Annotated in this window: 51 protein-coding genes; 7 read left to right on the top strand and 44 right to left on the bottom strand. The window is 44.0% G+C overall.

Annotation, left to right across the window (positions count from 1 at the left end; all coding sequences use genetic code 11):
• The first annotated feature begins 130 nt into the window (after positions 1-130).
• The 5 genes from B5F71_RS05615 to B5F71_RS05590 all read left to right on the top strand — a co-directional run bounded on the left by B5F71_RS05615 (position 131) and on the right by B5F71_RS05590 (position 3,890).
• Positions 131-796, top strand: a complete 666-nt coding sequence (locus B5F71_RS05615; RefSeq protein WP_143269853.1) for a hypothetical protein — start codon at positions 131-133, stop codon at positions 794-796.
• A gap of 71 nt (positions 797-867) precedes the next feature.
• On the top strand, positions 868-1,530 hold the full coding sequence (locus B5F71_RS05610) for a hypothetical protein (protein ID WP_087208357.1): 663 nt from the start codon (positions 868-870) through the stop codon (positions 1,528-1,530).
• 41 nt (positions 1,531-1,571) lie between these two features.
• Complete coding sequence (locus B5F71_RS05605; RefSeq protein ID WP_087208355.1) at positions 1,572-1,838, top strand: hypothetical protein; 267 nt, start codon at positions 1,572-1,574, stop codon at positions 1,836-1,838.
• 13 nt (positions 1,839-1,851) lie between these two features.
• Complete coding sequence (locus B5F71_RS05600) at positions 1,852-2,307, top strand: hypothetical protein (RefSeq protein ID WP_241148562.1); 456 nt, start codon at positions 1,852-1,854, stop codon at positions 2,305-2,307.
• A gap of 584 nt (positions 2,308-2,891) precedes the next feature.
• Positions 2,892-3,890 carry a hypothetical protein gene (locus B5F71_RS05590; protein WP_143269852.1) on the top strand — a complete coding sequence of 333 codons (999 nt, stop codon included), beginning with the start codon at positions 2,892-2,894 and terminating at the stop codon, positions 3,888-3,890.
• A gap of 43 nt (positions 3,891-3,933) precedes the next feature.
• On the opposite strand, the gene B5F71_RS05585 is transcribed toward B5F71_RS05590, so the two are convergent.
• From B5F71_RS05585 to B5F71_RS05510, 16 genes are all read right to left on the bottom strand, one after another.
• Positions 3,934-4,635 (bottom strand): hypothetical protein, encoded by a 702-nt coding sequence (locus B5F71_RS05585; RefSeq protein WP_087208349.1) that lies wholly within the window; start codon positions 4,633-4,635, stop codon positions 3,934-3,936.
• Between the two features lie 4 nt (positions 4,636-4,639).
• Positions 4,640-4,972, bottom strand: a complete 333-nt coding sequence (locus B5F71_RS05580; protein WP_087208347.1) for a hypothetical protein — start codon at positions 4,970-4,972, stop codon at positions 4,640-4,642.
• A complete protein-coding gene (locus tag B5F71_RS05575; protein WP_087208346.1) occupies positions 4,969-6,039 on the bottom strand; it encodes an LPD29 domain-containing protein in 1,071 nt (356 codons plus the stop codon). The genes B5F71_RS05580 and B5F71_RS05575 overlap by 4 nt, the downstream gene beginning before the upstream one ends.
• An 11-nt stretch (positions 6,040-6,050) precedes the next feature.
• Entirely contained in the window at positions 6,051-6,260 is a 210-nt protein-coding gene (locus B5F71_RS05570) for a hypothetical protein (protein WP_022460391.1), read from the bottom strand.
• A gap of 11 nt (positions 6,261-6,271) precedes the next feature.
• Positions 6,272-6,868, bottom strand: coding sequence for a hypothetical protein (locus B5F71_RS05565; protein ID WP_022460392.1), 597 nt, complete (start codon positions 6,866-6,868; stop codon positions 6,272-6,274).
• A 10-nt stretch (positions 6,869-6,878) separates the two neighbouring features.
• Positions 6,879-7,109 (bottom strand): hypothetical protein, encoded by a 231-nt coding sequence (locus B5F71_RS05560; protein ID WP_087208364.1) that lies wholly within the window; start codon positions 7,107-7,109, stop codon positions 6,879-6,881.
• 13 nt (positions 7,110-7,122) lie between these two features.
• On the bottom strand, positions 7,123-7,704 hold the full coding sequence (locus B5F71_RS05555; RefSeq protein WP_087208344.1) for a hypothetical protein: 582 nt from the start codon (positions 7,702-7,704) through the stop codon (positions 7,123-7,125).
• Positions 7,705-7,743: 39 nt separating this feature from the next.
• Positions 7,744-8,232 carry a DUF4313 domain-containing protein gene (locus B5F71_RS05550; protein ID WP_005801756.1) on the bottom strand — a complete coding sequence of 163 codons (489 nt, stop codon included), beginning with the start codon at positions 8,230-8,232 and terminating at the stop codon, positions 7,744-7,746.
• A gap of 31 nt (positions 8,233-8,263) precedes the next feature.
• Entirely contained in the window at positions 8,264-9,196 is a 933-nt protein-coding gene (locus tag B5F71_RS05545; protein WP_087208342.1) for a hypothetical protein, read from the bottom strand.
• Positions 9,197-9,280: 84 nt separating this feature from the next.
• Entirely contained in the window at positions 9,281-9,568 is a 288-nt protein-coding gene (locus tag B5F71_RS05540) for a hypothetical protein (protein WP_087208340.1), read from the bottom strand.
• Positions 9,569-9,580: 12 nt separating this feature from the next.
• Entirely contained in the window at positions 9,581-9,895 is a 315-nt protein-coding gene (locus tag B5F71_RS05535) for a hypothetical protein (RefSeq protein WP_005801751.1), read from the bottom strand.
• A gap of 12 nt (positions 9,896-9,907) precedes the next feature.
• A complete protein-coding gene (locus tag B5F71_RS05530; protein ID WP_087208338.1) occupies positions 9,908-10,399 on the bottom strand; it encodes a hypothetical protein in 492 nt (163 codons plus the stop codon).
• A complete protein-coding gene (locus tag B5F71_RS05525; protein ID WP_241148561.1) occupies positions 10,390-10,620 on the bottom strand; it encodes a hypothetical protein in 231 nt (76 codons plus the stop codon). Before B5F71_RS05525 ends, B5F71_RS05530 begins: the two co-directional genes overlap by 10 nt.
• Before the next feature lie 2 nt (positions 10,621-10,622).
• Entirely contained in the window at positions 10,623-13,625 is a 3,003-nt protein-coding gene (locus B5F71_RS05520; protein WP_087208336.1) for an N-6 DNA methylase, read from the bottom strand.
• An 80-nt stretch (positions 13,626-13,705) separates the two neighbouring features.
• Positions 13,706-14,647, bottom strand: a complete 942-nt coding sequence (locus tag B5F71_RS05515) for a hypothetical protein (RefSeq protein WP_087208334.1) — start codon at positions 14,645-14,647, stop codon at positions 13,706-13,708.
• Positions 14,648-14,659: 12 nt separating this feature from the next.
• Positions 14,660-15,490, bottom strand: coding sequence for a DUF4121 family protein (locus B5F71_RS05510; protein ID WP_087208333.1), 831 nt, complete (start codon positions 15,488-15,490; stop codon positions 14,660-14,662).
• A 639-nt stretch (positions 15,491-16,129) separates the two neighbouring features.
• Here B5F71_RS05510 and B5F71_RS05500 point away from each other — a divergent pair.
• On the top strand, positions 16,130-17,011 hold the full coding sequence (locus tag B5F71_RS05500; RefSeq protein ID WP_241148563.1) for an arginase family protein: 882 nt from the start codon (positions 16,130-16,132) through the stop codon (positions 17,009-17,011).
• 193 nt (positions 17,012-17,204) lie between these two features.
• Here the strand turns inward: B5F71_RS05500 and B5F71_RS05495 are convergent, their stop codons facing one another.
• The 3 genes from B5F71_RS05495 to B5F71_RS05490 are packed head-to-tail and all read right to left on the bottom strand — an operon-like array spanning position 17,205 to position 18,984.
• Complete coding sequence (locus B5F71_RS05495) at positions 17,205-18,278, bottom strand: hypothetical protein (RefSeq protein ID WP_087208331.1); 1,074 nt, start codon at positions 18,276-18,278, stop codon at positions 17,205-17,207.
• The gene (locus tag B5F71_RS19795; protein WP_143269851.1) at positions 18,248-18,580 is read right to left on the bottom strand and encodes a hypothetical protein; all 333 of its coding nucleotides are present in this window, start codon (positions 18,578-18,580) and stop codon (positions 18,248-18,250) included. Before B5F71_RS19795 ends, B5F71_RS05495 begins: the two co-directional genes overlap by 31 nt.
• Positions 18,535-18,984, bottom strand: coding sequence for a hypothetical protein (locus B5F71_RS05490; protein ID WP_087208329.1), 450 nt, complete (start codon positions 18,982-18,984; stop codon positions 18,535-18,537). The genes B5F71_RS19795 and B5F71_RS05490 overlap by 46 nt, the downstream gene beginning before the upstream one ends.
• Positions 18,985-19,082: 98 nt before the next feature.
• On the opposite strand from B5F71_RS05490, the gene B5F71_RS05485 reads away from it, so the two are divergent.
• Complete coding sequence (locus B5F71_RS05485) at positions 19,083-20,372, top strand: ATP-binding protein (protein ID WP_022040854.1); 1,290 nt, start codon at positions 19,083-19,085, stop codon at positions 20,370-20,372.
• A gap of 136 nt (positions 20,373-20,508) precedes the next feature.
• On the opposite strand, the gene B5F71_RS05480 is transcribed toward B5F71_RS05485, so the two are convergent.
• The 25 genes from B5F71_RS05480 to B5F71_RS05360 all read right to left on the bottom strand — a co-directional run bounded on the left by B5F71_RS05480 (position 20,509) and on the right by B5F71_RS05360 (position 47,556).
• Complete coding sequence (locus B5F71_RS05480) at positions 20,509-21,648, bottom strand: dTDP-glucose 4,6-dehydratase (protein ID WP_087208327.1); 1,140 nt, start codon at positions 21,646-21,648, stop codon at positions 20,509-20,511.
• A gap of 25 nt (positions 21,649-21,673) precedes the next feature.
• Positions 21,674-22,585, bottom strand: a complete 912-nt coding sequence (gene rfbD / locus B5F71_RS05475; protein WP_087208325.1) for a dTDP-4-dehydrorhamnose reductase — start codon at positions 22,583-22,585, stop codon at positions 21,674-21,676.
• Positions 22,586-22,597: 12 nt separating this feature from the next.
• Entirely contained in the window at positions 22,598-23,158 is a 561-nt protein-coding gene (gene rfbC, locus B5F71_RS05470; protein ID WP_087208323.1) for a dTDP-4-dehydrorhamnose 3,5-epimerase, read from the bottom strand.
• A 13-nt stretch (positions 23,159-23,171) separates the two neighbouring features.
• On the bottom strand, positions 23,172-24,080 hold the full coding sequence (gene rfbA, locus B5F71_RS05465) for a glucose-1-phosphate thymidylyltransferase RfbA (protein WP_087208321.1): 909 nt from the start codon (positions 24,078-24,080) through the stop codon (positions 23,172-23,174).
• 30 nt (positions 24,081-24,110) lie between these two features.
• Complete coding sequence (locus B5F71_RS05460) at positions 24,111-25,211, bottom strand: GDP-L-fucose synthase (RefSeq protein WP_087208319.1); 1,101 nt, start codon at positions 25,209-25,211, stop codon at positions 24,111-24,113.
• 10 nt (positions 25,212-25,221) lie between these two features.
• Positions 25,222-26,313 carry a GDP-mannose 4,6-dehydratase gene (gene gmd / locus B5F71_RS05455; protein WP_087208317.1) on the bottom strand — a complete coding sequence of 364 codons (1,092 nt, stop codon included), beginning with the start codon at positions 26,311-26,313 and terminating at the stop codon, positions 25,222-25,224.
• A gap of 20 nt (positions 26,314-26,333) precedes the next feature.
• Entirely contained in the window at positions 26,334-27,086 is a 753-nt protein-coding gene (locus tag B5F71_RS05450; protein WP_087208315.1) for a glycosyltransferase family 2 protein, read from the bottom strand.
• A 72-nt stretch (positions 27,087-27,158) separates the two neighbouring features.
• Positions 27,159-28,124 (bottom strand): NAD(P)-dependent oxidoreductase, encoded by a 966-nt coding sequence (locus B5F71_RS05445; protein WP_087208313.1) that lies wholly within the window; start codon positions 28,122-28,124, stop codon positions 27,159-27,161.
• Between the two features lie 425 nt (positions 28,125-28,549).
• Positions 28,550-29,665: a glycosyltransferase gene (locus B5F71_RS05440; RefSeq protein ID WP_087208362.1), complete on the bottom strand. Its 1,116-nt coding sequence runs from the start codon at positions 29,663-29,665 to the stop codon at positions 28,550-28,552.
• A 57-nt stretch (positions 29,666-29,722) separates the two neighbouring features.
• A complete protein-coding gene (locus B5F71_RS05435) occupies positions 29,723-30,907 on the bottom strand; it encodes a Coenzyme F420 hydrogenase/dehydrogenase, beta subunit C-terminal domain (protein WP_087208311.1) in 1,185 nt (394 codons plus the stop codon).
• Entirely contained in the window at positions 30,894-32,054 is a 1,161-nt protein-coding gene (locus tag B5F71_RS05430; RefSeq protein WP_087208308.1) for a polysaccharide pyruvyl transferase family protein, read from the bottom strand. Before B5F71_RS05430 ends, B5F71_RS05435 begins: the two co-directional genes overlap by 14 nt.
• Positions 32,051-33,004 carry a glycosyltransferase gene (locus tag B5F71_RS05425; protein ID WP_087208306.1) on the bottom strand — a complete coding sequence of 318 codons (954 nt, stop codon included), beginning with the start codon at positions 33,002-33,004 and terminating at the stop codon, positions 32,051-32,053. Before B5F71_RS05425 ends, B5F71_RS05430 begins: the two co-directional genes overlap by 4 nt.
• The gene (locus B5F71_RS05420; RefSeq protein ID WP_087208305.1) at positions 33,001-34,080 is read right to left on the bottom strand and encodes a glycoside hydrolase family 99-like domain-containing protein; all 1,080 of its coding nucleotides are present in this window, start codon (positions 34,078-34,080) and stop codon (positions 33,001-33,003) included. The genes B5F71_RS05425 and B5F71_RS05420 overlap by 4 nt, the downstream gene beginning before the upstream one ends.
• A gap of 34 nt (positions 34,081-34,114) precedes the next feature.
• On the bottom strand, positions 34,115-35,434 hold the full coding sequence (locus B5F71_RS05415) for an O-antigen polymerase (protein WP_087208303.1): 1,320 nt from the start codon (positions 35,432-35,434) through the stop codon (positions 34,115-34,117).
• Positions 35,435-35,451: 17 nt separating this feature from the next.
• Positions 35,452-36,387, bottom strand: a complete 936-nt coding sequence (locus B5F71_RS05410) for a glycosyltransferase (protein WP_087208360.1) — start codon at positions 36,385-36,387, stop codon at positions 35,452-35,454.
• 329 nt (positions 36,388-36,716) lie between these two features.
• On the bottom strand, positions 36,717-37,352 hold the full coding sequence (locus B5F71_RS05405; protein WP_087208301.1) for a CatB-related O-acetyltransferase: 636 nt from the start codon (positions 37,350-37,352) through the stop codon (positions 36,717-36,719).
• Positions 37,336-38,424, bottom strand: coding sequence for a hypothetical protein (locus B5F71_RS05400; RefSeq protein ID WP_087208299.1), 1,089 nt, complete (start codon positions 38,422-38,424; stop codon positions 37,336-37,338). The genes B5F71_RS05405 and B5F71_RS05400 overlap by 17 nt, the downstream gene beginning before the upstream one ends.
• Complete coding sequence (locus B5F71_RS05395; RefSeq protein WP_087208297.1) at positions 38,421-39,527, bottom strand: DegT/DnrJ/EryC1/StrS family aminotransferase; 1,107 nt, start codon at positions 39,525-39,527, stop codon at positions 38,421-38,423. Before B5F71_RS05395 ends, B5F71_RS05400 begins: the two co-directional genes overlap by 4 nt.
• Before the next feature lie 22 nt (positions 39,528-39,549).
• Entirely contained in the window at positions 39,550-40,986 is a 1,437-nt protein-coding gene (locus B5F71_RS05390) for a lipopolysaccharide biosynthesis protein (protein ID WP_087208295.1), read from the bottom strand.
• Between the two features lie 46 nt (positions 40,987-41,032).
• Positions 41,033-41,899, bottom strand: a complete 867-nt coding sequence (locus tag B5F71_RS05385; RefSeq protein WP_087208293.1) for an SIR2 family protein — start codon at positions 41,897-41,899, stop codon at positions 41,033-41,035.
• Positions 41,886-42,908 carry an AAA family ATPase gene (locus B5F71_RS05380; RefSeq protein WP_087208291.1) on the bottom strand — a complete coding sequence of 341 codons (1,023 nt, stop codon included), beginning with the start codon at positions 42,906-42,908 and terminating at the stop codon, positions 41,886-41,888. Before B5F71_RS05380 ends, B5F71_RS05385 begins: the two co-directional genes overlap by 14 nt.
• 15 nt (positions 42,909-42,923) lie before the next feature.
• Positions 42,924-43,367 (bottom strand): hypothetical protein, encoded by a 444-nt coding sequence (locus B5F71_RS05375; protein WP_241148560.1) that lies wholly within the window; start codon positions 43,365-43,367, stop codon positions 42,924-42,926.
• Positions 43,368-43,931: 564 nt separating this feature from the next.
• Positions 43,932-44,822 (bottom strand): site-specific integrase, encoded by an 891-nt coding sequence (locus B5F71_RS05370; protein WP_087208288.1) that lies wholly within the window; start codon positions 44,820-44,822, stop codon positions 43,932-43,934.
• Between the two features lie 16 nt (positions 44,823-44,838).
• Positions 44,839-45,942: a hypothetical protein gene (locus B5F71_RS05365; RefSeq protein ID WP_087208286.1), complete on the bottom strand. Its 1,104-nt coding sequence runs from the start codon at positions 45,940-45,942 to the stop codon at positions 44,839-44,841.
• 108 nt (positions 45,943-46,050) lie between these two features.
• Complete coding sequence (locus B5F71_RS05360; protein ID WP_087208284.1) at positions 46,051-47,556, bottom strand: transcription termination/antitermination NusG family protein; 1,506 nt, start codon at positions 47,554-47,556, stop codon at positions 46,051-46,053.
• Positions 47,557-48,737: the final 1,181 nt, after the last annotated feature.

Below are 48,737 nucleotides of genomic sequence, written 5' to 3'. Positions count from 1 at the left end.
AGTACATACTGACAATAAAGGAAAAATATTAGATATTACTTGTGAAAGTTAAATATGCGACTAACAAGCACCTATGCCACCTAACGGCGGCAAGCTGCATCCCATTATCGAATGTAAAAATGAAGAGGAAATGAAAGAATTATATAATGACATTTTTATAAGCAGACAAAAGTCTTTGCAATTTGTTGTATCTGAGCGTGATAAACAAACAGGGTCAAGAATTGGTGGTTATGCGCCAAGTTATTTTGACGATGATTTGATAATGGAGAAATATAGCCTACAAGAATATGTTTACTACTTCAGTATAGGAGTAGATTTGTTTCCCAATCTTATTGATAATGAAGTCTCCATTTTCATTCCTAAAGATTTTGAATTGTACAATAGAAACAATATATATCCTCACTTCCCAATAAAGTGTATTATGCATACTCCAAGCATAAGAGGGAACAACGAAAAAATATGTAACAAGAATATTATGTCCAAGCAATTAATTCCAAAGGGCATTGTTAATGATTTGGAAGAAGTGGAAGATGTTGACGAACTTGGAAAAATATTGTTGGAACCTGTAATGGGTAATAAAATAGGTGGAACACCAGCCATGCTCCAACGTGAGCCGTCTTATTATACATGGTTAGATAAAGACAAATATGTATTTGTCATGCAGTTTGATGAAAGCTCCTATTTGCGTAATCAAATCATAGGGAATGAGCCGTTTTGCCATGGAATAATCTATTTTTATGGTAAGTTTGAAAATGGTATGTTGGTTGAACTTGTAGGAGGGTTTTGGCAAAATTAAAATTCGATAACATACAGATAAATCACCTATGAAATAGCGATTATCTGACAAACATTAGTTTGATTTTTAATATGAAAGCAGAAGAATTACGAATAGCAATAAGAAATGTATTAGAACAAGGGGTTATTTCAACTTTGTCTAAACATGGATACAGCTGGAACAAATCTAAGATGTGTTTTCATCGTAAAGTAGGAGATTTCAAGCAAACGATTCTTATCAATTCCTCTGTTAATCCTCGATTCACTAATGGCATAGGCTATATAAGTTTTCATTTATTCTATAATTCGCCAAAAATTGAAAAGATGGCTTCTGTTCTGATAGATGCCAAAACAGATTTTGAGAAAGTTGGAAATGTTCTTAATATTAATTCAGGTTTTATTTCTGGAAAAGGGGCTGTATCGTTTGACTTGTTATCATTAGATGATCTTCTAAATGTATTTAATCTTGATAATATGCCATTCAAGGAAATATTAAGTTTCCTTAATGAAAGAACAACAATCCAGGATATACTTATGGATTTTGAGAATAATAAAGACTATATTTGGTGGAATTATAAATATCATTCTATCCTTATAATAATTGCGATGTATTATATCACTGGTAATGAGAAAAAAGCTAAAGAACTCGCTATATCTTATTATCAAAATGATAAATGTGGAAGATGGTATAAGAATGTATTACGATATTTCGAAGAATCAAATAATTTTCAAACTAACAAACAGCAAACCGACTGAACAAGCGGAACGCTGCCAAACATTATAAATCAAAAGAAACGATGAAAGTAACAATAAACAAAACACATATATTACTCCCTGTTGCAGGTTTTGTGACGGGTGGCTTATATGTGCTTCTATATGCTTTTATCGATTATTGCGATACTGCACCTTTGGATGAGTCTTTTTATGATATAATATCCCAAATACTATCTCACAATGATGTACGGTTAGCTATTTATTTGTGGGGATTCATTGGATTTACTTTAGGATGTATTGCAAATCTTTTGATCGGTTTTCTTCAAAAACATATTAAACGAGCTAAATAACGGCAGATAACAAGTGGCTGAATTTCCCCTGAAAGGTTTTTACCAACAAAACAAGAAATATAAAATGACTGCAAGATTGAGACGACATAAAGAAATGATAATCATAGCCATTATAGTGGTTCTTGTATTGTTTGGATGGCTATATCGGGAACTTCATCCGACAATTGTTTTTCATAGCCCACAAGAGAGCAAATATCTGGGAAAGGTATCAGGAACAGACGGTAGCATAGAAAAGCTATACATTAAAGACCATACAGTAAAGTACAGGTTGCCGTATATATGGGAGTGGCAAGAAGATGATGAAGTGGCAATTTTCATAAACAATTATGGAGATGTCATTCATAAAGAGGATTTGTGCTTTTGGAAGCTGGATGTCTATCTGGATGAAAACAATTGCTGTCTAAACCAACGCACGACAGAATACTGTTATGGTTTACGTCGTATTTTGCAGTTCCAAACGGATAAGTAGGTGATGGCATTCTCTTAAATATTTTGAACGATGTCTATTGATTGAGAACCTTTATAAATGAATAGTGGTATGAAAAAATATATACCTGCCATACTAAGTATAATATTCTGCATGGTGTATTGCTTTTGCATCAGTCTGGTCAATATATACAGACCGATTGAACACATGGATATTTCAATAGGAATACTTTTGCGATTAAGTGTAATAGTCATGTTCCTGACTTTATTGACGGGAATGCTAATAGTACAATTCACTAAAAGAAAATATTCAGCGGTAATTCCCGTAATCATACCAATTCTATTATGGGGTTCTTATATGAAGTTATTTCCTTACCGCTCGTTTATCTATATGGGAATATCCGTCCTGATCTATTTTACATACATATCTATCTTATGGCATTTTGGGAAAGTGGATAAGCAGATTAAGTATAAATAAGTGTTTTCTGAAAATTGACTATGTCTCAGATAATAACAATAAAGATGAATAATATAAAGAACATTGCAAAGCATATGAGATACTTCTTGCTGTTTGTTTTTATGGCTTGGTCTTCTTTCTTATATGCCAGTGAAAACAAAACAGATACTGTGAGTATCCATATCAACAATCAGGTTTATGAACTTACCGTATCAGTGGACTCTGCTAAGGTAGAATGCGGAAAGAAGCCAGCTGCATATGTGAAACTTACCAAGGATGGAAGTGCGGCAGGAGAAAGTGCCTTTCCAATGTCTGGCAACTGTCCGATTGAAGAGGATATAGGTATTGAAGTCTCTGGCAAGGAATTTATAATCAGAATTCCGTATTGCGACGGTTTTCTGTTCCGTATCGGCTATGCCCGATTTGGCTATTCAGAAAAATACGATGATTTTGTTTTAACAGAATACAGGGAAGAAAACATAGACAGACTGAATACGGAACAGGAAAGCAAGAGTGTAGGATACAGTATCTTATCCAAAAAACCGATTGTATTCTCCATGTTTTCTCCCGAAACAATAAAAAGAATAATCCGGCAGAATCTGATTCGGGAGCATGAGATTATCCAAGCTTGTACGACCCAATATCCTATTTTCGGTTACTCTTCCAAAGAGAACAAACTGATGTGGATAGAAATTCCGGCCGAATTTGTCATACAGAATAACAGCCCCCAAAGGATATATGTATTTAATCCTTCTTATTATGGCTATGCTTATGAAGCCGGATACAGATTAAAAGAAAATCCTACCAAAGGATGGAGTTTGGTTCTTTTTTATAGGATTGAAAAAGACTCTATAGGCAGTTATTTGCGTAATTCTGAATCCATTTTTCCAAAAGAATCCAACCGTTATATAATTAATTCACGAATATTTGTCTATAAGAATCCTGAATTTCAGAAACTGTTTGGGGATACGGTTGCCTCAATGTTCCAGAGACATAAGGAATCCCACTGGCAGGTTACCCCGTCTGCACTTTCCACAAACCAGCGAAAGTTTCTCAGACAGCTCATTTCGGGTGACTCCCTAAGAGTCCGGCTTTATTCGGATTCACTGGATCGACATCATTCGGTAAATATTCCGCTTGATGTCGGGAAAAGGCTTCCCACATTCTGATACATTTTAGAATGTGGGAAATGATTCTGTTCACAGGTATTTTTCACTTTCTGTCAAGAAATGCAAGATAGTCTGCAACAGCCTTATGGCATCCGGTAAAGTCGGGAGTACGGCGACCTTTGTATTTCCTGAAACTGACGGTTCCGTTCCGGTCGATTGCTGCCACATGTCGGCTGAATGTCCCTTTGGTTCTGATATGGATGTCAAATCCGTCCCTACCGGTAATTTCAAGAAGCTTTTCTGCCGTTATTTTCTCACCATTCAGGAATTTCCGCTTGTTCTCGTCAAGCAATTGTTGCCATCGGGCTTCTTTCTCCTTTCTTTCCAGTTCTTCTTTTCTTTTCCGTTCCAGACGCTTTTCTTCCTGCCTTTTTGCATACGTCTCACGAGCCTGTACCAAAGGAGTGGAGTCAAGACCGAGGGCATTGAATACATGAACAGACAAGAGGGGGATGATTTTTCCATTCTCCGCATCCTTCAGGGTGTTTTCAATCCAGTTCTTGCAATAGGCTGACGCTTCTTCACGGTGCCCCTCCTTGTCAAGTATTCTGCGTGAATACTGTCCGCAGGAAAAATGGACATCACCTATCTTGCAGATCACATGGAAACTGTCTTCACTTTCGTTTCCGTATTCGTTTTTTCTTGCCAGCGAGATAAATACATTCTCCGCATACGGCTCAAGTTCCATGTATGGGGCAACGATGGTGTTGCCGTCAAACTTGTATTTCAATACTTTTGCTTTCATATTTCTATTCTGTTTTTCTGTCGGTACATATTTCATCTATTATCTCATTCTCTTTTCTCTCACCTTTGAGGAAAGCTAACAGCCGCTCGAAAAAGAACGGGGCTTGGTCTGTCCCCAGCTGTGAGCTTTCCCCGTTCCGGGTGGCGCATATTGCAAACCGTCCCAGTCCGAGACTGTCCTGTGGCGGTACGATATGGAATGACAGGTTTTCCGTACAGTCGATGTGAAGCCCGCCACGGTAGGTGTAGAAAGTCTTTGCGGCTCTACTGTCCGTATCAATGTCCACCCGGCTGTATCCGCGGCGTTTCAGTTCTCTGATGATTTCCCTGTTTGTCATAATTGTGTCTGTCTGATTGGATTTGAAATGTTCTGGTGTACTGTTCCCGTATTTGGGGATATGCCGTGTTCTGACACCCACTTCCGGTATGCCGTGGCATATTCCTGCCTTTCCCGTTCCAGACTGTTTTCCGTTTCCGGGGTATATCCGAGCAGACGTATGTATCCGCCGTTGCAGCCTGTCAGTTCGCAGCACATTCCTGCTGCCTCCAGTTTCCCGATGCGTTTCTGTGCCGTCTTCGCGCTTGAATACTCCTTGGGCCAGAAATAATGTTCTCCCTGTGAGCCGTAAAAGTCTTCTCCGAGTATCATTTCCCCGATATGCTTCCGGCTCTCGATGAAGCCGAAACGCGCCTTGCCCAGTGCCTGTCGCATAGCCTTGTGTGCAGGTCCTTCAGGATACCTGAACACTTCAGGAGTGTCTTTTCCCGTAATCTTCGGCAGTTCCATCCGGTACGGCTGTCTGTAGCTGCCGATTCCGAGCGTGAGGTAGAAGTTGGTGTGGAAATAGTCGGTCATGGGGTCGCTTTCATCAAAGTTGTACGACATGACAAAATCCCTGACGTTTGTCATCACCTCCTTGGCCCGGTCGGTCAGACTGTCCGATGCCTGGATGTTGTAGTGGTTGATGTCTCCCTGTACCTTTCCGGACTCTCTGGTGAAAGCCTCGAAGTCTGCTTTCATCAGTCGGATAAGGATTGAGCTGTATCCGTCCTTGCGGACCGAGAAGGTGTATCTCGGATAGGTCTCCTTGAGCCATGCCCTGACCAGTTCCGTGATTTCCGGCGCGGACTGCCCGTTGTAGTTGCGCCCTTTCCAGCGGTATTCATTGTACACGTATTCGGTGTATTCCTTTGCGGTGGCACCCTGAAAGTCGTGTTCGTAGCCTGTCGGGGCTGTGGAAACGCAGGGCTTGTCTTTCCAGACCTCGAACAGCTTTCCGAATTCGGTGTTCACCTGCTGCATGAGGGCAGTATCACCACCCTTGTCCGGGTGGTGAAGCATTGCCAGACGGCGGTATTCCTTTTTCAGGTCCGCCAGTGATTGTATGTTCTGAAAATAAGTCATAGTTGTAGATATTAAAGTCCTGCAAGACGGTTGATGAAATATATCTGCCAGTCCTGGTCGAGTCCGAGGTTGCTGCACGCGATTTCGAAGTCTTCGCCTCTCAGGTCGTTGTCTGCCTGAAGTTCCTGCAGGTTCCTTATCTCGTCGTCCAAATATTCCTGTGCCTCTTCCTTGCCGCAACTGCATGAGTTGCAGATCAGGTCAATGATGTTCCGTGCCATAGCCGTTGTCTTTAATTGTTTGTCAGGTATATGTTCCTCTTCTCGTCATAGTTCTTGTCGTTCCACCATTCGTCGGCGGCCTCGGCGAATGTCTGTCCGGAATTGGCTGAAGGGAAATCGGATGTCTTGAATCCGGTCAGGTATTCAAGGTTATCGGTGCTGTTGGATTTCCACCATTCCTGCATCTTTTCCAGAAAGGATTGTTTGGAGCAGGTCTCCACATTGTCCTCGCACCGGGAACACCAGATGTCATCGTCCACGTCACTATGGTATTCATTCGTGTTTACATCCACCCATGCCTGGATTTCAATCTCTGTTGAACCGCAATCACTGCACACCTTGATTTCGGAATCGTCCGGATGTTTGCGCCTGGCTTTGCCGTCATACAGGCTGACGGCCCGTTCCACCAGCTTTTCCCTGTAACGGTCCGTCAGTTCCGCATAGAACCGTTCGGCGGCTCCGAATATTCCCTTGTCCGTCATCAGAGACCATTTTTCCCAGAAATGTGAGTGCATTTCCTTGAATACTGTCCTGCACTCTTCCTCGCACCAGGCATTCCACATATAGTAGAAGAAGCTGGAGACTGCATTTTCCGCTTGATATTTCATAATGTTGTTCTTATTTGAGATTATACATCCTTGCAAAATAGCTGTTCACTTCAGGGATCCTTTTCTTGTAATAGGGCTGGTTGTCCCTGCACCAGTCCGCCAGTTCCTGTCTGTTTCTGAACGGTTCCCTCCAGCTTTGCCCGCTCATGATCATTTCCACCTGTGGGGCCAGTTCCCTGATGAACGCTCCGACAGTCCATCCTTCCCGAATATGTCTGTCCATGTTGATTTTTGTTGCCATATCGTCTTTCATTTCAAGAGTTTCCGTCTGTATTTTCAAGTTGAAGCCTTACCGTTTCGTACATTTGATTGAGCCAATCAATGTTGCTGGCTCCGAGTTCGAAAGGACCCTGACAGAAAACCTCTTCCATACTGTCCTTTATTGTTGCCAATACGACAATATTCTTGTCAGTAACCTCAATTCCTGTAACATAACACTCGTATGGTTCTGCATTATCGTCAAACCAGATAATCCATACAGGGTCTTCTTCGTTGTCGGTAAACGTGATTTTTTTCAGGCCGTGCGCATCGAGCAGCTGCCTGATGGCTTCGATTATGTCCTTCCGCAGTTCTTCAATCCTGTCGCTGAAACACATGGACGTGTATCTGACCTTGCCTTTGCCAACCCGTTCCCTGAAAGAAAGGATCTGCATGTCAGGGTGACTGCTGAATCTCCAGTCTGTCACCTCGTCATCATCGCGGGTAGTGTGGATGTTGCCGCCCAATACCAGACCGCAGTCTTCCGTTACAATTCTTTCCGCCTCGTCGCGGTCTTCCGCAACGACCTTGTAGGTACCCTCGAAGGTGTACCTTACTCTTACATCGTACTTTGCCATAATTCCTATGATTTGGTTAATGATTTCTATTGTTGATTCTTATTCTTGGTTCTCGAACGATTCCGGTGACAACCGGTACAGTTCAGCCAGGTTCAGCCTTGCCATCGGGTATTCCACCCATCCGCTTTTGCGTCTGTATCCCGTGTCTTCGGCAAGGCTGTTCCTTATGAGGAATTCCATCGCTTCCGGATTGTTGTTGGTGTCAATGAATGCCTTGTCGGGAATCCCGAATGCCGGGGAGTCTTCCAGATTGACGGTAAGTACCGTGTATAGTTCCCCGTTGTCCGGTGATTCCAGACTCAGAACCGGCCATCCGTTCGGGTAGAAGCCGGTGACAAGTCTGAATTCCTTTTCATGGTACCGGAATGTCCTTTCAGACCGGTTTTTCCCGGATTCCTGAATTTTGAAGTCGTCTTCTCCTTCAGTGAATGTCCTCACCGGGCAGGACACATCGTAATGGCAGCCGTCTTCGTGTCCGCACAGGTATTCTTTTCCCTTGAATAGGATGATTGCATATTTCTTTTCCATGATTTGATATCTTTAAGTGATCATACTTGATTTATGAAGCGACAAGACCTATCTTTTCTCCGAAGAAGGAATCGCATACCCCGTACACATGCTTGATGGAGCATTCATATTTTGAGTTCTCGCTGTCAAGACGGAAGCGGAATCCGTGATAGTCCCTGACTTCCAGTTTCAGTCTGACATCTTTCAGGAGTTCCATTTCCAGGAGACTTCCACCGCCGTACATGGAGCTGAAGATGCCGCAGCAGTTGCCTTTGGGAATAATGACTTCCCCAAGCGAGAATCCGGCATCATAAAGTTCCTGCAGGCTTACCTTGCCGATATAGGTCAGCAGGTTGGCACCGCAGCAGGAGTTGATGAGTTCATGGTAGAACTGTTCATAGGATACCTGTTCCTTGCCGTCCCTGTATTTTTTGTCGGGGAACCGGCCATATACCGTGTAGCCTTTCTCCACCAGCATTTTCTTCACTTTGGCTGGATTGAGGTTCAGCGCGTCTATCATATCCCCGAAATAGGATTCCTTGTACCGGTATCCTTCCTGCGATTCCAGCCAGTTGGAATTGATGCAGTCGTAGTTTGACAGCATCTCGACACGCACGGGGATGTCATCCGTGTTTTTGAGAAGTTCTTTCAGCGTGTCAGAGTCGTTTCTGTCATAGATTTCTTCCCTGATTTCGTCTTCGTGTTCTTCAAAGAACTTGTCCACTTCCTCTTCCCCGAAATCATGGAAACGGATACATTCATCCTTCAGCTTTGAGACGATTTCACGGATAGCTTCCCATTCGGTGTCACCGTACCATTCGTCCACTTTCTCCCACAGACTTTCACAGCTCCTTTCTTCCAGACACTTCTGGATGGTGTCACGGCAGTTGTCGAGATTGTCGTTGTAGTCCACCCATACCAGCGTGTAGGACTTGTCCATGAGCGATTTCACGAATTCCATTGTCAGTCTTTCCTGTTCTTCCATTTCTGTTACCTGTGTACGGCAGGATTCTGTTTCCCGTACATGTCGTTTATAAATGAGAAGAGCGACCTTTCGGCCGCTCCCTTGTCATTCGTTCTCTTCCTTGAGCCTTTCATATTTCTCTGTTTCCATTTTCGTCTCGCCGTCGAAGTGGAAATGTGCCATATGACCGTATCCGGTTTTAGGCTCACCGCCGCATTTGTGCAGTGCGGTGTCTATTTCCCAGTCGGTATCACCGATGCCGAGGGATATGTATGTCCCTCTGAGCATACACCCGGCCAGCCTCAGTGCTGCATCCTTCCTTTTTTCCCGGCGAAGCCTGTCAAATGCCGCGAGCGCGATTTCCCGGTTGGGTATATTTACCGTAGTTTCCATATCGTTTCATTTTCAGTTTGCCGTTTCCTTGTCTTTCCCGCTGTCTTTTGCTGCCAGGACACCGAAAGGCAGATCGAGTATCCTGTGGTTAAAACATAGCGTTGAATTGTAGTCCGTGCGTTGCCAGAGGGTGAAATGGTCTCCGGCGAACGACCATCTGAAATAGCCTGACAGCGAGCCGAACTGCGGATTGACATTCCTGCTTATGAGGAAGCGGTTCACGTCCACGATGTGTCCCGCCGTCAGTAGTATGTTCAGTATCTCCACGAATGCCAGCTGCGAGTATGGGTCGATGGGCATTACAGGTCCTTTGAAGTTGATTTCCATATCTTTTGTCTTTTAGTCATAATTGTCATCAAATATTTCGTAACGGAATGGAAGCATGTCGCAGTAGTAGCTTGATACGCCCGTGTATATCAGGGCATCTTCTCCCGTGTCCGCGTCTTCTTCCGTTTCCGTGACGGTATCCCCGTACAGGTCATGGTAGTGTGATACCATCATGTGCGGGTCATCCGTGGTGATGTCATATCCGTAACTTCTGCTCCAGTTTATGAAAAACTCCGTTTCTTCCTCTTCGAGCCTTTCAAGGGCATCCCTGATCTCGAAGAAGTTGGGACAGAGCCATTCACGGCTGATCAGCATGTCGGGTATGTTTTCCCATTTCGGATACCGGTATTCCGGTTCCTTTTCCCCGGGAAACAGGTCGGAACAGGCACTCAGGAACTCGCCCATGTCGCTGTAGTCGGACATGTGCAGCCAGTAATCCCTGTAATCCTTTATGTCCATGAGATGCTGTGTGGTCACGGCAATCTCTGCATTGTTCAGATCCATATTACTTGTCTTTTATGTATGTGGATGCCGGGGATTCCATTCCACCGACCTTGACAAGGTGCCGTGTCCCGGCTGTGCAGGGTTTTTCGGGAAAATACCGCAGCTGCGGCGAGGATGATTTTCCCGAAAACCGCCTGCGGCATGACCTTGCTCAGCCGACGGGGACACGGACTACCTTTGTCGGTGGGAATGGAACTCCCGGTCTTCTCCATACGGTTCATGTTCAGCTTGTTATTCGCTGGCTTCCCCAGCTGATATGTATTTTGCCTTCACTGTCCTGGGTGCGGACGAGCAGGCTGTCGATGACGGACATCGTGATGTCGAACTCCTCGAAGATTTCTGACTGTTCCTTGACCTCACCGGTCTTGATGAATTCGTTCAGACGCTCCTTGGTCAGTACCAGTGCCATCAGGTTCTGTTCGACCGAATCTTCGTAGGTGACGTAGTGGACATCCTTCATTTCTTTGGAGTCCAGACGGATGAAACGGAAGTAGAACTGTTCCATACGGGGGATGTTCCACTGCAGGGATTCCAGTATCACGTCGTTGCAGGTAGGTATGTTCACCGAGCTGCTCAGGCTCTGCTGTGTGCATATCAGGATGCCGTTGATAGTGGAGTCGAATTCGGTCACGATGCTCTGCCGTTTCTTGAAGGCTACATCTCCCTTGACCACAAATACAGGTCTGTCGGGAAAATGTTCCCGGATATAGCTCTCGTAGAGGTCGAAGGCCGCCAATGTGGTACATCCGATGGCAACCTTACCCGGTATTGTCCTTATGAGCCTTTCAATATAGCGGGTCTTGGAAGGATAACTGTCACCGTAGTATCCCTCTATCAGGTGAGGTACCGAACAGGCCTTGATAAGCAGCTTGATCTGCCTCATGAGTCTCAGCCCTGCATCCTTTTTCGTGTCTCCCGTGCTGTTGTAGTACAGCTCACAGATGCGGCAGAATTCCTCGATGATGACACGGTACACCTCGTGTTCCCCTTCCGAGGGACGGACGGTATGTGTCCGTATCCGGTATTTCTCTCCCGCAAAGTCCCTGAATTTACGGGTGATGACCGTCTTGCCTATGAGTTCGGAGAGTTCGTCCTTGTTGTACACGTCCTGGTTCTGTTTCTCTATGCCGAATACGGTGGCTTTCCCCGGACAGTGGCAGGCACGGAAAAGGACGTGTCCCCTGAAGGCGGGGAACGGTGTCCCGTAATCCGGATTGTTCTCTTCCTCTATTTCGCGGTCCCTGTTTTCGTGGTAGACCTGCGGGCTCCAGCATATCATGTTTACGGAGTTGTTGTAGAGTAGTTCGAACTGGCTGTACAGTTCCGCGATGTTGTTGCGGGTGGTTGTTCCCGTGTCGAGGATCTTGTACCTGAGCCTCCTGAATATGCACAGGATGTTTCTTGTACGCTGCGATGTGGGATTGGTGATTTCGTCCGACTCGTCGAAGACAAGGCACAGCTTGCCGGAAGTGCGTTTCACGAAACGCATCAGTCCTCTTTTCAGTTTCCGGAGCATGGAGGTGGAGACGACAAGGAATGTCCCTTCCGGTACGTTGTCGAGGTCGCCGGCGGTCTGTATTGTACGGAAGCGTTCCTTGTTTACGGTAAGGAAGGGTATCCAGGTCATGTTGGTGGCGATGGCCGGGGCGAGTATGATGACATTCCTTGCCCTCCGGAACTTGAGCAGGTATTTCGCCCTGTGATAGACGGCGGCGGTCTTGCCCGAGCCTTGCTGCCAGTTCAGAAGGGCATAGCGTTTCTGCAACACGAGGTTCAGGTCGTGTTTCTGCAAGTCCGTGAATTCGCAGACTTCACCGTCCTTGTTGATGAATGTGGTGCGGTCCAGGTATTCCTTCAGGCCGGCATCTTCCCGCATTTCCGCAAACTGGAGATTCTGGGTCTCGTATTGCCTCTGTTTGCGCCGTATCAGTTTACTGGCGGCACGGATCTGCCGCATGTTCTTTTCTGTGACGTTTTCCGGCATCGGGAGTTCGGCCCTTCCGAGTATGAGGTCGTTGATGCCTGCGGCCTTGTGCGTGACCTTGTCAAGCAGACGCGGGGCATATTGCTTCAGCTTGAAGCCGTAGGATGTCTTCACCAATGCCACTTCCTTGCGCTGCACCACGTTCTGCGAGGTGATGTACCTGCGGATGATGCCGAGAACCTTGCCGGTGGTCAGCTTCTTGCGTTCCCATTCCTTTATCTGTTCCCGGGTGGTATTTTCTGGCGGTTTCTGGTTGCGGAATTTGGACACCAGCGCCTCCGCCTTTTCGACATGCCTGTTCAGCACGGCATGGGCTTTCAGCTCGTACATGTATTTGGCGAGCCTGTACTCGAACTGTTCCAGCTCTTCTTTGTCTATATGGTTGCACTCCCGCATCAGCTGGAGGCGCAGCCGGTGTTTCATTTTCCGCACTTCGGCTATGCGTTTCTTCAGCTCATCCATGCTGACAAACTCTTCCGCGTTGTAGGGCTGCATTTCAATATGGAGGGAACGGCGGAGGAATACCATGATTTTTGTTGCGAAATTCTGCACGCCCACCGTAGAGAAGGCTGAATGTTCCAGCCTGGTCTGGCCGATGAAGGAGAAATTCGAGTTGATTTTCGCCACGCGTGTCTTTTCCCAGAACTCGTTCTGCATGAAGGAGAGAGGGACGATGACCATCAGGATTCCGGCAGGGTTGAGCACGTCATAGGCCTTGTCCATGTAGAATTCCTGCGACAGCCTGTAATCAAATTTCAGGTTGAAGGGCGGATTTCCGACAATGATGTCGAAACGCTGTTCGGGATTGTACAGCTGTATGTCGCATTTCTCGATATGAGCTTCCGGGTAGAGGTATCTGGCAACGGCCACCGCCTTGCTGTCAATGTCGAATCCGTAGGCATTGTGCAGGTTGGGCAGATGGTTGAAGAAGTTGCCCATGCCGCAGCACATGTCAAGTACCATTTCCGCCGATGTCGGAGAAAGGGTCTCCACCATGCTCCGGCATATGTCGTGCGGGGTGAAGAACTGTCCCATCTCGAATTCCTTCTTGGCCTCGGCGTATTCATGGTAGCTGGTGAAATCCGACTGCCTGAGGTTGTGCAGTCCTCCGATTCCCGTGTAGCAGTTGTAGATGCTTTCCTTCGGAACGAGGTCCTTGCCGGAGTCTATGGCGAAAAGGATTTTCTCGTTGATCTCGGCACGCCTGTCCTGAGGAATCTGTTGGGGTATGATGGCATACATGTCTTTTCTTTTTTAATAGTTGGAAACGAAGACACCCCGCAAGGATGTCTTACGGGGTGTCTGAATAAGTATTTCATGAATCACTCTTCTCTGAGTGTGATTTCATCCAGCCGCAGCCTTCTGTAGCAGTTCTCTGCGGCCTGACTGTCCTTGAAGCGTACGTCGATGCGTCCGTTCTTGTAGAACTTGATCTGTTCTGCGTTGCTCAGGGTGAGGTTATACCATTCGGTTATATCCACATCGCGTCTGTCAAGGCCGATGATCATACCGCTTGAACCGTTTATCACGTCATCTGCTCCGTATGCGATACCTTCGCAGAAAATGTCCACTTTCCTTCCGCAGTCATACGAGAACTCATATTCCCGGTGGTATTCCAGATGGATGCTGTCCCAGGATACGATGTCAGGGAAAGTTATCTTGTCCTTTTTCAGTTCGGGCTTCACCTTGCTCCAGCGGGAAGGCTGTACCGTTTTCAGGAAACGGGCCAGCAGTTCTTCCTCTGCGGTCTCACGGAAACTTTTTCCGCCGAGGTGTTCAATGACCATGTCCACGTAAGTCTGGTAGACCGGACGGAATCCCATGCGCATGGCCTTCTCGTCGATTACAGGAATGGGGACATCTACATTGTAGGTCCTGTTGAAATAGGAAATGATGCGACTCGCGAAATTCGCGTTGGCATTGCAGTTGTTGTCCGCAAGCTCGTTGATGAGGTCAAACGGTTTGAATTCGTTGTGGGTATAGTCATCCTCCCCGCTGTTGTTGAAATAGAAATTCCGTATGGAGACCTTACCGTTATCCTCATACTTGAAGCTCTTGATTTCCCGATACCGTCCCGCTTCTTCCTTGAAGATGTCATACCATCGGTCGATACGGTCAAGTGTCCTGTAGAGCTGGTCCTGCTGTAGCTGGCAATACTGCCGGTCCTGTTCTGTAATCTTGTCCTCGTTCCTTACTTGCACGTTCAGGATACCTGTAAGCAGGTCAGTGTGGCTGCCTGCTGTTCTTGTTGCTGTTGTCTGCATAACTGTATTGTTTTAGAGATTGTCAATTTCGGGTTTGATACGGTAACAGTAGGTGATGTGGCTGTCCATGTCCTTGACCAGCTTGACCTGTTCGGGATGGAAGTTGAGACGCCGTTCCATGGCCGGGGCATCTATCTTGTCCCATTCGTGCTGCGGCAGGAACCGGTTTTCATGTCGGAAACACCAGAGTACGATCTGGTTTTCCCAGTTGCCCTTGAACACAGTCCCTTCATAGTCCTTCAGGAACTGCCGGAAGTTCTCTTCGGTCCTGAAAGCTATGTCGTAGCCCTGGTACAGGTTGCATGCGTCCGGACCCGTGTCCTTGGTCAAATAATATTGTCTCCATGTTTCCGTGGTGAAATCACCGTAGAGCGGATCAGGTTCGGAATAGGACCATAACGGTACTTTTGCCGTGAATGTGACGGCACCGTTGGCACACGCTCCGCAGTTTCCCCAGTCCTTGAATGCACCTTCCGTCCATCTGACGAATTTCAATTGCTTGGGGTCAATATGGTGGAAGGCCCCTCCGCTGACGCTTAGCTGGATATTGGCGTCCTGCTCCCATACAAAGGGAATATAAGGTTCTTCACAGATGGAAATCCGACCGCTCTCTTCATCATTGTTTTCAATAAGGGCGTTGCCGTAATACTTCCCGTATCTGTCCACATAGATGAGTCTGTCTCCGACCTGCGGAGTCTTTTCAGAGCGTGTTCTCTCTATCAGTTCCACATAATTGTTGGCCATATCCACGTCCTGCTGTGTCAGCCAGTGTTCGTGATCGTACAGTACATTCAATGGCTTGAGTGTTTCCACTGTGTACTTCTTCTTCGCTTTCTGTAACATGACATTTGTTTTTTTGTTAGTCCGGCTTACAGGGGCCGGAGTTCCCATAACTACAGGCCTAAAAAGGTCGTGTTCCGTACATGCAAGGCTTCGGGAAAAAATACCGCAAGCCCTCCGGGGCGAGGATGATTTTTTCCACGAACCCGAAGGGCTTGGCCTTGCTTGTACGGGAAGAACACGAATTACCTTTGCCTGTGGTTATGGGGACTCGGCTACGGTATGCTCGTTTTTCCCGATATGTTTTTATTCCGTAAGATTGCAGCCGTTTATATGGCCTTTTCAGAAAGAAATGTTATCTTTGCAAGTGAGATAAAGAGTTATTTGAAAGCATGAGAAATATAGCGGTTCGGAACAGTCCGGCTTTTTCTTATCCATTGCCCGTTCTCGTGCGAGTTTTATCCAATCTGTTGATAGTCAAATAAAACCTACCTGATTACAACAAATATACACATTTTATGACTGGAAACAGATATAGGGACAAATTTATCCGTATATGAATAATTTGCCCGTACTTGCAGACGTGGCGTAAGGATGCTATCTTCGCACACAAAAAAGGGGAATATGAACAGAATGTTATTAGTAACCGCCTTGCTATGCGGAACGCTGTTTTCCGGCAAGGCACAAAATAATGTATTAACAATGGATAATCAACGTACAAAAACCATCCGGCTGGTTTATCCGCAGTGGCAAGGTGGCGACATCGCCCACTGGATAACGGAAGTGAAAGACCCGGAGCAGGCTTCGAGGGGATATTACCTTGGGGCGCAGTTGCTGAATTTCCTTGCGCCGGACAGCGGACAAGAAACCTATACGGTTCCTGTGGCAACCGACAAGATAGAGCGTAAAGTAACCGATGGAGTTTTGGACAAAGAGGCACTCATCGCACAGACCCGAGCAGCTTTGGATATTTTGAAGATAACCCATCCTGATAAAATCGTAACATTGGGCGGAGAATGTTCGGCAAGCGTCGTTCCGTTTACCTATCTTGCGGACAAATACAAGGATAACCTTGCAATGGTCTGGATTGACGCACATCCGGACATCACCTTGCCCGGCGATGCCTATGCGGGCTATCATGCCATGGCGGTAACAGCCTGCATGGGCTTGGGCGACAAACAGCTTGTTGCTGAACTGCCGATGAAGATAGCCCCTTCCAAAATCCTTTTTGTCGGATTGCGCGATTGGGAACGTGACGAAATCAAGGCAAGGCAGGAACAATATGGCATCAAGCACCTGACACCGGAAGATGTACGCGAGAACAGTGACGCGGTTCGGCAATGGTTGCAATCGTGCGGAGCATCCAAAGTTGTCATACACTTTGATATGGATGTACTCGACCCGGCGGAAATCATTGCGGCGGTCGGTGTGGTCCCGGATGGAATGAAAATCGCAGAAGTGGTGCGTGTGATAAACGATATCGGGCAGGAAAAGGATATTGTAGGGCTGACCGTAGCCGAACCTATGCCCCGCACGGCTATCCGCATTAAGAACATGCTGGAGCAGCTTCCGCTATTGAAATAAGGATTTGTATTTATTGTGTAAGCATTGCAGGGAGCTTGGCATAAAGACGTCCATGCAATAAATATTCGGATGTGGCGGAAACCTATCTGTCCTACTGCAAGAAAAGCCTTTGCCTCCTGTTTGGAACAGAAATGCAAAGGCTTTTTATTTCTCTTGTCTGACGGCTACCCAGACAAGCAAGCATTATGCAACCTTATCGTTTTCTCAGATTCACCGTCTTGATTTTCCCTGGTATTATTGTCAGCTGGGCCGTTCCGTTTTCGTTTATCTCCACATTCGTGTAGCGCGTTTCTATCACCACTTTCCCAGCCACCATGATGATGCCCCATTGGTTGGGGTTGCCCTCCACGGCGCAATAACAGCCCACGGGGCTTTTGATGTTTCTGTAAATTGGCGGTACGACAACACGCCCGTCCAACTGCAATCCCCATTTCAGACCAGACCTGAACGGCACGGCGGCTTTCAGCTCGTCAAGCCGCGCCCTGTGCTTCCGTTCATCGTTTTGCCACTCTTCCATCTTTCGTTCCGTCAAGCGTTTCATGGCTTCGGACTTCAGCCGTTGAATGACACCATCGAAGTCCTCTTCCGGTGTTTGGGGATGCTCGCAGGCTATGTATCGCTTGGCCTTGCTTGCATCCTCCACAAGGTAATACTTCCCGGCATTGTCGACAATTACGATGTCTCCACCAGTCAACATCCCGCAATAATGATAATATGTGTCGTGGTCTCCGGCAAGCAGGCACACGCAGTCATACCCCCACGTGGCATTGTCCTCGTTGACCTGCCTGCATCGGGGAGATGAAAAATAATCTACGATGCGCACATAATGCCCGCAGGTGAGGATGTTTGTCCCACTTGTACTCCTCCTGCTTTTGTACAGTTCCCGTGTGCGGCTGTAGTAGATGCCGTCCACCTCCAACAGCTGCACGTCTCCCAACCTAACAACTTTAGGTTTCCTCGTGTACAAGTGTCCGCTGTATAGGTCGATGTACATTTCATTGTTCCTCTTGTCCGTAACAGCGATAATATGGTTTTCCTGAATCCTTACGCTTTTGTAACCGGCAAGGCTGTGCTTCACTTTTCCGCTATCGTCTACCACGGCCATGCTCAAGTTCACCAGCCTTACGATGGCAAAGTCTTCTTGAATATCAAACACCCTCACAGACTGCGGTTTGCAGGTAATCATATTTCCGCGCCTCAGTCCGTACAGTCCACTCGCCACGTCCTTATAGGCTTTCAGGCAAGCCGTATTGTTTGGAAGGGACAATTTTTGTTAAGATACGTCATAAGGTTGTCGTGCGACACTATAAGTTCAAGCCCGTTGTCCGCGACTGTAGGAATGGATATAGAACTGTCACGGACTGCCATGCCAATATGGTTGGCATAGCCTTTTCCTGCCATACGCCCTTCTAACATCGCTTGCCAGTCCCGATAAGCGGTCGGCAACCCGAATATGTGGTATAGTCCCACGTTGTCAATCAGCACACACGTTTCCTTGCCATCCACTTTCCTGAGTCCGCGTCCTACTTGCTGCAGGTATTTGGCAAGAGAGAGTGTCGGCCTTGCCATCTGGATATGGCGACGGCATTCATTCCATGTTCCTTGTAATATTCAGCAATGTTCCGTGCGTGGCTGATGTTTATCGCATACACGATGCCTTTCTTTCCGTCGGCATACAGCAGCACGCTTTCATATAGCCTTTCTATGCTCGGTCTGCGGTTCAGCACAGCATCCATTTCCTTGACCTGATAATCGCCGTCGGCACCACGTTTCGACAGGCCGTCTATGAGCCTTTGATCGTAACTGCCCGGCCTTATAGACACATAGTCGAAAGCGGACAACCATCCCTGCCTGATAAAGTCCGCGATGCTGTCCGAAGTGATGAGCGTGTCAAATAAGTCTGTGAATCCCTTACGGTTCAACCGGCAAGGCGTGGCGGTCATGCCCAGCTTCCTTGCCTTCGGATAGCACAACCACAGTTCCTATTCGTGCAGAAAAATGTAGGGAACACTTGTTTATTCATGCAAAAAAATGTAACTTTGTGCCAGTTATTCGTGCAAATAAATGCGATATGGAACGTAATATATTAGCTCAGCTCATTGATTGGCAGAATAAAACCAACCGTAAGCCACTTATCCTCAATGGTGCGCGGCAAGTGGGAAAGACATATATCTTGAAAGAATTTGGCAGGACGCAATACAAAAACATTGCATACGTCAACTGCGACAACAACGATGTGGTTACGAAGATATTTTCGCGGGACTATGACATCCGCCGCATCATCTTGTCCTTGTCTGCCGTTACCCATGTCAGCATCAAGCCTGGCGAAACGCTGATTATCCTCGACGAGATACAAGAAAATCCCTTGGCGTTAAACTCCTTGAAATATTTTTGCGAGAACGCCCCCGAGTACCATGTTGCCGTGGCAGGGTCATTGTTGGGCATATCGTTGCATGGCGACACCTCCTTTCCTGTGGGTAAGGTAGACGTGATCAAGATGTTCCCCATGACGTTCGACGAGTTCTTAATGGCCATTGGTGAGAAACAATTGGCAGACATATTGCGTACACGGGATTTTAACGTGATAGACACTTTTGCCGGCAAGTTAACCGATTGTCTACGTCAATATTACTTCACGGGTGGTATGCCGGCGGTGGTAAGCGAGTACACCAGGAGTCATGACATCAGTGAGGTGAGAAACCTTCAAAAGCAAATATTGTTCGGCTACCGCCGCGACTTCTCCAAGCATGCCCCTTCAAGTCAAGTGCCGCGCATCAACCAAGTGTGGGACACCATTCCCTCACAACTAGCCAAGGACAACAAGAAATTTATCTATGGTGCCATCAAGAAGGGTGCCCGGGCTTCCGAGTTCGAGCTGGCCATACAGTGGCTCATCGATGCAGGGCTGGTCTACCGTGTCAACCGCGTCACCACACCGTCGCTTCCGCTGAAGTTTTACGAGGACTTTTCCGCTTTCAAGTTGTTCACCCTCGATGTCGGCTTGATGGGCGCGATGGTAGACACGCCCCCAGAGACCATTCTGGTCGGCGAAAGCTGTTTCAGTGAGTACAAAGGCGCATTCACCGAGCTATTTGCGCTTACCCAGATGGTGTCCAAGGGCATCCCTGCCTATTATTACAGTGCGAATGACTCGCGAGTAGAAATAGACTTTCTCATCCAAAAGGATGAAAAGGTCATCCCTATCGAAGTGAAAGCAGAGGTAAATGTCCGTTCGAAATCACTACGTACCTATATTGACAAACATCCCCAGTTGAAAGGAATGCGCCTGTCGATGTTGCCTTACAAGGACCAAGGATGGATGGAAAACAAGCCGCTCTATGCGGTAAACTTTTGCCTGTAAATAACCCTCGCGCTCCCAGCAACAACGTTCCGTGGTACATCGTATGCCAGCTATGTTTACCATAGCCAAAAACAGCCGTTAAGTATAATATGGGACAAAAGGGACGGCATTGCCCTTGAGTTGGCAAAAAAGACGTTTACCGTTCCTTATACATTTCCTCGTAATACTTCTGGTAGTCACCGCTCGTCACGTTGTCCATCCATGCCTGATTATCCAGATACCAGCGGACAGTCTTTTCGATACCTTCCTCGAACTGCAGGCTCGGTTCCCAGCCAAGTTCGCGTTGCAGTTTGCGTGAGTCAATGGCGTAACGCATATCGTGACCCTTGCGGTCTGTGACGTAGGTTATCAAGTCCATGTCCTCACCTTCTTTTCTCCCCAACAGACGGTCAACGGTCTTGATGACAACCTTGATTATGTCGATGTTCTTCCACTCGTTGAAGCCGCCGATGTTGTATGTGTCGGCTATCTTGCCTTTATGGAAGATGAGGTCAATCGCCCTTGCATGGTCCTCTACGTACAGCCAGTCACGCACGTTTTCGCCCTTTCCGTAGACGGGCAGCGGCTTCCTGTGGCGGATGTTGTTGATGAACAAGGGTATCAGCTTTTCAGGGAACTGGTAAGGTCCGTAGTTGTTGGAACAGTTGGTCACGATGGTCGGCATTCCGTAGGTGTCGTGGAAAGCACGTACAAAATGGTCTGAACTTGCCTTTGAAGCCGAATAAGGAGAATGCGGATTATACTTCGTTTCCTCGGTAAAGAACTCGGTTCCATAGGCATGGTGGTGCTCCGAACTTGCTTTTGTAGTGAACGGAGATTCAATTCCCTCCGGATTGGTCAGCTCTAATGCTCCGTAAACTTCATCCGTAGAGATATGGTAAAAGCGTTTCCCCTCATATCCTTCGGGTAGGCTCTCCCAATATTCCTTTGCGGCTTGGAGCAGCGTCAAAGTTCCTATTACGTTTGTATGGGCGAAAGTGAACGGGTCTTTTATGCTTCGGTCAACGTGGCTCTCTGCCGCAAGGTGTATTATTCCGTCAACGTTGTACTTCTCCATCAATTCCTTCACCGTCCCGTAATCACAGATGTCTGCCTTTACAAAGATGTAATTCTCCTTGTCCTCCACATCCTTCAGGTTGGCAAGATTACCGGCATACGTCAGCTTGTCGAGGTTGATGATGTGGTATCCGGGGTATTTGTTCACGAAAAGGCGTACCACGTGGCTTCCGATAAAGCCCGCGCCGCCCGTTATGATGATGTTTCTCTTAAATTCCATGTCGTTTATGTTTTTGTTGTCGTTATCATTTTAGGACATTCATGTTCTTCATGCAGACTTTCAATGAGTCTGTCCAATAGGGTATCCTCAGCCCGAACGTCTCCTTGATTCTCGTCTTGTCAAGAACAGAATAGGCAGGACGCTTCACCGGGCTGGGGAATTCATCGCTGTGGCAAGGCTCTATGTCGCAGGTCGTGTTCCCTGCAAGTTCGGCTATCTTCTTCGTAAAGTCAAACCAGGAGCAAACACCCTCGTTGCTGAAATGGTAGATGCCACGCTTTGAATATCCATCCTTAGGATTTTCCTTTTCATAATCTGCAAGCACAGTCTTTATTACAACCGCAAGGTCGTATGCGTATGTAGGCGTTCCTGCCTGGTCGAAAACAACATTCAGCTTTGGCTTGGTCCCTGTCAGGTTCAGCATTGTCTTGACGAAGTTTCTGCCAAACTCGGAATAGAGCCATGCCGTCCTTATGATGACGTAATCACAGTCTACGGTCTCTATGTTCTTCTCGCCCTCGAGCTTTGTCTTGCCGTAGACACCCGTCGGCGTTCCTTTTTGGTCTTCCCTGCAAGGAGTGTTATACGGGTCGCCGCCGAAAACATAGTCTGTCGAGATTTGCACAAGAAGTCCTCCCACTTCCTTCATCGCCTCTGCCAATAGCTTCGGGGCATCGGCATTGAGCTTCCGGCACAACGCCTCGTCGCTCTCCGCCTTGTCCACGTTGGTGTAAGCGGCGCAGTTCACTATGCACCGGATGTCCTTTTCACTCACGATTTTCCGTATGGCTTCCGCATCGGTTATATCCAAGATAGTCGTTTCAACACCTTCAACCTCCACGACATCCGTAAAGGTGTAGCTGTCGTTGGTGTCTTTGCTGATGACGCGCATCTCGTTACCCAGCTGGCCGTTCGCGCCTGTTACCAGTATGTTCATGATAGCGTTTCTTTATCTTGAATAAACAAAGGGTGATTCAAAGTCTTTCAGCAGCGGATGCTTCGTGTCCTTCTCGCTCAATATCGCGTGCCCGGTAGGAATGAGCCAGTCAATTCCAAGGCTGCCGTCAAGTATGCTGATGCCCCCGTCCGCCTCGGGATGGTAGAACTCGTCGCACTTGTACTGGAACACCGCCGTCTCGCTCAGCACGGCGAAACCATGGGCGAATCCTTTCGGGATGAAGAACTGCCGGTGGTTGTCCTCCGTCAGCTCCACGGCGACATGCTTGCCGTATGTAGGCGAGCCTTTCCTGATGTCCACGGCCACGTCGAGCACCTTGCCCTTGACGCACCTCACCAGCTTGGCTTGCGTGAACGGCGGACGCTGGAAATGCAATCCCCGCATCACCCCGTAGGACGACATGCTCTCGTTGTCCTGCACGAACTCCACGTGGCCCACTTTCTCGTCAAACTCCCTTTGCGAGAAGCTCTCGAAGAAATAGCCACGGGCGTCCTTGAATATACGTGGCTCTATGATCACCACGCCCTCTATCTCCGTCTTTATTACTTCCATATAATATATACCTTTAATATTCCAGGTTCTTTTCCAATGAATCCTCCTTCTCGTCAAGAATCGAAAGCAGGTACTTGCCGTAGTCGTTCTTCAGCATCGGCTGTGCTACTTCTTTCAGTTTGTCAGCCGTTATCCAACCTTTCCGATAGGCGATGCCTTCCAGACAGGCGACCTTCAAGCCCTGTCGTTTCTCCAAAACCTCAATGAAAGTCGAGGCTTCTGACAATGAATCGTGCGTACCCGTATCCAGCCAAGCGAATCCCCTTGCCATTGTCTGTACCTTCAGTTCCCTGTCCTTCAGGAACTCCTGGTTCACCGTCGTTATCTCCAGTTCCCCGCGTGCCGACGGCTTGATATTCTTCGCGATATTGACCACCTTATTAGGATAGAAATACAGTCCCACCACGGCGTAGTTGCTTTTCGGGTGTTCCGGCTTCTCCTCGATGCTAAGGCAGTTTCCGTCCTTGTCGAACTCCGCTACGCCATAACGTTCAGGGTCGCTCACTCTGTAACCGAACACCGTAGCCTTGTTATTCTCTTCGGCATCCACAACAGCTTGTTTCAGCATGTCGTTAAGTCCCGCGCCGTAGAAGATGTTATCACCCAGCACGAGACAGGCACAATCATCCCCGATAAACTTCTCCCCGATGATGAACGCCTGCGCCAGTCCGTCAGGCGACGGTTGCTCTGCATACTCGAACTTCACTCCGAAGTCACTGCCATCGCCTAACAGTCTTTTGAAACCCGGCAGGTCGTAAGGTGTCGAGATAATCAGTATCTCCCTTATCCCCGCCAGCATCAGCACTGAAATCGGATAATAAATCATCGGTTTGTCGAAAATCGGAATCAACTGCTTGCTGATTCCCTTGGTGATAGGATACAATCGTGTACCGCTGCCACCAGCTAATACAATTCCTTTCATAATGTTTAAACTTAATAGGATTAAAAGCATTTACTCCGTCTGATGATTAATGCAAATCCCTTTCAGATACCATTCATACAGACGATGAATGCCTTCGTCTATTTCCACTTTGTGGTGCCAGCCCAAATTGTGAAGTTTTGTCACATCGGTCAGCTTGCGCATTGTTCCGTCCGGTTTCGTTGCGTCCCAGCGTAGTTCTCCCTTGAATCTGATTTCCTTTACAATCTTTTCCGCAAGCTCACGAATAGACAGTTCCTTGCCCGTACCCACATTGATGTGGCTGTTACGGATTTCCTTGTCACCTTCCTTATAGGTATCCTTGAAGTCCACATTCAGCAGTACATGTACACTGGCATCCGCCATCTCTTCGCTCCACAGGAACTCACGCAGTGGCTTTCCTGTCCCCCATAATGTGACAGCTTCGGGGGTGATGCCGAACTTGGCCAACTTTTCCAGTATCTCTTCATTGGTATTGTTGCCGTTCACACCTTCTACCGGACGCAGGTCAATGTCCTTGCGCACAGCGTCCCAGTTTCCTTCGTTCAGGCATTTGGCAAGATAGACCTTACGAATCATTGCAGGAAGTACATGGCTGTTCTCCAAGTGGAAGTTGTCATTCGGACCATACAGGTTGGTGGGCATTACGGCTATGTAGTTAGTGCCGTACTGCAGGTTGAAGCTTTCGCACATCTTCAGTCCGGCTATCTTAGCGATGGCATACGGCTCGTTGGTATATTCGAGCGGGGAAGTGAGCAATACTTCTTCTTTCATGGGTTGGGGCGCCTCACGCGGATAGATGCAGGTACTTCCCAAGAACAGCAGCTTTTTTACATAGTGGCGGAAGCTTTCGCCGATGACGTTCTGTTGGATTTGCAAATTTTGGTAAATGAAATCCGCACGGTATTGCAGGTTTGCCATGATGCCACCTACATGTGCCGCAGCCAATACTACGGCGTCAGGCTGTTCTTCGTCAAAGAACCGTTTCACGGCTACACCGTCCAGCAAGTCCAGTTCCTTATGGCTTCGTCCTACAAGATTTGTATATCCTCTCTGCAAGAGATTGTTCCAGATAGCCGAACCCACCAGCCCGTGATGTCCTGCCACATATATTTTTGATGATTTGTCTAACATATTCTTTCCCTTACTTTACAATTCCCTTTTCCAGATATTCAACCAGGTTAGTACGCACTTTCTGTCCGGCATCCTCAGCGGCCACTTTTGCCATGTCGCTGTCCACCATCCGTTTCACAAGCTCTTGGAATGACGTTTTTTCCGGGTTCCAGCCCAGTTCAGCCTTGGCTTTGGTCGGGTCACCCCACAGGTTCACCACATCCGTCGGGCGGAAGAAGTCGGGCGATACCTCCACCAACACTTTTCCTGTTGCCTTGTCAATTCCTTTCTCGTCAATGCCTTCGCCCCGGAACTCCAGTTCAATACCTACATGTTTGAATGCCTCGTAACAGAACTCACGTACACTGTGCTGCTTGCCCGTTGCAATGACGAAATCCTCAGGCTTATCATGCTGCAATATCAACCACATACATTCCACGTAGTCTTTTGCATAGCCCCAATCCCGCAACGAGGACAGGTTGCCCAAATACAGTTTTTCCTGCTTGCCCTGCTTGATGCGTGCGGCGGCCAGTGTAATCTTGCGCGTCACGAATGTCTCGCCACGACGTTCGCTTTCGTGGTTGAACAGGATGCCTGAACAACAGAACATATTATAAGCTTCCCGGTATTCCTTTACAATCCAGTAACCATACAGTTTTGCCACGGCATACGGGCTGTAAGGATGGAAAGGCGTATTCTCGTTCTGCGGAACTTCCTCCACCTTGCCATACAACTCCGATGTGGAAGCCTGATACATGCGGCAGGTGTCTGTCAACCCGCACTGGCGGATGGCTTCAAGTATGCGGAGTACACCAGTTGCGTCCACATCCGCCGTGAATTCTGGAGAATCAAAGCTGACTTGCACATGACTTTGTGCCGCAAGGTTATACACTTCGGTAGGCCGTACCTTGTTCATCACTTGAATCAGGCTCATCGAATCTCCCAAGTCCGCATAATGCAGGTGGAAATGCGGAAGCCCTTCCAAATGAGCGATACGTTCCCGATAGTCCACCGACGAGCGGCGGATAGTGCCGTGTACATCATAACCTTTATCTAATAAGAGTTCGGCAAGGTAGGAACCGTCTTGTCCTGTGATGCCGGTGATTAATGCTACTTTTCTCATTCTTTTAAATTATTGTAATTTCATTTGATTTTTGCTGTGATGAATTGTGGAACTTTCCACAACATTTTTTCTATTTTGGTTATGGTAGGATTCATGCCATGCGAATGATACATTCTTATGTCTTCTTTCCACATCTGTTGCCTCTTTTTGCGATCTGTACTCAACCCACCCATGCGCATCTTGACGATATATTCATGAAGGTATACCACCGACAGGTCGCCACCCAACAGATAGCGGAACAACAAATCAGAGTCTGCAGCAATTTTGTAGGTCTCATTGTATAATCCGCGTTTGTCCATCACGCTCTTTTTGATATAACACGTAGGATGCAATGGAAGCCAACCATGCTTCACTTTCCATAGTCTATAGGTTCCCCCTATCCAGTTGCGGACCACTTTACGGACATCAGTTGGATTTACGAACAAACCGTCTCCATACAGGAAGTCGGCTCCTGTTTGCTCAAACTTGCTGACGATATGGCTGATTGTCTGGTTGGAATAAAGAAAATCATCCGAATGTACCAGACCTATGATGTCTCCCGTAGCCAGACGGATACCTTTATTGATACCTTCATACATGCCATGGTCTGGTTCTGAAACGATTCTTGCAATACGGTCTTTGTATTCATTAATTACAGCGAGGGAAGAATCTGTAGAAGCTCCGTCAATAACAATGTATTCTATGTCCGGATAATCTTGGTTCAGTACACTTTCAAGACAACCACGTATAGTCTTTTCCCGGTTGAAACATGACGTAATAATAGATACTTTCATCTGTGTGATGTTTACAAATTCAAACAAGGTTAATATGGTAAGAAACACCCGACAGTGCCGCTCTGCAATGAATCATTCATACTTATGAATCCATTCCAGAGTCCTTTTTGTTCCTTCTATCCTTGAAACCGGCAGCTCAGGTGCTATGGCTTTTATGGGAGTCAAGTCGTGCACATTATCCGTAGTCATATTGTGCAGTCGGAAACTTGTCATGGGGAAAGCAATGCCGACTTTCTTCAAGGCATCTCCAAACCATCCCGCTATTTTGAAACATCCGTAAGGCACATGCGGAATGTGTATTTTTTCAATAGCCGCAATCTCGTTGGCCCAGTCTGTTATAGGATAAGGTTCATAATCGCCTAAATAGAAAACTTTCCTATTCACTTCTTCCGGTTCAGCTCTTAGGATGGAGATAATCTGGTAAATCGCATTATCTATATACCCGTAAGTCTTTTTGCAGGCTCGTGTGCCCATGTGGAAATACAAGTGGTTCAATACGATGTGGAAAAATTTGTCATACGGTTCCCCGAACCAAGGCCCCCAAATGCTTGTCGGTCTTATGATGCTCCAAGTATATGGAGGATTCTTTTTTTTGATAATCCTCTCCGTTTCCACTTTGCTTTCACCATACAGCGTGTGTGGTGCATAATCCTCAAAATCCTTAGGCATATACCCAGGTTCACATACATACATGGAAGAAGCAAAGACCGCACGTTTCAGGTTATCCACTTCATCCAGTGCATCGAGCAAATTGGAGACCCCCTGCATGTTTGCATTGTAATCTTCCAACTTTTTACCGTTCAAGTCAGTGCGCGCTCCGAGATGGATGACATAATCAGGATTAAAAGTGACGATGGCCTTGCATAGTGCTTCTTTGTTGCATAAGTCCACATTCTTCCATATAGCAGTATGCTCTTTTATCTTAGGAGGAACTATGTCAATGTTCATCAATTCCAATCTTTCATTTTTTGAAAGGAACTCAATAAGGTTAGTTCCTATAAAACCGGAACCACCGGTAACCAATACTTTTGTTTTCATAAAATTGCAGAATCCAATCTTAGTTTTTGAATAAAATCAAGACAATTTTTTCTATCCTATATTTCCCCCCCCTGTAGACATCCGTATTCCCTCGTTCATGGGAAGGTAAATACCATTCCGACAAGAAAACCAACTTCCTTATGCAATCTGTTTAAAGCCTATCTCCTTCTTTTCAAAGAACATTCTTCATCGATTTCTTTCTTTCCAAAGAAAGATTTAGGTTGTTTTTCTTTCTTCCCAAAGAAAGATAGCTTACCTTTATATTCCAAAAGATAATGGGTTATTCATAGGAATATCCACAAAGAACCAATAGCTTAGAGCCTGTTTAAACCTGAATGAAACAATCCACTTGACATAAGCTGGCTATCTGCCTGAAATCTAATGACCGATTCGGTTTAAAAACGCCATACTGATGCTACTATAATCTATTTCTTTTGAAGTAGCCTTATATAGGCTTCCTGATAGGCTTCCGACATCTTCCGTGCCGTATAATATTTTTCAAACAATTGCTGTATGTATTTAGAAGTGGATTCCCTGTCGAGTTCCAACACCTTATGTATGGCAGCAGTCAAGTCTTGCAAGTCATGCTGGTTGTAGGCATAGCCTATGGTTTGCCGTGCTTTGGCCAATACTTCCCTGTGTGAAGGAATATCCGACAATACGCAAGGAAGTCCCACCGTCATGCTTTCCAGTAAGGTATTGGCCAGCCCTTCCGTGTCCGATGCGGATATATAATAGTCTGCCGCAATGAGGTAATCATATACGTTGTTCTTAAAACCCGGCAACAATATATTGTCACACTCATGCTTTCTCAGTTCATCATACATATCTCCGTTCCCTAACAGTATGACTCCGGCGTTTTCATCCTTCAGCTGTTCAAAAGCACGAACAATCATGTCCGGATTCTTTTCCTGTGAGAACCGCCCTATGAAAATGAAGTATTTCACATCATCTTTCATGTGAAAGCCATGTCGTAAAGCTCTTTTTTGCTCAATATTTTCTTTCCACACCGGCAATGAACACCCGTTTGGAATAGCCATCATTTTGAAGTGCTGCTCTTCCCAATAGCTTTGCGCCACACTTTCAGCGCAGGCTATGGGCAAATCCATCCGCTTGGTGAAGAAGTTGTTGAGGGCAATGACGATGCTCCCTTTCAGTCGTCCGTAGAGCACTTTCTGCTGGATGCCGGGATAAATATGTACAGTCTCTACCTTCTTGTATTTTTTAGATAAGAATGGCACTAAGAACATGGAACGTGGACAGTGTGTGTGCAGAATATCCGGGTCAATCTCTCTTACCTTTTTCCGCAGGGTCAGAAACATGGAGACAGGGTTTAGAAATTTATCCGGTGACATCTGCACAACTTTTATAGGCAATGCTTTAAATTCTTCCAACCGGGATATTTTTTGTTCGGGCACCATGGTGATGATGCTCACGTCAAACCTGTTAAAATCTATGTATTGAATAATGTTATACAAGACATTAGGAGGTCCTTGGTTGCTCAATGAGGAGATGACGTAACAGATTTTGATTTTTTTCATATTCACCGAATATATATGAGTAATAGAAAGTGTAATAGCTTCCAGCAATGATTCTCTTTATTTAGAAATGAAACGTTTGAGATGATTTAACACACCTAATTTATGCATTATAGGTTTTAGGCATTGAATAAATCTTTTCTTAATTGATAGGGGATAATATTTGTTTATCAACTGTTCAAATGTTAGCTCATTGGCATCTTTGAAGAATTGCCTTCTTTTTGGATTAGGAGATGGGCATTGCGTAGCCATAATACCATCCAATTCAATGGCCTTGTCAACGTCTGCTTTACAAAATCGAATGAAAGGTTTTGTTTCATTAAAAAGATTCTCACCTTTATCTGTATGTAATAATACCATAGTTGTTCCACGGTCATCATCCATACTTTTATCAAAGGCATTTATATGCCAACAGTCATATAGTGTAATATCAGCGTTTCGGTGTATAGTTTTGAAATGGCATTTGAAACAAGATGGCCTGCTGTTTAAATCTTGGAAAAATGTATATTTAAAGAACTGTATGGCAAGGCTTTGATATTTTGTTTTGCCATTTTCAAATCCGATGGCCATTGTGGAACCGGCATAGCCGAAATGTTTATCCCTAAAGGATACATAGGTTATTGGAGATTTTTCTTCTATTGAGTTCCACGCCAAATATTTTTTCCATAACCCTGGACTTGGTGTGCCGTGGCACACCAAGTCCAGGGTTATGAGGTTGTCATATTTCCGCTTTAAAAATGAATTTAGTCCCTCCACTTGACATGGCGTTCCACTAAACAACACTAAACGACCTTCTTTTAAAAGAGCTTTGACTTTAGAAAAAGTATTTCCCATGTCACTTTGCACATATTTGGAACACCGAAGCCGTTTTAAATCATCTATTGTTGCCACACTATCGTGGCAAACATTGAAATCCTTATCAAAACATCCACCAAAGACAATACCACCTTTGTTTAGTACAACAGCTGCAAATGCAGAAAAGGCACCACCAGAGGCACTTTGCATCCTGATAGATTCATTTTTATTTTGCACAGCAAACGCTGACGTTTTTTCTTCATCTACTATAAAAGGCTTTCTGAGTGGACAGACTTTATCACATGCTCCACAATTTATACATAGATTTATGTCTACAGAAGGATATAGAAATCCTTCTTCATCAGGACGCATCGTTATGCAATGTTGGGGACAAACCGCATAACAGGCGGAACAACCGGAACAGTTGGCTTTATCACTAATTGTTATCATTTCTATTTGCTAATGCTTTATACAGATATTCTCGACTTTCCTGTTGAAATGCTTCTATTTTCTTGTCGACCAAATCAAAATCTATCTCAGCCTTCAAACGATCATCAACAGCTTGTGTCGCTTTAATATGACGTTCTTTAACTCCCATCATCTCCAATAAAGATATCACACGTGAATTTGTAGAACCTTTTGAAGATGATTCGAATCTTGAAAAAGTAAAGAACTTCTTATGATATAACAAAGAGAAAATAGTTCCATGAAACGAATCAGTCAATACAAATTCAGCGTTGCTTATGAGATTTACAAATTCGGCAGGGCCGACATCAAATGGCTTAATATCAGCAAAATCAATATCTGACAAAATGAGTTCATCCAAGTGTTGGAGCGCAACTATTTTATATCCTGTTTCTGCTTTAAACCTATTGGCAAAATCACGATGTTCTGGGTTATTCCCTAAAAAGTAGCAGAAAATATATTTTTCACTGATAAAGCGTTTTTCTCCTTTTAGGTTGTTCCATAGTGATTTATCTACCAATAAAGTAGGGTCACACACCAATTTCGCATTGCGTCCTGTCAATTTTTTAATTATTTCCACACCTGTTTTCTCACGTGTAGAAAGGCATTGTATTCTCTCAAGGTAATGTTTGGTTTTATCAATTTGCGAAGCGGGAATACTTGATACCCCAAAACTGGATGCGTACGATATTCTATATTTATCTTTCTTAGTAAACAATAAATTAAAAAAGTCAGTCCCTATATTTATAGGATTCCAAACCTGGTCACTGCCAATAATGAATGTATCATAATCTTGGTTCGTTGTCAACAAATCTTCCCATCCAATATGATTGCGTGAAAACCTGAGATACTTATTTTTAAACTCTTCAAATTTTCTCATTCTCAACGAAAGTAGCTTGGCAATGTCAGGATGAAACAGTTTACAGTATATGTCACGATAAACCACTCTGCCTTTCATTAATACTAACTGAACGTTCAACAATCTACGCAACTGTCTGAAATCCTTTTTCTTAGTATATAAGATAATCTCATTTTCAGCGCCAATCCCATTCAGATATGTATGAAGGGCATACGTTTGCAACAGGCTCCCATAATTCGGGTTATGAACAGATACAAGACCTATTTTTTTCATTTCTTGTCACTTTTATAAAATTGGACGAATAACTCCTTAGGTGTCTTATCGGTGAATATTGCTTTTAGTCCGTTTAGATAAGCCTTGCTAAAGACTTTGGACTTTTCATCTTTTCTGATTGAATGGCAAATTTTCCACATCAAGCTATAAATTGGTAGAAACACTAACAGTAATATGCGTACAGCCATTTTATGCAAAAAAGATTTTTCTCCATAAAAAATGATTTCCCCTTTTATTTGTGCCGGTTTTGTTGCATACATTGTTTTCGACCAACTGCCACCTCCTGTATGCGTCAACTTAATCGTTGAATCAACGTAACATTTATAGCCGTTTTTATTTAAATATGTAGAAAGAGCAATATCTTCAGGACAGAAATAATACCGTTCGTCAAACCAACCGATTTTTTTAAATAGTTCTGTTTTGATTAAAAAACAAGCCCCCGAAATATTGTAGGTTTGAAACAAACCTTTACCATTTGTATATTTTGAATTGTTCTCATATAGACAGATTAATTTCATCCAATATAACCAATATGTAAATAGGTTATATTTTGGTTTTCCACACCTTTGAACAGAGCCGTCTGAATTTAATGTCACAGGACTGATTATTGCAACATTATTGTCTACTTTATTAAAATCTTCAACGAGTTTATCAATTACTGGATCAGAGAAATAAGTATCGTCATTTACGACAAAACAGTATTTCCCAACAGCCTGCTTCAATGCCAAATTATTATTTTCAGAGAATCCACGCAATTCATTGCTGATAATGATTTTTACTGTTGGAAAATCTGAATGTAATTTTTGCAGGTTTTCTTCTGAAAAAAGGAACGCAACAACAAAAATTTCATAATTTACAGTCGTATTTTTAAGAATGCTATTTAAACATGGATAAAGATTGCCTATATTGTTCATACAGACAATTACGACACTAACCTCAACAGCTTTCATACTTTTTTATTTGCATCAATAACCTCTTTAATTGCTTCTAAGAATCCTGTTCCATTTTTTAAGTCTGGTTCAAGATGATTACCCTCAGCCCATTCATTCCAAGCGTTGATGAAAATAAAGTTTTCTTCTTCGGAAAATGGTTGGAAAGAAGTATATACATGTTCAAACCATTTTTTAAAAGCTTTAGGCGTACTATGTGTAAATGCAAAGAAATGGCCATTTACTCGTCTTGGCGAATTGTCCCATGAGGGACATAAACTTGGATATCTTTTGTAATCAATCGTATTAGTTTGCCGACATTGATAGTCTACATATTTTTCATAATTGACAATCTTATTGAAAAGTTCCTTATGAAGATATTTTCTTGAAATATTGTATAGCAAGTTTGAATATCGTCCAAATTTTCCTAAATACATAGGTTGAAATTCCACTGCTGCGCTTACTGTCTGGGTCATGTATTTCTTATTACGAGACTCACCTGCTTCAAAATGACAGATATAAAGTTCAAAACCTGCTTTTTTTGCCTCTTTTTGCCATGTCTGAGCAGTCTTTTCAAAATCAGGAAATAAATGAGCCTTGTAAACACAGAAAACAGGTTTCCCGTTCACCTTAATATATCTTGAATCCTTGAAATAAGGTAATAAATAGTTGAAGTGCTTTATGTCATCTTCTTCGCTATAATGCTGCTCTATCAATGTCTTATTAAAGCCTCCTGACCAATTTCTCGACCAATTTTCGTTAGCCCAGCAAAGCATGAATGGAAAAGTTTCATCCTGGTCGTTCAACATTGCCTCTACAGGCTTTTCCATTATCAACTTCCCATTAAACCAATAATGATAATAGCAAAAGCCGTATATGCCATACTGCTTTGCAAGTTCTTGTTGGGCTATGCGTGCTTCTTTTAGCCTTAAGTCGTAAAACCCTAAATCCGCAGGAATATGAGGTTGGTAATGTTTCCAAAATCTCGGTTTTGCTTTAGCTACATTACGCCACTCTGTAAACCCTTTACCCCACCATTCGTCATTTTCCGGAAAAGGATAAAATTGGGGTAGATGTATCGCTATAACTCTTCTCATTATACCTCTAAATTTATCTATAATATTTATTTGTCTATAGAGAAAATGAAATTTTCTTTTTATTATAAAGGATGTAAGTTATTATATAAAAATATATTACACTCCTCATGAAATATTCCACAGAAAGTAATCTTTTTAGAAATAATTCGGAAAAGAAAGATAAGAAAATGCCCATACAAAAAAAACTATATAAAAACACATTCAAATCAATTCTACCTGTTTGGAAAAAAGCTGAGCCTTTAAACCTTCGGTAAAGTATGCATCCCAAAAGAGAGGAAAATCCAACTAAAAGAAAGCTAAACTCTTTAACATCATTGTAAAAGATTCTATAGCATGTATATACATTCCCCAAAAAATATTTCCCGTTGTAAATAAAATCATAGCTTTGTTCCTTTATTGGTATATTTACACCCAAACGAGTATTAAAAAATTCATAAAAGGAAAGGAACGAATTTGGACAAGGCAAATATTCATTAAGAGAAGCTGGTTCTTTTGAGTTTACATATATATCAAGATTCTTTATTTGTGCGCCGCAATATACAGCTAATACATATTTTGCATCCATGGTATCTGTTTCATGCCTTCCTATGATTGTACCTATATGGGAAAATGAAAAGATAAACAACAGACTTATAAAAATTATAATTAGTTGCTGTTTTAAGCTCCAACCTTTAACGCTTCTCCTTCTATTGTTGAGTGTAAAAAACATTATACCTAAAAGAATTAAAAAACCAAACAAAGGCATTCTTCCACCAGACAATAGGCTTCCTCCCATAGAAAGTAACATGTTAATCCCTAAAAGCAGTTTGTTTCTATTATACTTTTTGGGTAATTTCAAATAGTAAACAAATAAACAAATCCAAACATATCCACTCACTTGGCAGAATGCATGTGGAACATTTATGTACCATGGTAGAGTAAATGATTTATCACCATATTTGTTGTCTTGGTCAATCTCGCTAATTGCATTAGCCCATACACTTGTATTTGCGAAACTGACTTGCTGTTTATAATGAAGATAATATATTATCATTTGAAATACAGCAAATGCTATTAGCTTGTATGATGAAAATAGAAAAGCATTCTGATTTATAATAACATTAGATTGTAATATAGTATGTTTTTTCCGATAAATGTATTCTATAATGAAAAATGTTATGGAGCCGGAAACTATGAGAAAAAATGTATTTGCATGTAACCCTAAGTCCCATTCTTGCCTATAACAATAAGCAACATACGAGGCTATTGTAAAACCCGAAATGAACAGGAATGAAGGAGAAGACAAGTCCCTATGAAATAAACGGTATATAGCAAAAAGTAATAAAATATGTAACACAACTAAATATTCCATCATACTCTTGTTAATGATAATTATTGTCGTTTTATTTTTTTAATTGTAAGCCTAAAAATTGCGACTGGTATTAGTAAAAGTATCTTTCTTTTGCTGTTCATCACTATATCAAAATATTCTTTATCAATTCCCTTTACATAAAAAGTCAACGCATTTTCTAAGATAGCAAGATAAATGCAGATTCTTCTTTTAATAGTATATGACTTTATTCCAGAATTTAGAAATTCCTTCACAAAGTATTTCTTTGCTTTTATGTAGCTTGACTTAACATAACTTAGGTTTGCATTCATCTCACTTTGCGGCGAATATCTATAGCACCCTGTTTCTTCCGATAAATAAGCGGCCTTACCCATTGATGCAGCAGTTAGGAACAAGAGATAATCCAGCCCTATTTGGGTTTGTGTCATTATATTGCTTTTATAAACATCTCTTCGAATGCAAGTAGTCAAGGTCATGATAAAATTGCCCGAACTTATTAACTGACATAAGATGTCTCCACTAAATGAAATCTTTTTGTATTTTTCGTAAATGGGTCTTGGCATAAAATCTCCATTTGGATCAACCGTTCGGAAAGCTGTATATACCATTGAAACATTTGGATCAGCTTCAAGAATATCCACCTGCTTTTGCAATTTATAAGGGTCTATCCAATAATCGTCACCCTCGCAGAGAGCCAAATATTTGCCTTGCGCCTTAGGGAAAACATATTTTACGAACATCCCTCTAACCCCTTTTTGATATTGATTTTCATCATGAAAAATAGGCTTTATCAAGTCGGGATATTTTGCTGCGTATTCTTTTATTATCTCAGTAGTTCCATCCGTAGAACAATCATCATTTATGATGATTTCGAACGGGAAATTAGTCTTCTGCATCAAAAAGCCATCCAAACATTGACGAATGTATGGCGCGTGGTTATATGTGATGCTGCATATTGAAACTAAAGGCTTATCCATTTTCTTAATCTTCTTATGTGTGGACAGGCAGGATTCGAACCTGCAAGAGCACTCTATTATGTTCATCATCAGAATCACCAACACGAATGTCCATTGCCTCAGACCTGTCCAGATTCGCTCCTGTCCACCGTACAACAAACTTCTTCATATTCTTTTTTGTATTTAAATGTTCAACTTGATTGAGTAATCCCGTTACACTGATAAGTCCCATAACGTATTGAAAGAAAGACACGTCCGGGCAATTAAGTACAAACGTTGATAAAATTCTGATAATTACTAATAATCGTTGGAGCAATTTGTTAATTCAAGACAGGAAAAAACATTTAACATCAATACGATGTTTTTAAATGCGCTTCCAAGTCTGCTAAAACATCCAAAGTTGGTTCCTTCGCTATCAAATCAATGCATCTTTTTACGTTTTCTATCGGATAATTCCACCATTGTATTTCCAACAATCGGTTTCTTATTTTTTCGTCAAAACGCCATCTGTGGAATTTGTTTACTCCAAAAACAATTGAATAAGGCGGAACATCCTTTGTTATTATGCTATTGGCACCTATTACCGCACCGTCTCCAACTGTAACTCCGCGCATAACAATAGCATTACATCCTATCCAAACATCATTCCCTATCGTAACATTACCGTCATATTGATTGTAATACCCCCCCCTATCTATCATTTTGAAACGTTTTGCGAACAACATAGAATGTGAAGAAATACGATTAGGGTCATGATTTGCTGGACCTATAGACACATTCCATGATATAGATGAATATTTTCCAATTTGGCATGAAAAACAATGAGTATTTATGCTTATATATGAGAAATCTCCCATTGCTGAATAGCAAAAACGACTGTTTTTTCCAATCATGCAATGTTCGCCTATTTGAGATTTCAATACCACAGAATTGTCATCAATAGAGGCTGTTGACGCTATTGTTGAGTCTTTAATGTTGGCATTCATAACTTTCCCCTATATTGATACTTGTATAATGATCCATATAAATAGGTAATCCATCTACATCACGCAACATTATGTTGTCATTAGGAAAAACTTTTGTCAATTCTGTAGACATTTCATTTATTCTTCCTGTTAAAACCAGCATCTGATATTCAGAAAAGTTCAATCCGGCATTAGCGAATGTTGATGTGAAAGCTACATGTCTAATATTAATTTCTGTTACGATAGGTTTACCTTCTCCATTCTCCCGCAAATCTGTAACAACCAAACCATTCATTGTTTCACCAGTCTGTGCAATAACAGATAGTATGGCATCATATGCTACATCAAAGACATTTTTATCATTCAAAAGTTTTCCTTTATTCGTATTGCCTGTGATACCAGAAACCGCAACTTTACCCATTAAGTAACTAATACGTTCAGCTACTCCGTATTTCAGCAATTTACCTTGATTGAATAGAGTAAAGCAAGCTAAATTACGTCCAGGCAAATATTCTGACAACATAAAACTTTGTATTCCTTTATTAATTACAGCCCATGCTTTAACTTCTTCATAACAAGTTGCTTTCAATGAACCTTTCCCCGACGTTGTCCCTTCTGCATAGTCTCTAATCCAAAGAGGATATGAAATGTGAATGTTATGTTCGGAACACAACATTTCCTCTCGCGTTATAATTTGATATTGTGGAATATAGTCTTTTTCACATAAAGTATCATATAAAGACTTCTTGCTAAGGACTTTTTTCGCAAAGCCAGCAGGTATCTTTAAGAATTTTACATTGAAAGGATGTTCACTCCAATACAACACTTCCGGTTCTGGAATGAGTATTGCATATTCTATTTGATTTTCATCTATAATACGTTGCATTATGGTACGGTACCCTGGATCAGAAAAATATGGAACCCTATAGACTTTTTCATACAACCCTTCATATATTCCATACTCATTATAGCAAACGTCTGTACCAATGAATTCACATTGCCCTTTAAATATTTCACTTCTATTTAAAGAGCGAACTACAGAACGTGATGTGACACCACAAGCTCCGGTCACTAATATTTTATATTTACTCATAATATAATATTTATAATTCTGTCAATATCGTTTGAAGTTAAAGCATGGTGCATCGGCAGGCAGATTACGCTGTCGGCCATCTTGTGAGCCTCGGGCAAGTTCTCAAGCTTCGCACTCTCCAATCCACGATAAGTGGAAAACTCGCTGATGAGCGGATAGAAGTAGCGACGGCCAAGCACGTTCTGCTCTTTCATCTTGAAGTAAAGTTCGTCGCGGGTCATACCATACTTGCCGGCATCTACAAAGATGGGGAAGTATGAGTAGTTGTGGCGCACGCCGGGCATATCGTCGAAGAATGTTATGCCCTCAACGTTGCGGAGTGCGGCGCGGTACTTGACGGCTACTTGATGACGCGCCTCAATTGCTGCATCAACTTGCTTCAGGTTCAACAAACCGTATGCAGAACGTACTTCATCCATCTTGCTGTTGATGCCGGGACCTACTACGGTTGTCTCGTTGGCAAAGCCGAAGTTTTTCAGGTAGTCTATGCGTTTCTTCATGCGCTCGTCGTGCATCACCATTGCACCACCCTCAACGGTGTTGTAAACCTTGGTGGCGTGGAAACTGAGCGTGCTGAGGTCGCCGGCGTTGAGTATGCTCTCACCGTCAACTTCTACGCCGAAAGCATGGGCGGCGTCATAGATTACTTTCAGTCCGTATTGGTCGGCTATTTCCTGTATGCGCTTTGTGTCACAGGGCTTACCGTAGACGTGTACAGGCATTATGGCCGTGGTCTTGGGCGTAATGGCAGCCTCTATCCTGTCGGGGTTGATGTTGCCCGTCTTCGGGTCTATGTCAACGAACACGGGCTTTATGCCGTTCCACCAAAGGGCGTGCGTCGTTGCCACGAAGCTGTAAGGCGTAGTGATTACCTCGCCAGTTATGCGCAGTGCCTGCAATGCTGTTATCAGTGGCAATGTTCCGTTGGTGAACAGGCTGATGTAGGGCACTTTGAGGTAGGCGGCGAGTTCTTTCTCCAGCTGCTTGTGAAACGAGCCATTGTTGGTTATCCACTTGCTCTCCCATATTTGTTTGAGCATCTCGTTGAAGTCGTCGAGATTTGGCAGTAACGGTGATGTTACTGTTATCAGTTTATTGTCCATAAGGAATGTGTTTATTTTGTTTTTATTGTTTTCTCTTGGCCAAAGAAATCAGTTCTGCAAGTTCTGAGAACCTGAAAACGTATCCAGACAACGAGTAAAAGGCCACGCCTACAGCGATGCCGACGCAAAGCTTGGCGATGTCACCTGGGATGAAACTGTTCACTGTAAGTATTAAGGTGAACATCACGAGGCCCAGAACTATCGTGGGCAGCAAGTCGCACATCTGCCGGAAAAAGCCGACGTTTATTAGCTTACCTGTATAATATGTGTTTATTGCCAATGCCACGAGCGAGTTCAAAATGGAGCCGTAACACATCACTATCAGGCCAAATGGGGCTGTGATGCACAGTACGCTTACGCCGAGGATTTTCTTTATGATTTCAAGGCGCAGGAAGAGGTCTGAACGGCCTTTCACCTGCAACAGGTTGAGGTTGATGGCATGGATTGGATACCACATCATCGAAAAGCAAATTATCTGCAGAAGCTGTCCGCAGAAGTTCCATTGCTGACCGAGCACAATGTTGATAAATGGTTTTGCCACGGAAGACAGACCTATCATTAACGGGAATATAATGAAGGCAGAAAGCTTTAAGAACCGGCGGTAAATGCTTGCAAGCCGCGCGTCATCGTTCTGAATCTCACAGAGCACGGGATAGGTTATGCGCTGGATTATTCCGGTTAGATTAGATGACGGGAACTCTGAAAACTGATGCGCACGGGTGTAGTGTCCCAAGCTCAACGCACTGAAAAGTTTTCCGATAACAATAGGATAGATGTTACGGTAAATGGTGTCGAGCAGTCCGGAGGCAAGGAGCTTCGAGCCGAAAGCAAACAACTCATGGAAAGATTGCCAAGAATATACCAGTCGTGGTCGCCATTTTGACAGCAGCCAAAGTAAGCCTGTGTTTATGCCGAGATTCAGCAATTGCTGCGTAACAAGCGACCATACGCCGAAACCGTGGTAAGCCATCGCTATGCCGACTGCCCCCGACGTTATTGCAGCGGTCAAGGCAGCCTTTGCCTGAGTCTTGAAGTCAATCTTGATAGTCAGCAGCGCACGCTGCACAACGGCCAGCGAATTGAATATTATGCTTAGGCACACCACACGCATTACAGGGCATAGCTGTGGTGTATTGTAAAAATCGGCCACAAACGGGGCTGCAACGTAAAACACAAGATAGAGCAGTACACTTACCACTATGTTAAAGTAGAACACAGTGTTATTGTCAGTCTCAGTGCGATTTTGCTTGCGTATCAGTGCCTGCGAGAAACCGCTGTCGATGAGCGACTGTGCCACGGCGATGAAGATGGCCTGCATGCCTATCAAGCCGTAATCATGGGGCGAGAGCAGACGCGCCATCACAATCATGATGAGGAACTGCACGCCCTGCACTGAGAAACGCTCAACAGTGCTCCACAGCACGCCTTTGGCCGCTTTCTGTTTTAAAGAGTCCTTCATTTTCTTAAAGGGCATCCATGATTTATAATATCAGAATTTGATAATCTCACCAATTCTGACTTTTTGCGATTTCTTCTCTTTCCGCTTCTACTAAAGCAACAAGTTCGTGAATAGAGTCTGATAATTCTTTATGATTGTCCCTACTATCATATAGTAAGAACTTTAAATTGAATATCTCAGAATATATCTCCTGCTTATTTTGAATACTTTCTTTGGTAGCCACAAAATAATGTGGCATGGCGGTATGAAACATTGCCGAATAATTTTCAAGCAGCAAACGGACATCTGGGTCATTAATTCCAGCCCCAATAAAAATGAATGTATGCGTCATCAATAAAGATTCCATTATCTTATAGAATTTCGCATTTTGGATTCTTGCCTTAGCATAATCTTTTTGGGTAAAAATGACTTTGTCCGGAGAGTCTATGCTGCCATGCATTTTTAAAATAAGCATGTCATGCCTTCTTAATCCATCGGCTATATCTGTCTCATCGTATTTCTTAACATGTATTGTTCCGTGAGACTCATGATTTGCGTATGAATCATATATTTTATCAAAATTTGGAGTAATAACTATTCGCTGGTTTAGTTTAAATATATCTTTGTGAATATCAGCCTCATGAAAGCGAGGACGTTCAAATTCATCCTTAAGCAACTCAATAAAATCATTTTCGCCTAATTCTTTTTTTAATAATTCACATGCAAGCAGATAATTGTCTTTTTTGATTTCCTTTTTAATAATGTTCTTTACAGATGGATTCTCTATCGTTTCAATGCCACATTCAAGAAAACCTTTCCAATCTTTTGGATGGTTTCCGTTATCATCAATAGAGTTCTTTGATAAACCTGCTCCAAGAAAAAGAACACTTCTGTTGCGTGCTATACAATTTACCAGTTGGTTAGGCCATTTCATAAGCGCAAAGGTTTATATTAATATTCTCAACCAATTTAGCAACAACACTCTCATATTCTTTCACTTTTAAAAAGTGTGCTCCAACAACCCCATCACTTCCTAAGAGTCTAAAAATAGGCTTATGAGCAGTCTGGGAAAGCGGAATCAAGCTATTAAGTATGGGAATTTTCCCTATAAGTAATTTGTCTGTAGAAAGATACGGCGTATAAAAATCATTTAAGTCTAATGACACAGTGTTATTCATTCTTTTAATAATATTTTCATATGCCTTCACAGGTTGCTTGACACCTTCTTTTGTTTTAGTCGTATATTGTTGATATATGTAACCTAAAAAACGAAGATTTGCGGTTACCTCTATCTCCCCAATTTTGTAGGGTTCATTATCCGAATTGTTTTGATATTCTTTCAAACCTTTATCAATAAATCGTTTCCATTCAGTTAACGACTTTGAAATATTATCAACCGCTTTCAGGCTAAATATATCAGAAGACATAGGCATAATGAAATAATCACAGGAAAGTAGGACGCAGCGGTTAATTGCACCTAATGACGGGCCTACATCAAAAAAAACATAATCATATTCGTTAGCCAATTTTTGCAACAAATCAAAAAAGACAAAAGTGGTTTTCAAACCTCGCGGCCCACCATTTTTCCCATCAATCCAATCTGCACTTAAAAAATCTTCCATTAAAGACAACCTTGAGTCACCTAAGATAAAATCAAACCCAAAGTTCTCATTTGATTTAATAGGTATGGAACTATTTTCTATATAATTATTTCCGCGCTGAAGTGGCCTTATAATATCGTATATTGTTTTTGTTTTTGAATTTGAATACAATTTTTCCAACTCATCGTCAGATGTAACATATATTGAAGCGTTACACTGTGGGTCAGCATCAATTACAAGAATTTTTTTATTTTTCTTTATTTGCAAATACGATGCTAAATTACAAAGCAATGTAGTTTTTCCTACCCCACCTTTATTGTTAAAAACTGCAATAGAAACCATTGTCGATAGTTTTAATTATTGACTTAAACTAAGTTTTCTCCATATATTTAGCGCACACAGCACACCATAATCCTCGTATGCCTCTGTTTGTGCCAACTTTTCCATTCCGTCTTTCAACTGCTGTAACTCTGCCGCTGGAAAATTTCCGCTTTTGATAGCATTGATGATTGCCTCCATCATGTCTTGGCAGACATAATCGGGACTGTACATGTCATCGAAATAGTTGTAATGCTCATCTTCCACGAAGTGATAAGTGAGACTTTCAAGTACTTCGAGCAGGATGGTTACGGCTTCGGCATACTTGCCTTGGCTTAACGATTCACGAACTGCTTTCTGATAGGGTGAAAGCAGGTTTGCAATGGTATCGCAATCCTCATCGATATTCCGCTTGTTGAAAACGGTTTCGATTTCAGCTTTCAACGGAGTCAGTTCGATGTCAGTACGTGATTTGTCTTCCATACGCTGACGGATATAGCTCATTTTAAGTTTGTGAGTTTATGAGTTGACATCCTGCTCTTGTTTTTATGAAGATACCTTCGCGGGGAAACGGTTCGTAAGCGTTCGATTCAGACATCCCCTACATTACCAGACGGTAGGCCTAAAATAAAATTTAGATGTAAAAACGAATAAGGCTCTGCAAACATCCCATGCAGGGGCGTATTGTATACGCCCGAATGCGTCAACTAATCCACGTAGATGTTTTTGGGCAGGCAAACCCTGCCCCCTACAAGGCATTTTGGCAAAATGAGGACATTCGTACTGCTTTTTTAAAGGATATATATTCATCGGCAGTTGCAGTATATATTCATCAGCAGTTGCAGTATATATTCAACTGCCGATGCAGTATATATTCATTTTTCGGGTGTACTATCCTGTATGGTCTGTTCTGCCTGCTGCGCGTTCGGGGCGATGAGGTTCTGGCCGCCGTTGATGATACAGACAAACTTGGGGTCTTCCCGCTCGTGGAGCTTGTCTATCTCATCGTGGTACTTCTAACTTATACTTCATTCTTAATTCTTCATTCTATAGGATGTCGCTTATGCTTACGCTCTTCGTCAGGCTCTGCCACGAATGTCTTGCTACGGTGAGGTTCAGCGGATAACCGAGACCCATTATCTCACCCAATTTCTTCAGGCTGTAATTGATGCGGTGCAGGAGGCTGTCATACTGTTTCCATTGCTCGTGTGGGGCTTTTGCCGTGATGACAGGAAAGAGGCGTGCCGTGCCTTTCCTTCTGTAACGGTCTGCTATCTCCTGCAGTGCCGGCTCCCAGGGAATGGAGATTTCCTTACCGGTGATGTGCTGACGGTAAGTGAGCTGTCCGTCCTGGATGTTCTTTCTTGTCAGGCGGAAGATGTCATCGCTCCTCATGCCACGTGCATAGACAGAGAACAGGAAGATGTCGCGGGCGAAGACGATTGACGGATGTTCGCTGCCCAAGTCCAAGTCACGCATATGTTTTACCTCCGCAAGCGTCAGACCGTTCTTCTCTTTCTTGACGTGGTAGCTCACGTCCATGCCTTCGAAGGGATGGCATTCATCGGCCAGTCCGCTTTCTACAGCAAGGCGGTAGACCCGTTTCAAGTTCCGGATGTACAAGGAAATGGTATTGCGCCCTAACTCCTGATTCTTCAGCCACGTATGATAGTTGCGTATCAGCAAGGAATCGAAGTCCTTGAAAGGCACTTCGCTCTTGCCCAAATAGGCAATGAACTTTCTGAGATACATTTTCAGCTTGTTTGCTGCATCGTAACGCCCCTCGTCCTGCAGCTTCTCAACGCGGGAATTGGCGTATGCAATAAAGCCGAAACCTTCCAGCCCCTCTCCGGCTCTCCCAGCCCCTCTCCAGTTCTCCCCATGAGGGGAAAGGGTAACAGCCGTCTGTGCTATATCCTTTTGCACTTTATTCTTCATTTTTCATTCTTCATTCTTAATTCTCAGGCTTCATGCATCCCAGAAAATCGAAAATGTTAGGCTCGTCGAAATAGATGCCCATGTCGGCGTAACAGGCTTCCTCCGGGTCTTCCGGTACGGTGTAGAGGTCTTCGTAAAGGCTGAGCCGCTTGCCAAACATGGTGGTGAAAAATGTGAGCTTTGCCGCATCCTGTTCTTTTTTAAGAATGTCGCTCCAATTGGTTTCACCGTTCCACACGGGCAAGGCTTCCTTGTTAAGCCAGACTGCAGAACCGTTTATGTAAGTTTTGTCATTGTAAGTGACAAGCTGGGCGGCAAGAGGACGGCTTTGCACATTTTCCGAAACAGGCGCGGGGAAAATCACATCACGGAACTCACGCCCGTCCCTGTGGAGTAAAGTGAGCGTGCGCCCGTCTTTACGCCCGATAACCGTGTAAGTGTCCAAGCGTTCGGAACGGATAGCATCGAGACTTTCCGCCGCTTCTTTCAACCTGTCTTTTTCTTTTCCTTCGGCAAAAGACACTTCATAACGGAACTGCTTGGACAAGGTATCCGCCAAGGAGTATCCGCGCTTGTCACGCCAGTTGAAGGCAAGGTCTGCCCACAGCATCTGCCGGGCGGTCTGCCAGTCACCCGTAAGCCTGCGGAACATCACCTCCCTGAAACGCAAGTCCGGGAAAATGTGCCACATGACCGGGTCTTCACATGGAAACCAAGCCATCATTCCACTTATACGGGAAAAATCACCCGACAGCACGCATTCTGTCATCCATTGCCGGAGGGCACTGCAACCGGCTCTTGACACAGCTTCTGACACGAGACTGTCCACTTGTGAAGTGGCATCCGCACCCATGTCCAGGCTTTCGCACCAACGGAACACGACATCGCCCACGCTGCGGTACCTGTATTCGTAAACACCGTCAAGCCCGACAGCAATAGTGTTCTCCGTATAAAGCAGCAGAGAAAGTATAAACTGTTCATCGAACCCCGCCGCATACTGTTCAGCCAAACGGTGCAGCCTGACGTAGATTTCATAAAAGAAAACCACGTCGCCATCCACATTCATGGACGGATGGTGGAGGCGTTGCCATCTGGAAGTAAATTCGGCTATCGTGTACATTTTATTTCAGGTAACAAGTTGACCAATTGACGAGTTAACGAGGTTTTAGATGCCATTAGTGAAACTATTCAGAACCTTGTTGCCTTGTCAACTGATACCTTGTCAACTTCAATTGTGCAGCCACACCGTCCGCAGATACCTGCGCCATACGGCAAGATGGTTAGTAGTATTGATTTCCTTGCAGATGCGGACGCAGGTCTGTATCAGCTTGTCCTTTGCCGTGTCTTTTTCTTGAACTGAAGACCGAATAGCAAAGACATTCAACGTATCTTCGCCGACCTTAAAATCCGGTACGGCTTTTACGGCTGAATCCGCATCCGTCAATACCTTATATAATGTTGGGGCATAGTTGCGGAAAGACTCGATGAGTTTTTTCCTTTCTGTATTCGTGGTCTCGTCAAGGACAGATTGCGACCTTCCCGACACTAACTTCTCGTTGGCTTTTCCTGCCGTAAGGAAATATTCGCTGAGGAAACCGTCCCAGTTGGCGAAGAAAACGAGGTTTTCCATCTCTTCCCTCATGCCGATATGGGCATCATACGCAGTGGTGACTTTTCCATCCTCCTGTCTGCTGGGGTAATAAACCTCCTCGGTGATGTCCACCCTGCGGATGATTTCCGTAAAATTCTTATGTTGAAGTTCCACCTCGTTCTTGCCTTCTTCCCATTCTATTCCGGATGTAGGCGTAAGAAACGAACGCAGGAGAATCTTTTGCCAGTTTTCCTTCACATATCCGGGAGTATCATGTTCGTAGCGGGCAAGGTTTATCAGAAGTTCAGCTTCCTTGGTAGTCAGTCTGGCAAGACGGCCGCCCAATGTTTTCTCACCTTTCTTGTCAAGTTCCCGGCAGAGATTGGTCAATGACAAATCGACAGCAAGGCGTTCCATCAGTTCATAAAGCATGGCTTGCGTGCGCTTTCCGTAACCGCAAGCCTGCAGGATGCCGACAAGCAGGTCAACGGCACGCCCTTTTTCCGTACCTATAGACAGGCGGTCGCCCTCGGCATTGTGGAGACGGACAACGTGCAGGTCGGAGACATTGGGATAGGTGACGGTCAACCAGCTGCCCAGCACCATGCCTTGCACGCGGAACACCAGTCCCTTTTTGCGGTGGAAGCGGCAGATGTAGCCTTCTTGGCCGGCAAACGGACCGTCGACCACGCGCACAATCTCATTCGCCTCGCCCTCTTTCGCGTTGAAGGCATAGTCCGAGTAAGGACGCTCCAGCACTATTACCTTATCAGCGTAATTCTCGTTGTAGTCACGGAAAGCGCGCATTTGCGATTCGGGTATGGTGCAAGCGGTGGCTTTCTCGTCCGGCGTACGCTTGCGGTTGTAGCGGATAAAGGCATCTGAACAGTTGTCACGAAGGAACTCAACCAGTGCGTTTTGGGTGGCAAGCACGAACACATAGCCATCAAAAAGAGGCATCCGTTGCTCACTGTCACCTCTGCGCACGTACACCTTGGTATGGGTAGGACAATAGACTTCCAGTATGTTCCGGATCTTGTCCTTTTCGCGCCCAATGAGTGCACACAACTCCTGTTCATGTCCGGGTTTGGTACGGACAAGGAACCATTGGTAATCTACGTTGTTGAGTTTGTCAGACAACATGATGGATTTACGATTTACAAAGTACTATTTACGGTGGTTAATCCCCATTTACAACACAGCTAAATCGTAAATTGTAAATAATGCCAATCAGGAGTTAAAAAGGAAGTTATAGGTAGTTATCGCCCACTTATCGGGCTGGGAGTTAGATGCCAATACCTTTTGCACAGCTTTCAGAAGCAAAGCTATTGACCTTTAACTCCTGAACGAAGTGATAACTCCTGTGAAACATAACTACGTTTAACTCCTGATTCGCATAAATAACCAAATTGTAAATGAACAAGGCGTTCCTTACGTTACCCTCATGACAATCGCATGACGGCTAACCGTTACCTCTCCGAATTTGAATCACTACGCTTTGCAAACTTTTTTAAGAAGTTTTCAGGCGTTGTTTACAGCATTCTTTAGGTTTAGCGGCAGCATTCCGGAGTAAAAACTCAGCAACAATGTCCTGCCGTTGTTATGTGACGAGAAGTGCAAAGCGCAATGCGCTTGAATGTTTTTGCCTCCATATCACAAATATTTGATATACAATCAATTAAATATTTTCAAGTTCGCCGCTTTATCATTGTTTTATATTATGAAGCGGCAAAACACGTTGCAAATATAGTGAAAAGATTTAATATTAAGGATTTTACGGTCAAAAAAAATTCATGATTAGTGATTAAATTTCCCCAAAAGCTGCATTTGTTCGACTAAATCCGGAGAACATTATCTACTATTTATTGACTATCAACCTGTTACAAAATTCTGCCATTCCATAATATACAATAGCAAGTTTTATTGGATAGATTCCGGTTGTTTTATTTGCGAAAAATCTTGACAATCAGTTAACAGGTTCAAGGACATGGAAGGAACTTCGGGGTGAAAGCTGCATTGACATCAGTGGGCTGCCCGAAAAGCAAAGCATCTGCACCAGCCGTGGTTTTCCAGACAGTGGTTTGACGGAGTTGGGAGTGATGGAAGACACTGGCACTTGAAATGCGAACATAAGGCAGCCCAATACACCACAAGCCTTTGTGAAGTTATCAAGGTCAAAGTCTAATTACTATATATACAAGATGCCATTAAACCTAGAAGCTGTTTTGAATTTCTCCAAAAAGTTTTTCTTGGCTTGATGTATCCGTTTTCGTGCGTGCTTTGGGCGATTTTTTGGTCCTTTCCGCTCCTGTTCTTCGTCAGAT

The organism is Bacteroides sp. An269, assembly GCF_002159755.1.
Taxonomy (GTDB): domain Bacteria; phylum Bacteroidota; class Bacteroidia; order Bacteroidales; family Bacteroidaceae; genus Phocaeicola; species Phocaeicola intestinalis.
The sequence above is the reverse complement of the archived record's forward strand: the minus strand, read 5'-3'. Positions and strand labels throughout refer to the sequence as shown.

Bases quoted from the DNA above. Each gene is read 5' to 3' on its own strand.
- B5F71_RS05615 (WP_143269853.1), top strand. From the start codon at position 131: ATGAAAGAATTATATAATGACATTTTTATAAGCAGACAAAAGTCTTTG.
- B5F71_RS05610 (WP_087208357.1), top strand. From the start codon at position 868: ATGAAAGCAGAAGAATTACGAATAGCAATAAGAAATGTATTAGAACAA.
- B5F71_RS05605 (WP_087208355.1), top strand. From the start codon at position 1,572: ATGAAAGTAACAATAAACAAAACACATATATTACTCCCTGTTGCAGGT.
- B5F71_RS05585 (WP_087208349.1), bottom strand. From the start codon at position 4,635: ATGAAAGCAAAAGTATTGAAATACAAGTTTGACGGCAACACCATCGTT.
- B5F71_RS05580 (WP_087208347.1), bottom strand. From the start codon at position 4,972: ATGACAAACAGGGAAATCATCAGAGAACTGAAACGCCGCGGATACAGC.
- B5F71_RS05575 (WP_087208346.1), bottom strand. From the start codon at position 6,039: ATGACTTATTTTCAGAACATACAATCACTGGCGGACCTGAAAAAGGAA.
- B5F71_RS05570 (WP_022460391.1), bottom strand. From the start codon at position 6,260: ATGGCACGGAACATCATTGACCTGATCTGCAACTCATGCAGTTGCGGC.
- B5F71_RS05565 (WP_022460392.1), bottom strand. From the start codon at position 6,868: ATGAAATATCAAGCGGAAAATGCAGTCTCCAGCTTCTTCTACTATATG.
- B5F71_RS05560 (WP_087208364.1), bottom strand. From the start codon at position 7,109: ATGGCAACAAAAATCAACATGGACAGACATATTCGGGAAGGATGGACT.
- B5F71_RS05555 (WP_087208344.1), bottom strand. From the start codon at position 7,704: ATGGCAAAGTACGATGTAAGAGTAAGGTACACCTTCGAGGGTACCTAC.
- B5F71_RS05550 (WP_005801756.1), bottom strand. From the start codon at position 8,232: ATGGAAAAGAAATATGCAATCATCCTATTCAAGGGAAAAGAATACCTG.
- B5F71_RS05545 (WP_087208342.1), bottom strand. From the start codon at position 9,196: ATGGAAGAACAGGAAAGACTGACAATGGAATTCGTGAAATCGCTCATG.
- B5F71_RS05540 (WP_087208340.1), bottom strand. From the start codon at position 9,568: ATGGAAACTACGGTAAATATACCCAACCGGGAAATCGCGCTCGCGGCA.
- B5F71_RS05535 (WP_005801751.1), bottom strand. From the start codon at position 9,895: ATGGAAATCAACTTCAAAGGACCTGTAATGCCCATCGACCCATACTCG.
- B5F71_RS05530 (WP_087208338.1), bottom strand. From the start codon at position 10,399: ATGGATCTGAACAATGCAGAGATTGCCGTGACCACACAGCATCTCATG.
- B5F71_RS05525 (WP_241148561.1), bottom strand. From the start codon at position 10,620: ATGAACCGTATGGAGAAGACCGGGAGTTCCATTCCCACCGACAAAGGT.
- B5F71_RS05520 (WP_087208336.1), bottom strand. From the start codon at position 13,625: ATGTATGCCATCATACCCCAACAGATTCCTCAGGACAGGCGTGCCGAG.
- B5F71_RS05515 (WP_087208334.1), bottom strand. From the start codon at position 14,647: ATGCAGACAACAGCAACAAGAACAGCAGGCAGCCACACTGACCTGCTT.
- B5F71_RS05510 (WP_087208333.1), bottom strand. From the start codon at position 15,490: ATGTTACAGAAAGCGAAGAAGAAGTACACAGTGGAAACACTCAAGCCA.
- B5F71_RS05500 (WP_241148563.1), top strand. From the start codon at position 16,130: ATGGATAATCAACGTACAAAAACCATCCGGCTGGTTTATCCGCAGTGG.
- B5F71_RS19795 (WP_143269851.1), bottom strand. From the start codon at position 18,580: ATGGCAAGGCCGACACTCTCTCTTGCCAAATACCTGCAGCAAGTAGGA.
- B5F71_RS05485 (WP_022040854.1), top strand. From the start codon at position 19,083: ATGGAACGTAATATATTAGCTCAGCTCATTGATTGGCAGAATAAAACC.
- B5F71_RS05480 (WP_087208327.1), bottom strand. From the start codon at position 21,648: ATGGAATTTAAGAGAAACATCATCATAACGGGCGGCGCGGGCTTTATC.
- rfbD (WP_087208325.1), bottom strand. From the start codon at position 22,585: ATGAACATACTGGTAACAGGCGCGAACGGCCAGCTGGGTAACGAGATG.
- rfbC (WP_087208323.1), bottom strand. From the start codon at position 23,158: ATGGAAGTAATAAAGACGGAGATAGAGGGCGTGGTGATCATAGAGCCA.
- rfbA (WP_087208321.1), bottom strand. From the start codon at position 24,080: ATGAAAGGAATTGTATTAGCTGGTGGCAGCGGTACACGATTGTATCCT.
- B5F71_RS05460 (WP_087208319.1), bottom strand. From the start codon at position 25,211: ATGTTAGACAAATCATCAAAAATATATGTGGCAGGACATCACGGGCTG.
- gmd (WP_087208317.1), bottom strand. From the start codon at position 26,313: ATGAGAAAAGTAGCATTAATCACCGGCATCACAGGACAAGACGGTTCC.
- B5F71_RS05450 (WP_087208315.1), bottom strand. From the start codon at position 27,086: ATGAAAGTATCTATTATTACGTCATGTTTCAACCGGGAAAAGACTATA.
- B5F71_RS05445 (WP_087208313.1), bottom strand. From the start codon at position 28,124: ATGAAAACAAAAGTATTGGTTACCGGTGGTTCCGGTTTTATAGGAACT.
- B5F71_RS05440 (WP_087208362.1), bottom strand. From the start codon at position 29,665: ATGAAAAAAATCAAAATCTGTTACGTCATCTCCTCATTGAGCAACCAA.
- B5F71_RS05435 (WP_087208311.1), bottom strand. From the start codon at position 30,907: ATGATAACAATTAGTGATAAAGCCAACTGTTCCGGTTGTTCCGCCTGT.
- B5F71_RS05430 (WP_087208308.1), bottom strand. From the start codon at position 32,054: ATGAAAAAAATAGGTCTTGTATCTGTTCATAACCCGAATTATGGGAGC.
- B5F71_RS05425 (WP_087208306.1), bottom strand. From the start codon at position 33,004: ATGAAAGCTGTTGAGGTTAGTGTCGTAATTGTCTGTATGAACAATATA.
- B5F71_RS05420 (WP_087208305.1), bottom strand. From the start codon at position 34,080: ATGAGAAGAGTTATAGCGATACATCTACCCCAATTTTATCCTTTTCCG.
- B5F71_RS05415 (WP_087208303.1), bottom strand. From the start codon at position 35,434: ATGATGGAATATTTAGTTGTGTTACATATTTTATTACTTTTTGCTATA.
- B5F71_RS05410 (WP_087208360.1), bottom strand. From the start codon at position 36,387: ATGGATAAGCCTTTAGTTTCAATATGCAGCATCACATATAACCACGCG.
- B5F71_RS05405 (WP_087208301.1), bottom strand. From the start codon at position 37,352: ATGAATGCCAACATTAAAGACTCAACAATAGCGTCAACAGCCTCTATT.
- B5F71_RS05400 (WP_087208299.1), bottom strand. From the start codon at position 38,424: ATGAGTAAATATAAAATATTAGTGACCGGAGCTTGTGGTGTCACATCA.
- B5F71_RS05395 (WP_087208297.1), bottom strand. From the start codon at position 39,527: ATGGACAATAAACTGATAACAGTAACATCACCGTTACTGCCAAATCTC.
- B5F71_RS05390 (WP_087208295.1), bottom strand. From the start codon at position 40,986: ATGAAGGACTCTTTAAAACAGAAAGCGGCCAAAGGCGTGCTGTGGAGC.
- B5F71_RS05385 (WP_087208293.1), bottom strand. From the start codon at position 41,899: ATGAAATGGCCTAACCAACTGGTAAATTGTATAGCACGCAACAGAAGT.
- B5F71_RS05380 (WP_087208291.1), bottom strand. From the start codon at position 42,908: ATGGTTTCTATTGCAGTTTTTAACAATAAAGGTGGGGTAGGAAAAACT.
- B5F71_RS05375 (WP_241148560.1), bottom strand. From the start codon at position 43,367: ATGGAAGACAAATCACGTACTGACATCGAACTGACTCCGTTGAAAGCT.
- B5F71_RS05370 (WP_087208288.1), bottom strand. From the start codon at position 44,822: ATGAAGAATAAAGTGCAAAAGGATATAGCACAGACGGCTGTTACCCTT.
- B5F71_RS05365 (WP_087208286.1), bottom strand. From the start codon at position 45,942: ATGTACACGATAGCCGAATTTACTTCCAGATGGCAACGCCTCCACCAT.
- B5F71_RS05360 (WP_087208284.1), bottom strand. From the start codon at position 47,556: ATGTTGTCTGACAAACTCAACAACGTAGATTACCAATGGTTCCTTGTC.